At 34.7% G+C, this 57,671-nt stretch carries 45 protein-coding genes, 1 tRNA gene and 1 pseudogene (2 of these 47 only partly in view); 39 read left to right on the forward strand and 8 right to left on the reverse strand.

The genetic code is table 11. From position 1 onward, the window contains the following. The 11 genes from pstA to uvrA all read left to right on the forward strand — a co-directional run. Nucleotides 1–789, forward strand: the 3' portion of a protein-coding gene (pstA, locus tag I5776_RS05145; protein WP_202779278.1) for a phosphate ABC transporter permease PstA. 96 nt of this gene lie to the left of the window's left edge; 789 of the gene's 885 nt are visible here — the last part of the coding sequence; the start codon falls outside the window, past its left edge; it ends in the stop codon at nt 787–789. Nucleotides 790–811: 22 nt separating this feature from the next. Continuing rightward, nucleotides 812–1,654, forward strand: coding sequence for a phosphate ABC transporter ATP-binding protein PstB (gene pstB, locus I5776_RS05150; protein WP_281397291.1), 843 nt, complete (start codon nt 812–814; stop codon nt 1,652–1,654). 254 nt (nt 1,655–1,908) lie between these two features. Beyond that, on the forward strand, nt 1,909–2,688 hold the full coding sequence (pstB, locus tag I5776_RS05155) for a phosphate ABC transporter ATP-binding protein PstB (RefSeq protein ID WP_425490370.1): 780 nt from the start codon (nt 1,909–1,911) through the stop codon (nt 2,686–2,688). A 21-nt stretch (nt 2,689–2,709) separates the two neighbouring features. Beyond that, nucleotides 2,710–3,369 (forward strand): phosphate signaling complex protein PhoU, encoded by a 660-nt coding sequence (gene phoU / locus I5776_RS05160; protein WP_246483988.1) that lies wholly within the window; start codon nt 2,710–2,712, stop codon nt 3,367–3,369. A gap of 504 nt (nt 3,370–3,873) precedes the next feature. Further along, complete coding sequence (locus tag I5776_RS05165; protein WP_202779281.1) at nt 3,874–4,200, forward strand: ArsR/SmtB family transcription factor; 327 nt, start codon at nt 3,874–3,876, stop codon at nt 4,198–4,200. A gap of 118 nt (nt 4,201–4,318) precedes the next feature. Beyond that, entirely contained in the window at nt 4,319–6,406 is a 2,088-nt protein-coding gene (locus I5776_RS05170; RefSeq protein WP_202779282.1) for a heavy metal translocating P-type ATPase, read from the forward strand. A 266-nt stretch (nt 6,407–6,672) separates the two neighbouring features. After that, nucleotides 6,673–7,317, forward strand: coding sequence for an HD domain-containing protein (locus tag I5776_RS05175; RefSeq protein WP_202779283.1), 645 nt, complete (start codon nt 6,673–6,675; stop codon nt 7,315–7,317). An 81-nt stretch (nt 7,318–7,398) separates the two neighbouring features. After that, nucleotides 7,399–7,653: a CsbA family protein gene (locus I5776_RS05180; protein ID WP_425490337.1), complete on the forward strand. Its 255-nt coding sequence runs from the start codon at nt 7,399–7,401 to the stop codon at nt 7,651–7,653. Between the two features lie 203 nt (nt 7,654–7,856). After that, nucleotides 7,857–8,093 carry a DUF2164 domain-containing protein gene (locus tag I5776_RS05185; RefSeq protein WP_246483929.1) on the forward strand — a complete coding sequence of 79 codons (237 nt, stop codon included), beginning with the start codon at nt 7,857–7,859 and terminating at the stop codon, nt 8,091–8,093. 195 nt (nt 8,094–8,288) lie between these two features. Further along, on the forward strand, nt 8,289–10,265 hold the full coding sequence (gene uvrB / locus I5776_RS05190) for an excinuclease ABC subunit UvrB (protein WP_202779285.1): 1,977 nt from the start codon (nt 8,289–8,291) through the stop codon (nt 10,263–10,265). A gap of 7 nt (nt 10,266–10,272) precedes the next feature. Then, a complete protein-coding gene (gene uvrA / locus I5776_RS05195) occupies nt 10,273–13,152 on the forward strand; it encodes an excinuclease ABC subunit UvrA (RefSeq protein WP_202779286.1) in 2,880 nt (959 codons plus the stop codon). 101 nt (nt 13,153–13,253) lie between these two features. Here the strand turns inward: uvrA and I5776_RS05200 are convergent, their stop codons facing one another. Continuing rightward, complete coding sequence (locus tag I5776_RS05200) at nt 13,254–13,844, reverse strand: nuclease-related domain-containing protein (protein WP_202779287.1); 591 nt, start codon at nt 13,842–13,844, stop codon at nt 13,254–13,256. Nucleotides 13,845–14,101: 257 nt separating this feature from the next. Next, complete coding sequence (locus I5776_RS05205; protein ID WP_202779288.1) at nt 14,102–16,570, reverse strand: glycosyltransferase; 2,469 nt, start codon at nt 16,568–16,570, stop codon at nt 14,102–14,104. 176 nt (nt 16,571–16,746) lie between these two features. On the opposite strand from I5776_RS05205, the gene I5776_RS05210 reads away from it, so the two are divergent. From I5776_RS05210 to I5776_RS05220, 3 genes and pseudogenes are all read left to right on the forward strand, one after another. Continuing rightward, nucleotides 16,747–19,263 carry a glycosyltransferase gene (locus I5776_RS05210; protein WP_202779289.1) on the forward strand — a complete coding sequence of 839 codons (2,517 nt, stop codon included), beginning with the start codon at nt 16,747–16,749 and terminating at the stop codon, nt 19,261–19,263. 162 nt (nt 19,264–19,425) lie between these two features. Further along, nucleotides 19,426–20,709, forward strand: a pseudogene (locus I5776_RS05215) (CDP-glycerol glycerophosphotransferase family protein); the annotation flags it as partial. Nucleotides 20,710–20,734: 25 nt separating this feature from the next. Further along, entirely contained in the window at nt 20,735–22,858 is a 2,124-nt protein-coding gene (locus tag I5776_RS05220; protein ID WP_202779291.1) for a bifunctional glycosyltransferase/CDP-glycerol:glycerophosphate glycerophosphotransferase, read from the forward strand. Nucleotides 22,859–22,915: 57 nt separating this feature from the next. On the opposite strand, the gene I5776_RS05225 is transcribed toward I5776_RS05220, so the two are convergent. Together I5776_RS05225 and I5776_RS05230 are read right to left on the reverse strand one after the other, a co-directional pair. Next, nucleotides 22,916–24,616, reverse strand: a complete 1,701-nt coding sequence (locus I5776_RS05225; protein ID WP_202779292.1) for a CDP-glycerol glycerophosphotransferase family protein — start codon at nt 24,614–24,616, stop codon at nt 22,916–22,918. 211 nt (nt 24,617–24,827) lie between these two features. Next, on the reverse strand, nt 24,828–27,575 hold the full coding sequence (locus I5776_RS05230) for an SH3 domain-containing protein (RefSeq protein ID WP_202779293.1): 2,748 nt from the start codon (nt 27,573–27,575) through the stop codon (nt 24,828–24,830). Nucleotides 27,576–27,823: 248 nt separating this feature from the next. Between I5776_RS05230 and I5776_RS05235 the strand changes: the two genes are divergently transcribed. Both I5776_RS05235 and I5776_RS05240 read left to right on the forward strand, forming a co-directional pair. After that, a complete protein-coding gene (locus I5776_RS05235) occupies nt 27,824–28,774 on the forward strand; it encodes an NAD-dependent epimerase/dehydratase family protein (RefSeq protein ID WP_202779294.1) in 951 nt (316 codons plus the stop codon). A gap of 32 nt (nt 28,775–28,806) precedes the next feature. Continuing rightward, a complete protein-coding gene (locus tag I5776_RS05240; RefSeq protein ID WP_202779295.1) occupies nt 28,807–31,137 on the forward strand; it encodes a CDP-glycerol glycerophosphotransferase family protein in 2,331 nt (776 codons plus the stop codon). Nucleotides 31,138–31,179: 42 nt separating this feature from the next. Here I5776_RS05240 and I5776_RS05245 read toward each other — a convergent pair whose 3' ends face one another. Then, a complete protein-coding gene (locus I5776_RS05245; protein ID WP_202779296.1) occupies nt 31,180–33,186 on the reverse strand; it encodes a CDP-glycerol glycerophosphotransferase family protein in 2,007 nt (668 codons plus the stop codon). A gap of 261 nt (nt 33,187–33,447) precedes the next feature. On the opposite strand from I5776_RS05245, the gene I5776_RS05250 reads away from it, so the two are divergent. From I5776_RS05250 to I5776_RS05275, 6 genes are all read left to right on the forward strand, one after another. Then, nucleotides 33,448–34,563, forward strand: coding sequence for a CDP-glycerol glycerophosphotransferase family protein (locus I5776_RS05250; RefSeq protein ID WP_246483930.1), 1,116 nt, complete (start codon nt 33,448–33,450; stop codon nt 34,561–34,563). Between the two features lie 122 nt (nt 34,564–34,685). Continuing rightward, nucleotides 34,686–35,084: a glycerol-3-phosphate cytidylyltransferase gene (tagD, locus tag I5776_RS05255; protein WP_202779297.1), complete on the forward strand. Its 399-nt coding sequence runs from the start codon at nt 34,686–34,688 to the stop codon at nt 35,082–35,084. A gap of 178 nt (nt 35,085–35,262) precedes the next feature. Next, on the forward strand, nt 35,263–36,096 hold the full coding sequence (locus I5776_RS05260) for an ABC transporter permease (RefSeq protein WP_202779298.1): 834 nt from the start codon (nt 35,263–35,265) through the stop codon (nt 36,094–36,096). A 77-nt stretch (nt 36,097–36,173) separates the two neighbouring features. Continuing rightward, complete coding sequence (gene tagH, locus I5776_RS05265; protein ID WP_202779299.1) at nt 36,174–36,989, forward strand: teichoic acids export ABC transporter ATP-binding subunit TagH; 816 nt, start codon at nt 36,174–36,176, stop codon at nt 36,987–36,989. Nucleotides 36,990–37,323: 334 nt separating this feature from the next. After that, complete coding sequence (locus I5776_RS05270; RefSeq protein ID WP_202779300.1) at nt 37,324–38,505, forward strand: DUF4097 family beta strand repeat-containing protein; 1,182 nt, start codon at nt 37,324–37,326, stop codon at nt 38,503–38,505. Between the two features lie 95 nt (nt 38,506–38,600). Continuing rightward, nucleotides 38,601–38,957, forward strand: a complete 357-nt coding sequence (locus tag I5776_RS05275; protein ID WP_202779301.1) for a phage holin family protein — start codon at nt 38,601–38,603, stop codon at nt 38,955–38,957. Nucleotides 38,958–39,004: 47 nt separating this feature from the next. On the opposite strand, the gene I5776_RS05280 is transcribed toward I5776_RS05275, so the two are convergent. Continuing rightward, nucleotides 39,005–39,709 (reverse strand): N-acetylmuramoyl-L-alanine amidase, encoded by a 705-nt coding sequence (locus tag I5776_RS05280; RefSeq protein ID WP_343066438.1) that lies wholly within the window; start codon nt 39,707–39,709, stop codon nt 39,005–39,007. A 278-nt stretch (nt 39,710–39,987) separates the two neighbouring features. Between I5776_RS05280 and hprK the strand changes: the two genes are divergently transcribed. From hprK to I5776_RS05340, 12 genes are all read left to right on the forward strand, one after another. Next, nucleotides 39,988–40,926: an HPr(Ser) kinase/phosphatase gene (gene hprK, locus I5776_RS05285; RefSeq protein WP_202779302.1), complete on the forward strand. Its 939-nt coding sequence runs from the start codon at nt 39,988–39,990 to the stop codon at nt 40,924–40,926. 35 nt (nt 40,927–40,961) lie between these two features. Further along, nucleotides 40,962–41,774, forward strand: coding sequence for a prolipoprotein diacylglyceryl transferase (lgt, locus tag I5776_RS05290; protein ID WP_202779303.1), 813 nt, complete (start codon nt 40,962–40,964; stop codon nt 41,772–41,774). Nucleotides 41,775–41,799: 25 nt separating this feature from the next. Beyond that, nucleotides 41,800–42,744: a nucleoside recognition domain-containing protein gene (locus tag I5776_RS05295; protein ID WP_202779304.1), complete on the forward strand. Its 945-nt coding sequence runs from the start codon at nt 41,800–41,802 to the stop codon at nt 42,742–42,744. A 576-nt stretch (nt 42,745–43,320) separates the two neighbouring features. Next, nucleotides 43,321–43,971, forward strand: a complete 651-nt coding sequence (gene ppaX / locus I5776_RS05300; protein WP_202779305.1) for a pyrophosphatase PpaX — start codon at nt 43,321–43,323, stop codon at nt 43,969–43,971. Then, nucleotides 43,971–44,492 (forward strand): acyltransferase, encoded by a 522-nt coding sequence (locus tag I5776_RS05305; protein WP_202779306.1) that lies wholly within the window; start codon nt 43,971–43,973, stop codon nt 44,490–44,492. Before ppaX ends, I5776_RS05305 begins: the two co-directional genes overlap by 1 nt. A 139-nt stretch (nt 44,493–44,631) precedes the next feature. Further along, nucleotides 44,632–46,143: a tetratricopeptide repeat protein gene (locus I5776_RS05310; RefSeq protein ID WP_202779307.1), complete on the forward strand. Its 1,512-nt coding sequence runs from the start codon at nt 44,632–44,634 to the stop codon at nt 46,141–46,143. A gap of 233 nt (nt 46,144–46,376) precedes the next feature. After that, entirely contained in the window at nt 46,377–47,321 is a 945-nt protein-coding gene (trxB, locus tag I5776_RS05315) for a thioredoxin-disulfide reductase (RefSeq protein WP_202779308.1), read from the forward strand. A 326-nt stretch (nt 47,322–47,647) separates the two neighbouring features. Then, nucleotides 47,648–48,106 carry an NUDIX hydrolase gene (locus I5776_RS05320; RefSeq protein WP_202779309.1) on the forward strand — a complete coding sequence of 153 codons (459 nt, stop codon included), beginning with the start codon at nt 47,648–47,650 and terminating at the stop codon, nt 48,104–48,106. A gap of 44 nt (nt 48,107–48,150) precedes the next feature. Next, entirely contained in the window at nt 48,151–49,041 is an 891-nt protein-coding gene (gene rapZ, locus I5776_RS05325; protein ID WP_202779310.1) for an RNase adapter RapZ, read from the forward strand. Further along, on the forward strand, nt 49,038–50,021 hold the full coding sequence (locus tag I5776_RS05330; RefSeq protein ID WP_281397292.1) for a gluconeogenesis factor YvcK family protein: 984 nt from the start codon (nt 49,038–49,040) through the stop codon (nt 50,019–50,021). The genes rapZ and I5776_RS05330 overlap by 4 nt, the downstream gene beginning before the upstream one ends. A 138-nt stretch (nt 50,022–50,159) precedes the next feature. Beyond that, complete coding sequence (gene whiA, locus I5776_RS05335) at nt 50,160–51,119, forward strand: DNA-binding protein WhiA (RefSeq protein WP_202779311.1); 960 nt, start codon at nt 50,160–50,162, stop codon at nt 51,117–51,119. Between the two features lie 43 nt (nt 51,120–51,162). After that, nucleotides 51,163–51,417, forward strand: coding sequence for an HPr family phosphocarrier protein (locus I5776_RS05340; protein WP_202779312.1), 255 nt, complete (start codon nt 51,163–51,165; stop codon nt 51,415–51,417). Between the two features lie 50 nt (nt 51,418–51,467). Here the strand turns inward: I5776_RS05340 and clpP are convergent, their stop codons facing one another. Both clpP and I5776_RS05350 read right to left on the reverse strand, forming a co-directional pair. Then, nucleotides 51,468–52,061: an ATP-dependent Clp endopeptidase proteolytic subunit ClpP gene (gene clpP, locus I5776_RS05345; protein ID WP_202779313.1), complete on the reverse strand. Its 594-nt coding sequence runs from the start codon at nt 52,059–52,061 to the stop codon at nt 51,468–51,470. Between the two features lie 445 nt (nt 52,062–52,506). Next, nucleotides 52,507–52,578: transfer RNA gene (locus I5776_RS05350), tRNA-Arg, on the reverse strand. A gap of 154 nt (nt 52,579–52,732) precedes the next feature. Here I5776_RS05350 and rpoN point away from each other — a divergent pair. The 5 genes from rpoN to I5776_RS05375 form a co-directional block, all read left to right on the forward strand. Next, a complete protein-coding gene (gene rpoN / locus I5776_RS05355; protein ID WP_202779314.1) occupies nt 52,733–54,073 on the forward strand; it encodes an RNA polymerase factor sigma-54 in 1,341 nt (446 codons plus the stop codon). An 18-nt stretch (nt 54,074–54,091) separates the two neighbouring features. Then, on the forward strand, nt 54,092–54,340 hold the full coding sequence (locus I5776_RS05360) for a glutaredoxin family protein (protein WP_202779315.1): 249 nt from the start codon (nt 54,092–54,094) through the stop codon (nt 54,338–54,340). 126 nt (nt 54,341–54,466) lie between these two features. Beyond that, a complete protein-coding gene (locus I5776_RS05365) occupies nt 54,467–55,489 on the forward strand; it encodes a sugar-binding transcriptional regulator (protein ID WP_202779316.1) in 1,023 nt (340 codons plus the stop codon). A 76-nt stretch (nt 55,490–55,565) separates the two neighbouring features. Beyond that, nucleotides 55,566–56,573 carry a type I glyceraldehyde-3-phosphate dehydrogenase gene (gene gap, locus I5776_RS05370; protein ID WP_202779317.1) on the forward strand — a complete coding sequence of 336 codons (1,008 nt, stop codon included), beginning with the start codon at nt 55,566–55,568 and terminating at the stop codon, nt 56,571–56,573. Between the two features lie 222 nt (nt 56,574–56,795). After that, nucleotides 56,796–57,671: the 5' portion of a phosphoglycerate kinase gene (locus I5776_RS05375; RefSeq protein WP_202779318.1), read on the forward strand. The gene runs 309 nt beyond the window's last position; 876 of the gene's 1,185 nt are visible here — the first part of the coding sequence; the start codon lies at nt 56,796–56,798; its stop codon lies off the right edge, out of view.

Raw genomic sequence — 57,671 nt, forward strand, 5'->3', positions numbered from 1 at the left:
CTTGTTAATGGAGTCGGAAATATTAGTTGGAAATTTATTACTTCACCTCCACAATCATTTCAGGCAGGTGGAGGAATTGGACCACAGCTATTTAATTCATTTTATTTACTTGTTTTAACAATGATTATCAGCATTCCATTATCATTAGGTGCCGGAATATATATGTCTGAATATGCAAAGAAAAATGTGTTTACCGATATTCTTCGTACTGTAATTGAAGTATTGTCATCCTTACCGTCCATTGTCGTTGGTTTGTTTGGGTTTTTATTCTTCGTCATATATATGGGCTGGGGGTTCTCAATACTAACTGGTGCACTCGTTCTTACAATATTTAACTTACCGCTAATGGTTAGTGTAGTTGAAACATCTTTGAAAGGTGTATCGAATGCTCAACGGGAAGCGGGACTTGCCCTTGGGGTTTCAAAATGGGAAACGATTAAAAAGATCCTATTGCCAGCAGCAATCCCCGGGATTGTAACGGGAATTATTCTTGCATCAGGGAGAGTCTTCGGTGAAGCGGCCGCGTTAATTTATACAGCTGGAATGAGTACACCAATTCTCGACTTTTCTAATTGGAATCCATTAAGCCCTACATCACCACTAAATCCAATGAGACCGGCAGAAACACTTGCCGTTCATATTTGGAAAATTAATTCGGAAGGATTAATGCCTGACGTGAAAGAGGTTTCAAGTGGAACATCAGCATTGCTTATCATATTAATCTTACTATTTAACCTTGCTGCACGCTGGATTGGAAAACTCATTTATAAGCGAATGACTTCGTCTTAAGGCAAACAAAGGAGTGGAATGTATGGAAGCATTAATGGAAAAACGACAAAGTAAAGTTGCTGTAACACTTACAAATCGCAAAAATGAACGGCAAGACAAAAATGTAAAGAAAGTAACTGCCCTAGAAACAAAGGATTTACATGTTTACTATGGGAGTAATTTAGCACTGAAAAATATTTCAATGCCCATATATAAAAATCAAGTGACCGCATTTATCGGACCTTCAGGTTGTGGAAAATCTACCTATTTAAGAAGTTTAAATCGCATGAACGATGAGATTCAAGGATGTCGTGTGGAGGGCAGCATCTTTTATAAAGATTTTAATATTAATCAATCAAGTGTCAATGTATTTGAAATCAGGAAAAATATTGGAATGGTGTTTCAACGTCCGAATCCATTTGCAAAAAGTATTTTTGATAATGTTGCATTTGGTCCAAAACAGCATGGAGAGAAGAATAAAAAAGTATTACAAGAAATTGTGGAAAAAAGCTTACGCAAAGCAGCACTTTGGGATGAGGTGAAAGATCGTCTAAACAAGTCTGCTTTAGCATTGTCAGGTGGACAGCAACAACGACTTTGTATTGCAAGAGCAATTGCAATGGAACCCGATGTCCTTTTACTTGATGAACCAGCATCTGCCTTAGATCCAATTTCAACGAGTAAAATTGAAGAGCTGATTATGGAATTGAAAAAAGACTATACAGTGGTAATCGTTACACATAACATGCAACAAGCTGCCAGAATTTCTGATTACACAGCCTTCTTTTACATGGGAGATCTGATTGAATACGGTGAAACAAGAAACATTTTTACAAACCCACAACAAAAACAAACAGAAGACTATGTTTCCGGAAATTTTGGGTAGAGAATATTTAAATTATTATAAATGCATTTAAACCATTGTTGAATTTATAACTATGTTGATTGGAGCGGAAGGTACGAGACTCCTGCGGGATCAGCTGGAAAGATGAGACCCCGCAAGAGCGAAGCGATGAGGAGGCTCATCGCCAGCCCCGCGGAAAGCGAGTACCTGTAGCGGAAATCAACAGTCACAATTACCACAACTTCTTTGAAAGAAGTACGGATAATATTATATGGAGTAGGTGAACTGAATTGGCCATCTCAATGGAACAACTAGAAACAACGAAAACAATCATTAGCAGCAAGGAATTAAATGTATATTATGATCAATTCCAAGCTTTGAAAAATATATCAATCAATATGAAAAAAAATCGAGTAACCGCACTAATTGGCCCATCAGGATGTGGAAAATCGACGTTTCTGCGTACATTGAATCGAATGAATGATTTAGTGCCGCGCTTTAGGGTAGAAGGCAGTCTAAACTATAATAATCAGGAAATTTATAATCCGAAAATTGATGTCGTCGAGCTTCGGAAACAAGTAGGCATGGTGTTTCAGCGTCCAAATCCTTTTCCAATGACCATTTATGAAAACGTGGCATATGGCCTGCGGATTCATGGTATGAAGAAAAAAGGAATGATTGATGAAATCGTGGAAAAAAGCCTAAGACAAGCGGCATTATGGGACGAAGTGAAGGATCGCTTACACACATCGGCGATGGGACTATCCGGTGGACAACAGCAAAGGCTAGTTATCGCGAGAGTGTTAGCCATTCAACCCGATGTCATATTGATGGATGAGCCAGCTTCAGCTTTAGACCCAACTTCAACATCTAAAATTGAACAGCTGATATTAGAATTAAAGGAGCAGTATACCATCATTATTGTCACACACAGCATGCAACAAGCAGCACGTGTATCTGATGAAACCGCATTTTTTCTAAATGGTGAGATTGTAGAATTCAATCAAACCCATTCTATTTTTACCAATCCGGAAAGAAAAGAAACCGAAGACTATATCTCAGGGAGATTTGGCTAATTAAGAATTAAGGGGGTATTCATTGTGGCAAGAAAAGTATTTGAAGATCGCTTAACAGAACTACATGAAACATTAATGTCGATGGGACTTCTCGTCGAGGAGGCGATTTACAAAAGTGTCACATCACTCGTGAACAAAAATATTGACCTTGCGTTGGAAGTCGTATTAGATGATCAACGGATAAATGAATATGAAGTGGATATTGAGAAGAAATGTTTCGAGTTAATTGCTTTACAACAACCTGTGGGAACTGATTTGCGTCGAATTGCCACAATGTTAAAAGTCGCAACAGATTTAGAGCGAATGGGTGATCATGCTGTTAGTATTGCCAAATCAACCATTCGTTTAAAGGATGAAACATATTTAAAACCGCTCATCGATATTCCTAAGATGGCAGAAATCGTAAAAGAAATGGTTCGTGAAGTACTAGACGCTTATATATCCCTTGATCGTGACGGTGCAGTTACCGTTGCAAAAAAAGATGATCAAATTGATAAATATCTATCAATGATTTTTATGGAATTGATCGAAATTATGAAACAAGACTCATCGAAAGTAAACCAAGCTCTCCACTTCCTACTCGTTGCCCAGCACCTAGAACGAATCGGAGACTATGTAACCAACGTATGTGAATGGATCGTCTATCTGAAAACCGGCTCCTTAGTTGATCTAAATAAATAATAAAAATCTAAAGCAGACGAAAAAGCGTCTGTTTTTTTATTTTGGTTGTTTTCTAAATATATTTTATTAATAAGATGAAAAACATTTAAGAAGTACTGAGCGACCTGAATACACGTAGACTCCTGCGGGAAAAGTGAGCAAAGTGAGACCCCGCAGTGGAGGTACGAGCGAGGAGTTAGAAAAGTAGAGGCGGCTTGCCTATCGACGTACGAACTGAAGGGCAGCGACTGAGATAAAGGAATCACGATGAACCCTAAAGGGTGAATCGATGATGACTTATCGTAGGGAGGTGACCGGAAGTTCGCTAGTCGATAGCCGCCGGAACTAGACAGGCTCACGGGTCACCCGCGGAAAGCGTAGTGTATTTAGGCTGCGGATTAATTAATAATTAAGACCCATTATTTTTTCTGATAAAAACTTGACTTCTTTTAAGTGCCTTATATAAAATGGAAATATAATATATGAACATATACACATATATTGAATATAATAGAGGTGAAACCCATGACAGAAGATAATAATCGCATTGATATAGAGCATGATGAATTAGATGAAGAAACATTATTTATCGTTTCTCAAACGTTTAAAGCATTATCTGAACCAACAAGGATTAAAATTCTGCATTTATTATCCGAAAAAGAACATTCCGTAAATGAAATTGCTGAAAAGCTATCTTTACTTCAAACAACCGTATCACATCAATTAAGATTTTTGAAAAACTTACGCTTAGTGAAATACAGAAGAGAAGGCACAACATTATTTTATTCGCACGACGATGAACATGTCATGAATATACTGAAACAAACGATTAACCATGCGAGACACCATTAATCCATTGTTTTCACATAATAAAAAAGGGAACACACATATTATTAATAACAAATAGTTTGAGTCAATTTTGAACAACTGATAGAAATAAACTATTTGCTTTGTTCAAGGGGGAGTATCAATGGCTGAATATAAACTACAAGGCCTTTCATGTGCAAATTGCGCAAGGGAAATGGAAGAGGAAATACAAAAGCTAAAAAATGGGGAAGATGCAAGAGTTCTATACAATTCAAGCAAGCTAATCGTAAAAGATGACATTTCTCTCTCTCAAGTAGAAAAGATATTGGCAAATGATGGTGCGACTATCGTCAAAGACAAACATGAACATGACGATCATAATCATGCCCACACACACTCACATTCAAACCGCATGCTGAAAACATTAATTATTATGTCAGCTGTGCTTTACTTTATCGCAATATTCGTTGGACAATGGAGCGAAGGTATAGCAATAACTATCTTTATTATTGCTGCAGCATTAAGCGGCTACCAAACATTTATCCAAGGAATCAAAAACTTATTTCGTTTAAAATTTAATATCGATACATTAATGACCATTGCGCTTATTGGTGCTTTTGGAATCGGTGAATGGAAAGAAGGGACATTAGTCGCCATTCTTTTCGGAATCAATGAATTTCTTGAAGGACTGGGTATGGAAAAGGCTAGAAGTTCGATGGAAGCATTACTAAAGGTTGCACCGAAACAAGCAACATTAATTGCAAATGGAAAAGAACAGATTGTATCCATTGAAACATTGAAAGCAGGGGACATCGTATTAGTCAAACCCGGCGAAAAAATCCCCTCGGACGGAATCGTCATCGAAGGAAAAAGTTCCGTAAATGAGGCGGCCATCACTGGTGAATCGATGCCGATAGAAAAATCGATTGATGAATCCGTATATGGTGGCAGTATTAATAATGAAGGAATATTAAAAATTTCTATTACAAAATCATATGAAGACTCTTCTCTTGCAAAAATTTTACACTTAGTAGAGGAAGCTCAAGAAACAAAAACACCTACAGAACAGTTTATTAACCATTTTGCAAAATATTACACACCTGCAATCATTTTAATCGCTATTATTGTTATGATTGCTCCGCCGCTTTTGGGAGGTGCCGATTGGGGAAAATGGTTTTATCAAGGGTTAGCGGTGTTAATTGTTGGATGTCCTTGTGCACTAGTTCTTTCGTCTCCAATAGCCATTGTATCTGGAATCACACGAAATGCACGAAATGGAATTCTCATTAAAGGCGGAGTTTTCCTTGAACAATTAGGTAAGATTGATATGATCGCTTTTGATAAAACTGGAACACTAACGAAAGGTGAACCGTTTGTAGAAGTCACGAAAGTTTTTGATGAGCAATTTTTGACGATTGCAGGTTCAGTGGAAAAGCTTTCTTCTCATCCCCTTGCAAAAGCAGTGATGCGAAAAGTGGAAGAAACATCGGCCCCTCTTACAGAAGCAACAGATGTTGAAACATTACCTGGTCAAGGGATATCAGCAATTGTAAATGGAGAGCGCTATTTTGTTGGCAATGAGAAAGGACTGCCTGCGACTGCACTGTCAAGTAGCATTCAAAAAGAAATTACAGCACTAAAAGATCAAGGGTATACGCTTATTACTGTTGCAGATAATGAAAAAGTACTTGGTTTAATGGGGATAACCGATGAAGTTCGAAGTGAAAGTAAACAAATTATTAAAGAATTACATCAAGCAGGAATAAAACATACCGTAATGCTGACAGGAGATCACCAACAAACGGCTAAAAAAGTTGCTGACAAAGTCGGCTTATCGAATTACTATGCCAATCTTTTACCTGATGAAAAGGTTCAAAAAGTAAAAGAACTTACACAAAAAGGAAAAATTGCAATGGTAGGAGATGGAATCAACGACGCACCCGCATTAGCAACAGCTGATCTCGGAATAGCAATGGGCAAAGGAACAGACAGCGCCATCGAAACTGCAGACATTGTGCTAATGCAAGATCATCTAGGAAAACTACCATCTGCAGTTAAAATCTCAAAACGCGTTAATCAAATCATTAAATTAAATATATCATTGGCCCTAGGTCTAAAATTAATCGCCTTACTTCTAACAATCCCAGGCTGGCTAACACTCTGGATCGCCATCCTTTCAGACATGGGAGCGACAGTATTAGTAACATTAATCAGTTTAACTTTAATGATTGAAACAAAGAATAAAGGCTAGAGTAATTTGCTCTAGTCTTTATATTTAGGTTTTGTTAAAGTTCAGTGTTGATATTGACTCCATGTTGATTGGAGCGGAAGGTACGAGACTCCTGCGGGATCAGCTGGAAAGATGAGACCCCGCAAGAGCGAAGCGATGAGGAGGCTAATCGCCAGCCACCTGTAGCGGAAATCAACGGTTACGAACACAAACTCATTAAGCTTTGCATTTGTCTTTTTTTCATAAACTATGATACAATCTCACGAAATATAAAAAAAGGTGATAATATGGGAATACATCAATATTTCAAAAGCTTATCGGATTTAGAAAAAATTTATCGGTGTCCAGGAAAGTTTAAATTCCAAGAACATTCCGTGGCCAGCCACTCATTTAAAGTAACGAAAGTAGCCCAATTTCTCGGAACAGTCGAAGAAAATAAAGGGAATAAAGTGAATTGGCAGGCTCTTTATGAAAAAGCATTGAATCATGACTACAATGAATTATTTACAGGAGATATTAAAACTCCGGTGAAATACGCGTCAGCCGAACTTAGAGATTTGTTCAGTCAAGTAGAAGAACAGATGACCCAAAAATTTATTTTTAAAGAGTTTCCGAAGGAATATCAACAAATTTACTTAGATCGTTTTAAAGAAGGAAAAGATGATACATTAGAAGGGAAGATTTTATCGGTCGCAGATAAAATTGATCTGCTTTATGAATCCTTCGGCGAAATTCAAAAAGGGAATCCCGAACCACTTTTTCAGGAAATTTATGAAGAATCTTTATTAACAATTCTTGAATTTAAAGAAATGGAAAGTGTGAAGTATTTTCTCAATGAAGTTTTGCCTGACATGCTTGATGAAAAATTTATTGAACATAGTGAGCTAAACAAAGTCACACAAAAAATCGTTAAAGCGAATTTAAATGAATAAAAAATTTCCAACCTCCCCTTGTGTTTTTTTCATTTTTAGAAAAGAATAGAGATAGGATTTTTAACCTTAGGGGTGAAAACAGTGTTAGACAAAATTTTGGCCGCAATTTTTTTGCCGGGAATTCTCGTTGTGTTTTTCACAAGGGTAACGTACAACCATATTGTAGGCTTACTATTAACAGTCGCCTTGATTGTCGCTTCGGTTTATAAAGGATATACACATACATGGCCTTTATTCATTATTGACGCTGCATCGTTAACCATTGGGTTTTATTATGCAAACCGTATGGTAAACCGAAATAAAAAGAGGAAAATACCGGAAAGCAAAAACGTTTGAAGCAAATGAAGGAATCATTTCATTTGTTTCAAACGTTTTTTTAGGATATTTTTAATAAAAGACTCTTTCTAAATGACAGTTCCTACTAACAATATTAAAAGCACAGAGTGGATTGGAGCGGAAGGCAAGTGCCTGTAGCGGAAAGGAACGGTTCATTGTTTACGAAAACAGCTTAGAAAAATGTATTTAAGGAGTTTTATATAGTGAAATTAACAAAGGAAATAAGAGAAGATGCAATAAGGGAAATTCAACAATTTTTTCTTAATGAAAGAGACGAAGAAATCGGGGATTTAGCTGCTGAAAATTTCTTTGTATTTGTTAATGAAAAATTAGGGCCAATTTTTTATAATGAAGCAATTGCTGATGCACAAAAAATGGTTGTGCAAAGGATGAATTCGCTAGAGGAAGAACTGTATACGTTGGAAAAGAGAATAAAGTAACCGATTAAGAGCTTGGGAGCGTATTTCCGGGTTCTTTTTCAATTCATGAGAAAAATCGAAAAACCGAAAATTTGTTCGCTTTTTTATGGTTAAGAAACACCTGTTTGTGGTAAAATAATAAGTATGAAAAAACGTGAATAATGACCTTATTGAAAAGATGACATAGATAGGTAAAGTGGATGGGAGGAAAATGGATTGAACGAACAATTTGAGCTCGTTTCTAAATATCAGCCGCAAGGAGATCAACCCGAGGCCATTCGAAAAATTGTTGAAGGCATTAAAAATGGAAAGAAACATCAAACCTTATTGGGGGCAACAGGGACAGGAAAAACTTTTACCATTTCCAATGTAATAAAAGAAGTAAAAAAACCAACTTTAATTATTGCTCATAATAAAACATTAGCGGGGCAATTATATAGTGAGTTTAAAGAGTTTTTTCCGAATAATGCTGTTGAATACTTTGTCAGTTACTATGATTATTTTCAGCCGGAGGCGTATGTACCTCAGACTGACACATATATCGAAAAAGATTCGAGTATTAATGATGAGATTGATAAGTTACGACACTCAGCAACGTCATCTTTATTTGAACGTGAAGACGTCATCATAATTGCTAGTGTTTCATGTATTTACGGTTTGGGTAATCCGGAAGAATACCGGGAAATGGTTCTCTCGCTAAGAACTGGAATGGAAGTGGAACGAAATCAGCTACTTCGCAAACTTGTAGACATACAGTTTTCTAGAAATGACATAGATTTTCAACGTGGTACTTTTCGTGTAAGAGGGGATGTTGTGGAAATTTTCCCGGCTTCAAAGGATGAACATTGTATTCGTGTTGAATTTTTTGGTGATGAAATTGATCGGATTCGCGAAGTTGATGCTCTAACAGGTGAAATCATTGGCGACCGTGATCATGTTGCTATTTTCCCGGCTTCCCACTTCGTAACACGAGAAGAAAAGATGCGGGTAGCTATTGAAAATATTGAAAAAGAATTGGAAGAACGTTTGAAGGAATTACGTGATAATAATCGTCTACTTGAGGCACAAAGGCTAGAGCAACGGACGAATTACGATTTAGAAATGATGCGTGAAATGGGATTCTGTTCAGGTATAGAAAACTATTCCCGTCATTTAACATTACGCCCTTCAGGTTCCACACCGTATACACTACTAGACTATTTCCCTGAAGATTTTTTAATTGTTGTCGATGAATCTCATGTCACACTTCCACAAGTACGTGGAATGTATAATGGGGACCAAGCACGGAAGAATGTTCTCGTGGAACATGGATTTCGCTTGCCATCAGCGCTTGATAACCGCCCATTGAAATTTGATGAATTCGAATCACATGTGAAGCAAATTGTTTATGTGTCTGCAACACCAGGTCCGTATGAAATCGAACATACACCAGTAATGGTTGAACAAATTATTCGTCCGACAGGCCTACTTGATCCAACAATTGAAGTTCGCCCAATTGAAGGACAAATCGATGATTTGCTTGGTGAAATCAATGAACGAGTGGCACGCAATGAAAGGGTTCTTATTACTACGCTAACGAAAAAAATGTCAGAAGACTTAACAGATTATTTAAAAGAAGTCGGTATAAAAGTACAATATTTACACTCAGAAGTGAAGACATTAGAAAGAATTGAAGTAATTCGGGATTTACGTCTTGGAAAATATGATGTGTTAGTTGGAATTAACCTTTTGAGGGAAGGGTTAGATATTCCAGAAGTATCGCTAGTAGCTATTCTAGATGCAGATAAAGAGGGATTCTTGCGTTCTGAACGTTCATTAATTCAGACAATCGGCCGTGCTGCGCGTAATGCGAATGGTCAGGTCATTATGTATGCGGATAAGATGACGGATTCTATGACGAAAGCGATTGAAGAAACGAAGCGTCGCCGTACAGTCCAAGAAGAATATAATACAAAACATGGAATTACACCTCAAACGATACAAAAGGATATTCGTGATGTAATCAGGGCGACTCGTGCAGCGGAAGATCAAGAAGAATATGTTGCAACAACACCAACGAAATTAACGAAAAAGGAACGGGAAAAATTAATCCAACAATTAGAACACGATATGAAAGAAGCAGCGAAGGCGCTCGACTTTGAACGTGCCGCCCAGCTTCGTGATACATTATTAGAATTGAAAGCGGAAGGATGACATATAAATGGCAAAAGATAAAATTATCGTTCAAGGAGCAAGGGCACATAATCTGAAAAACATTGATGTCACCATTCCGAGAGATCAATTAGTTGTATTAACAGGTCTATCCGGTTCGGGAAAATCATCATTAGCATTTGATACGATTTATGCTGAAGGTCAACGTAGATATGTGGAATCACTTTCAGCCTATGCTAGGCAATTTTTAGGTCAAATGGATAAGCCGGATGTCGATGCGATTGAAGGCTTATCTCCCGCAATATCTATTGATCAAAAAACAACAAGTCGTAACCCCCGTTCAACGGTAGGGACGGTAACGGAGATCTATGATTATTTGCGTCTGTTGTTTGCAAGAGTTGGGAGACCAATTTGTCCAATACATGGAATTGAAATTACCTCGCAAACGATTGAACAAATGGTCGATCGAATTATGGAATATCCAGAAAGAACAAAGCTTCAAGTATTAGCTCCTATCGTTTCGGGACGAAAGGGTGCCCATGTAAAAGTGCTTGAGGATATTAAGAAACAAGGATTTGTTCGTGTTCGTGTCGATGGAGAGATGCTTGATTTAAGTGAAGACATCGAATTAGAAAAGAACAAAAAACATTCAATTGAGGTAGTGGTGGATCGAATTGTCGTAAAAGAAGAGGTTGCCTCCCGATTGGCAGATTCACTAGAAACAGCTTTGAGACTTGCTGATGGAAGGGTCATTATTGATGTTATCGGCCAGGAAGAACTTTTATTTAGCGAGCATTTAGCTTGTCCACATTGTGGGTTTTCAATTGATAAATTAGAGCCAAGGATGTTTTCGTTTAATAGCCCATTCGGTGCTTGTCCTGAATGTGATGGACTTGGAACAAAGCTCAAAGTCGAACGCAGTTTAATTATTCCTAATCCAGAACTTTCATTAAAAGAACATGCGATTGCCCCATGGGAGCCGGTAAGTTCACAATACTATCCACAGCTGCTTGAAGCAGTTTGTAATCATTATGGAATTGATATGGAAATTCCCGTGAAGAATCTTCCAAAGGATCAATTAGATAAGATATTGTTAGGGTCTGGTGAAGAATTAATTTATTTCCGTTACGAAAATGATTTTGGGCAAATACGGGAAGGAAATGTGAAATTCGAAGGAGTCATACGTAATGTAGAAAGACGCTATCGAGAAACAAGCTCTGACTATATTCGTGAGCAAATGGAAAAATACATGGGACAACAACCATGTTCGAAATGTAAAGGATATCGATTAAAAGAAGAAAGCCTTGCTGTCAAAATCAATAATAAGCATATTGGGCAAGTTACGGAACTTTCTATTGAACAAGCAGATGAATTATTTATACAGCTAGATTTAACTGAAAAAGAACGACAAATCGCGAATCTTGTCCTTCGTGAAATTCGTGAACGACTAGGATTTCTTGTGAATGTCGGGTTAGAGTATTTAACTTTGAGCCGTGCAGCCGGTACATTATCTGGAGGCGAGGCACAACGCATTCGTTTGGCAACACAAATCGGTTCACGATTAACCGGTGTCCTTTACATATTGGATGAACCATCAATCGGTTTGCATCAGCGAGATAATGACCGTTTAATTCAAACACTTCAAAATATGAGAGACATCGGGAATACATTAATCGTCGTTGAACATGATGAAGACACGATGTTAGCCGCGGATTATTTAATAGATATTGGTCCAGGTGCAGGTGTTCATGGAGGCGAGATTATATCCGCTGGGACACCGGAAGAAGTTATGAATGATCCACATTCGTTAACTGGCCAATACTTATCCGGGAAAAAATTCATCCCATTACCAATAGAACGCCGCAAACCAGATGGCCGTTTTATTGAAATCAAAGGGGCGAAAGAAAATAATCTAAAAAATGTGACAGTGAAATTCCCGCTAGGCAGCTTTGTGGCGGTTACAGGTGTATCAGGTTCAGGAAAAAGTACACTTGTGAATGAAGTTTTACACAAAACCTTGGCTCAAAAGCTGAATCGGGCAAAAAGCAAACCGGGTGAGCATAGGGAAATCACTGGCATTGATTACCTCGAAAAAGTAATCGATATTGATCAATCACCAATCGGCCGAACACCACGTTCGAACCCGGCAACCTATACTGGTGTGTTTGATGATATTCGTGACGTCTTTTCAGCTACTAATGAGGCAAAAATTCGAGGATACAAGAAGGGTAGATTCAGTTTTAATGTCAAAGGCGGCCGTTGTGAAGCATGTCGTGGGGATGGAATTATCAAAATTGAAATGCACTTTCTTCCAGATGTTTATGTTCCATGTGAGGTATGCCATGGCAAACGCTACAATCGTGAAACATTAGAAGTAAAGTATAAAGGGAAAAATATTGCCGATGTACTCGATATGACTGTTGAAGATTCTGTTGAATTCTTTGAAAATATTCCTAAAATCAAACGGAAATTGCAAACAATTTATGATGTTGGATTAGGTTATATAAAACTTGGCCAGCCAGCAACGACTCTTTCAGGCGGAGAAGCACAACGGGTGAAACTTGCCTCTGAGCTCCATAAACGGTCAAACGGTAAATCCTTATATATTCTTGACGAACCAACAACAGGACTTCATGTTGATGATATATCAAGATTATTAGTAGTTCTTCAACGACTTGTTGAAAATGGAGATACCGTCCTTGTGATTGAACATAATCTCGATGTTATTAAAACAGCGGATTATTTAATTGACCTTGGACCAGAGGGCGGTGCTAAAGGTGGAACAATTGTAGGAACAGGAACACCGGAAAAAATATGTGAAATTCCTGAATCCTATACAGGGAAATACTTGAAACCCATTATTGAGAGAGATCGTAATAGAATGGAAAAACGAATTGAAGAACAAGAAAAAGCAGGAGTAGGGCAGTAATCTATTCTAATGAAAAGTAGTGATCACTTCATTTGTGATCACTTCTTTTTCGTATAATTGTATAGGTTGTCAAAACGGTTGAATGAAGCCCAAGATGCGATTCAAAAAACAAACTTGGTCATCAAAACAGGTGAATGAAGTAAAAAGTATTTTTCATAATGATCAATAAAACTTCTGCACTTGCAGCATATGATTCCTTTTTTTAGTTGTTCAAAGCTGTAATTTGGTAACCGCATAAATGGAGATTCACTTAAATGTAAAGATAATAATTGATTTGCTATTTTGGTATGGTGATTAGTTAAATTTGATGGTTTTTTATTTATATTGATGATAAATCGTTCGATTTGCGATGGGAAAATAATTGGTAGATTAATGGGGACTTGATATAGATAAAAATCTGGATTAACAAATACTAAGTGTTCTTTTATTGGTAAGTAAATTCCAAGATCGTGAAGGATTCTTCTAAGCAAGGATGCATTTCGATTTAATTGTAATAAGGGGTTTTTTATTTCTTTGCCAGTAAAAGTATACCATTTTTCTTTTTCGATATAGTAATCGTGTTCATAATTTTTTACCTCAAATAAGTGAATGATTTCTTGGAGGATTAATAAAGAATCGATTTGGAAGTATGTGTTATTATGTTCAAACAGTAAATCATTTAGTAATAGGCTCTCTATAGTTATGCTTTCCAACCATTTATCAAACTTTTGTTCACCTTCAAAACCTTTTTCAAGATTTGAAAAATAAGATTTTTTCCTTCTCGGACGTATTCATTCGGAGATGTATACTACATAAACTTTTTAATTCTACTGATTCAATACGAGGTTTTTTAACCATATCCCACATCCTTCATCAAAAATACTTATAATAATATTATGAGAATTCATATAAATGTTCAAGGACCTTTTACAAATAAAAAAATCGGCTCTATCACCGATTTCTTTTTTATCTATTCATCCAACCTGCAAACTTTCTCATAAAACATATTAATGGCGTCATTGCGATAGGATTCATAGTCGAACTCTCGCTGGTTAATTTTATTTCCATCAATAAATTGCTTCATGCCGTCTGTTAATCCTTCAACGGAGTTCTCGACAATTAATCCATAGCCGCCTTCTACTACACTGCGAGAACCGGGAATATCTGTTACAATTACAGGTTTTTTGAGGACGAGTGCTTCTAGCAATACCATTGGCTGTCCTTCTTGATTAGAAGATAATACAAAACAATCACATTGATTTAAAAGTCCATATGGATTGCTTAATTGCCCTGTGAAAAATACCTTCTTATCTAAAGCCAAATCCTTTACTTGTTTTGCTAATTGTTCTTTTAAAACTCCATCGCCAACAATATATAATCTTACATTTTTATTTTGCGAAGAAAGGGTAGAAAATGCTTGTATTAATTTTGCGTGATCTTTTTCAGGACCGAGTCGGCCAATCGTAATAAAATTGATATGAGTGTTACTTGGCATCGGGTAACTACTCGAGCTTGCTAGCTTTTTTGTAAAGGAAAGGTCGGGTTCCATAGCAAACTCATATTGATATTCTTCTTTTTTAGAAAGGATGTTGTTGTAATCAATTGAATTAATTACATAGTCCATTTTCTTTGTGTACTCTCCGATATAATGCTTTAAATTTTGCTTATTTTGTTCATGGGTCAATTTAGAAACAGATAGGACATTATCGTAAAAACGATACAAAGAGAAAATGACCTTTAAATTTTTCCGGTGTGGATACTTGTTGTTTATTTTTTTCTCTCTTTCTTTTATCATGTCGGAGTGAAGAAAAATACTCTTTCTTTTAAAATCTCCAAACGCAAACAATGTTGCCCAAAACGGACTATATCCACTAAAGTCGATGCCAATATCAAATTTTGATAGACCAATCATTCGTTCCAATTCTCTTTTATACATTTTCGTCGGAATAATTCTTCGCATCCAATCTTTATAGATCCCCTTTTGCAAAAAGAATTTATGTCGAAACTTTTCTAATACAGTTGCATTCCATGTTCCAACTCGATGAATAATATGTACTTCTCGATGTATCGCTTTCATATTATTTATCTTTTCTTCCTTTATGTTTCCGTAATCTATTAACGTCACATCATAGGCAGAATAATCGATTGATTTTAATAAATTTGTGACTGAAGCAGTAATTCCGTTATTTAAGAAGCCCCCGCCGTATAGTAGGATTTTTGTTTTATTTGTAACAGTCTTAACTACATATTCCGAAGTTTTTCGAAAAAATACGACATCGACGAAACGCTTAGTTGCTTTCCCATCATCATGATAGCAAAACCTTCTTAGAAAATCCTGATACGTTCTTTCATAGTTTTTTTTCACCTCATCAATATGTAATAGTCTATCAACGATGTCAGAAACGGTTTTACAAATCGGACCGGGAAGATCACTTAAAGGTATATAGGTTCCGCGCTTTTCCATATACTCCTCTTCGTCATACGCATAAAAGAGAATCGGACGATTTGTCGGAAGAAAGTCAAAAAAGATGCTGGAGTAATCTGTGATTAACACATCAACTATTGATAAAAGTTCATTCGTATCCATTTCATTCGGGATACATATATGATCTGCACCTTGTTCGGTAAAAAAACGATGGGCATAATAATGTGATTTGAGTAAAACGATATAATCATCGCCGACGGATTGTTGAATAAATTGAACATCCTGCAATAATTTGGCACTCTCATTTTTCTTTCCACCAATTGTTCCGCGCCATGTAGGGGCATAGAGAATTACTTTTTTATGTGCAGCAATCGATAATTTTTTGCGCAATTGATCCCAGTCAGCTTTAAACATTAAGTCAACACGTGGGTATCCAATATTGACGACTTCTCCATTATAAATTGTAAAAATATCATGAGATTTTAAAAGCTTTTCATATGTAAATTGATTAGGACTAATCATATAATCAGTAAGTAAAAAATTCCGCTGAATATTTTTATGGTCGGCAAATCCTTTATTTTTAATATCCAGTCCCATTGTTTTTAATGGAGTCCCATGCCACATGTTTGCATAAATTTGTTCCTTCCGTTTTTGAAAATAGGAAGGGAAGGTAGTATCGTTGATTAAATATTTAGCTGTAGCAAGATGTATGATATATGAAACACTTTGATAGTGAACAAAGGTAATATTGGGTACATGGCGAAACTCTTCTTGAATCACTGAAAAATCCTTTATCGCCCAAATATGTTGATAATCTTTAAACCGTGGGTCATGAAGCAAATGAATAAACACAGCGAATGTATTCCCGGTCATACTTTCCCCATGATACGCCTCATAAAAAATCTTTCTTTCACTAATAGGCTTTTTCTCCAGATATTTCGTGTAAATAATCCGTTTATACAGATTCCGATCGATAACTTTTTTTAATACTTTCTTTATTTTTGTTTTAACCATCTTTTCCTCCGGCATTACTATTAAATATTCATAGTATGGGTAGGAAACGGCCTCTTTATTATGACAGTTGGGAAATTTTCTCTTAAATATATGAAAAAGCGTATATTTCAAATGCGGGAGGAACAATATGAAGATGATAAGACAAGGCATTTCGGTCAAATGGAGGATCTTTACACATGAAAGAAAAACTAAAATTAGTAAATAAAATTTTAAAAAGGCGATTAAAGTTTATCCGCCAGCCAGTTCGGGATTATGTTTTGAATTCAAATTTCAGACAAAGAGTAAAATATACGAAATTCTTTAAAAAAAGTAAAATTAAAAACAATGTCATTTTATATGAATCCTACCATGGCAAAAATATGACGGGAAATCCTTTCGCGATTTTTAAAGGAATATTAAAAGAACCGGAGTTCCGAAATTTCCAACATGTATGGGCGATGGAAGACGAAAAAAATATATTGCCGATTTATAGAAATTATAAAAATGTTACATTTGTAATAATACATAGTGATGAATACTTGAAGTATTTAACAGAAGCTAAATATTTAATCAATAATACGAGTTTCCCTTACTATTTTCAAAAAAAGCATGGTCAAGTTTACGTGAATACTTGGCATGGTACACCGTTGAAAACATTAGGGATGGATATAAAAGATGCTGGCCTTACTGATCATAAAAATATTCAACGAAATTTACTTCATACAGACTATTTAATTAGTCCCAACAGATTTACTTATGAAAAATTATTAAAGTCTCATGATATTTTTACGCTCTATAATGGGAAAATTGCGGATATTGGTTATCCAAGAGTGGATTCAATGTTCCTTGCGAATAAAAGTAAAATAAAGAAGCTCTTGGCAATACCTTCTGATAAAAAAGTCATTTTATATGCCCCGACATGGCGAGGAAAAGTAAATCAGGAACTAGATATGAGCAGCAAATTGGATAAGGATCTAAGAGAATTAAAGGGACGGCTTGGAAAAGAATATATTATTTTATTAAAAACACATTATTTTGCATATAGATTTTTCGAAAACAGTGAGATGGCGAACATTTGTATTCCGGAGAGCATGGACACAAATGAATTGCTTTCTATCGTCGATCTTTTAATTACGGATTATTCAAGTATTTTTTTTGATTTTTTGCCTACAAACAATCCGATTATTTTTTATGGGGACGACTATGAATTTTATGAAAAGGATAGAGGTTTCTATTTAAATATCAATGAATTGCCTGGACCCTTTTGTAAAACATTACATGAAGTAATCGAGACTATCCAACAAGTGGACAAAGTAATTGAACAGTATAAAAGCAAATATGTGGAATTTTTTGAAAAGTATTGTTATCACGATGATGGAAATGCTACGAACCGTTTTATTGATATCGTAATCAGGGAAAAAGAGAGCAACCTCGTATTTCGAAATGGGAATGAGAAGAAGAAAATCTTATTCTATTGCGGAGGATTTTATAATAATGGAATCACAATGTCAGCGATTAATTTAATGAATAGTCTTGACTATTCGAAATATGAAATTGTAGTGATTGAGTCATCGGATACACATGAAGGAAAAGAAGAAAATATAAAAAAATTGCATCCGAATGTAAGTGTTCTATACCGGGTCGGTCAATGGAATATGACGATTAAGGAATGGTATACACATCAATTAATCATGAGAAGGGGGCTATATTCAAAGAGAATGAAAAGGAACGTTCCAATTACCATGTATAAACGAGAGCTTTCTCGCTTACTTGGGAACGTAAACTTTGATATTGTTATTGATTTTGGAGGTTACAATGCATTTTGGGCCCTCTTATTTGCTTTCGGAACAGATAAGAAAAAATGTATTTACTTACACAATATTATGATGAAAGAATATGAAAAAATCGTGAATGGGGATTTTAAGCATCGCAAAAATTTGAAGATTATTTTTTCGTTATATCAATACTACAATAAAATTATTTCCGTTTCGGAATCTGCTAATAGTGAAAATTATAAAGACTTACATCCATATATTGATAAAGCAAAAGAGAAAATGGTTTATGTTAATAATATAATTAATTACCAAAATGTATTAAAGAAGAAAGATCAAAAAAAGCTAATAAACTATGATAACCATGACTTTTTAGTATTAAGCGGAGAGAATGCTGAATCGGGTGTTCTTGATGTAAAAGGTGTTGACATACCGAAGGAAGAACATATTAATTTTATCAATATTGCAAGATTATCTCCTGAAAAAGATCAAGAAACTTTAATTTATGCTTTTGCAAATGTACAAAAAATAGAATCTAAAGCCCGATTGTACATTGTTGGGGAAGGAACGCTAGAACAGGAATTAAAGCATTTAGTAAATTCGTTAGGAATCGAAAAGAACGTCTACTTCACTGGACAAATTGAAAATCCCTATGTATTACTTAACGAATGTGACTGCTTTATTTTGTCCTCCGAATATGAAGGACAAGGTTTAGTTTTGCTAGAGTCCCTTATATTAGAAAAACCAGTGATTGGGACGAATGTTCCAGGAATTAAAAGTGTTTTGGCTGGGGGATATGGAACATTGGTCGAACATGATAGGGAAGCATTACAACAAGCGATGATTTCTTTTATATCAAAAGGGATAGAACAAAAGAAATTTGATTATGTTGCATATAATCAAGAAGCGATGGAAATGTTTTTCCAGGAAGTATGTGAATGAATAAAAATAGGGGTTTCTCACAAATTTCATTAGAGCCAAAAAATTGATGATGTGATAGAATATAGAATTGACGTGTTTATCAATTGGACAAGCGATAATTATGAAAAATAGATATTGGAGTTAATATTCAACAATAAGTAGTTACATTCATGTAGTCGCTAAAGGAGAGAAACAGCGTTGGCAGTACAGGTTAAAGGGTATGCTTTTCACCGTATTTATAGTTCGATAAAAGATGCGGTTCAGCGAAATATAGTTAATATAAAAGGATTAAGTAATAAAATAAAAAAACTTCCCGTCATTCAAACAGCCTACAAAATCATATTTACATGTGTAGGTTTATTTCCTGCTAAAAAAAACCTTGTTGTTTTTGAAAGCTATTTAGGAAAGCAATATAGCTGTAATCCGCGGGCAATCTATGAATACTTAAAAGAAAATCACCCGGAATACAAAATGTATTGGAGTATCGATAAAAGATTTACTCATAATTTTGTCAATAAAGATGTGGATTATATTTATCGATTTTCGATTAAGTGGCTATTTGCAATGGCACGGGCCCGATATTGGGTGACGAACAGCAGAATGCCATTATGGATTCCGAAGCCTAAACATACGATATATTTGCAAACATGGCATGGAACTCCGTTGAAAAAGCTTGCTGCTGATATGGATGAAGTTCATATGCCGGGTACGACTACTTCGATCTATAAAGAAAGTTTCATGCGCGAATCGAGAAATTGGGATTATTTAATTTCTCCGAATCGATATTCAACTGAAATTTTTAGACGAGCATTTATGTTTAAAAAAGAAATGATAGAGACGGGATATCCAAGAAATGATTATTTATATGTATGTAATGAACCAAATAATATAAAAAATTTAAAGATTAGATTTGGAATCCCATTAGATAAAAAAGTAATTTTATATGCTCCTACATGGCGCGATAATCAGTTCTATGCCGAAGGAAAATATAAATTTGATCTTGAGCTAGATTTACACATGATGAAACAAGAATTAGGAAATGAGTATGTCATTATTTTAAGAATGCATTATTTGGTTGCAGAAAATCTAGATTTATCTAATTATCAAGGTTTTGCTTATGATTTTTCCAATCATGAAGATATAAATGAACTTTATATCATCGCTGATGTATTAATGACGGATTATTCTTCCGTATTCTTTGATTACGGAAATTTAAAGCGCCCAATGCTCTTTTTTGTTTATGATATTGAATCATACCGTGACAATCTAAGAGGATTCTATTTTGATTTTGAAAAATATGCACCAGGTCCATTAATTAAAACGACTGAAGAGGTTATTGAGCATATTAAAAGATTTGAAAGAGAAGGATTTTCACTCCCGCCCTCATTCGAACCATTTTATAATAAATTTTGTTATTTGGAGGATGGCAGTTCTTCGAAAAAAGTTGTAGAGAAAGTATTTAAGTAATACTTGATTTAAGGAGTTCATTTAAATGAAAAAAGTCTCGATTATAATTCCTGTTTTTAATACAGCCGAGTTTTTAACAGAATGTTTACAATCTGTAGTTGATCAAACGTATAAAGCATTAGAAATTATTGTGATTAACGATGGCTCGACGGATGGTTCGAAGGAAATCATTCATACGTTTTCTGAAAGAGATGAACGGATCAAATCCATTCATTTGCAAGAAAACAAAGGAGTAGGTTTTGCAAGGAACATAGGGATTGCCCAGGCAACCGGAGAATATGTGTATTTTCTTGATAGTGATGACTATCTTTCAGAACAAGCTATTCAATTATTAATAGAAAATATTGGAGACCATGTCATGATCTCCGGAAAAATAAAAAGGATAAAAACAAAAGACGACAGTAAAGAAATGGATACTGAAATAATCCTAAAAGAAGGAAGAAAGTTAGGAAAGCATTTTAGTAATAGTTCGATTCTTCATCGATTAATTTCAATGGATTTTATTAAAGCAAATCAATTGAAGTTTTCCGAGGATGTAAGCTGTTATTCGGAATTGCCATTTATCGTAGCTGCCATGAAGCAAATGGAGACGTATTTATATTTGAAAGGATGTTTCTATTATAAAAGATTAAGAAATGATCCGATCTCTAATCCTGCTTTAATGCAAAGTGATAGAGATAAAATAGTCTCAGATTTTATCAAAATATTTAATAGCTTAAGGGTAGAATACAATGGTTCAGTTAATGCTGAAACATTTTTGGATCGCTTGTTTTTGAACTTTTACCGTAAAACGATTGTTATGCTCTTTGCCGAACGGGGAACGATTAATAAATTCTTCAATGAAGTCTCGATGGCCGCTTCCAAAATTGATGAACAAAACTGGAAAAATCTCAATATTGTTGTTCGAAAAGAAATGAATTTATTAATTAAAGGGAAAAAGGGTCAATTTGCAAATGTGCTTCGTTTCCACCATTTGGCTAGAAATGTAAAAAGAGCGATAGGCAGTAGACGAAAAATATATGTTCAATTATACCGATCAATTTTTATGAAAATGTCATTACAAGAAAGAACGATTGTTTTAGAAAGCTTTTTAGGAAAAAATTACTCAGATAGTCCGAAATATATATATGAATATATGATAAACAACAATATGGACTACAAATTTGTGTGGGTATTTAATCAAACAGGTAAGAAAATTCCAGGTAATGCAAAACAAGTAAAGCGGTTTAGTTTGGCCTACTATTATTATTTAGGAAGAGCAAAATACTGGGTAAGTAATTCGCGCATGCCACTGCATTTAAACAAACGCCCGGATAATGTATATTTGCAAACATGGCATGGAACACCATTGAAAAAGCTTGTATTTGATATGAATGATATATATTCAGCAAATCCAAATTATAAAAAGCACTTTTATCAACAATCGAGACGTTGGGATTATTTAATTTCACCGAATCAATACTCTTCAGATATTTTCCGAAGAGCCTTTAAGTTTGATAAAACAATGCTTGAGTACGGATATCCGCGAAATGATATTTTATATCAAAAGAATAATAAGGAATATATTCAATTATTAAAGGCACGTTTAAATATTCCGCTTGATAAAAAAGTCGTCCTTTATGCACCGACATGGAGGGATGATGAATTTTATGAACCAGGTAAGTATAAGTTTAACTTAAAATTAGACTTGCAAAAAATGAGAGAACAGCTTGGCGATGAATATGTTGTGGCATTACGGATGCATTATTTTATTGCTGATGAAATTGATACAACTGGTTTAGATGGATTTGCTTATAATTTTTCTAAATACGATGATATTGCGGAATTATACTTACTTTCGGATATTTTAATAACTGATTATTCTTCTGTCTTTTTCGATTATGCGAATTTAAAAAGACCAATACTTTTCTTTACGTATGACTTAGAAAAGTATCGCGATACGCTTCGAGGATTTTATATTAATATCGAGAATGAGGTTCCCGGTCCATTGTTGAAAACCTCGGATGAAGTAATTGATGCTATTGCTAATATCGAGGGAATAAAAAATAATTATAAGAATGTTTATGGCCAATTCTACGAAAAGTTTTGTAATTGGGATGACGGGGAAGCCTCAAAAAAGGTCGTTGAAAAAGTTTTTCTAAACAAATAAAGGACAAAGTAACATTATAAAGAAAGTCTCCATCACAGGAACAGATGGGGACTTTTTTCACTTTCTAAAAATTTTGGAAAATATCTTTTTTATTAATTGGTTTTGAAGTAAATTAGTAAACCAAGTGTGACGAATATAATTATGGTTTATTACATTAAAAATCCGTTTATTCGAATGAAGATCCTGGTATTTTAAAAATTTGTTAGATTTGATCATATTTTCTTGTTTAATTTGGAAGTTGTTTTGGCCATACATGTCTAGATGAGCAAATAAAGATTCTAGTTCAAAGACGATATCTCCAGGTAAATCTTTATCTAAGTCGATATGCGAAGGTCTTTTCCCAATAAATTTGTCACGATCAAATTGGTAATAAATAATTGGTTTAGATAAAAAACTGAAATCAAAAGCGACACTTGAATAATCAGTAATCATGATTGCACTCTCTTTTAAAAGTGTTTGAACATTTACTTCTCCTTGGCTAATTACTTTAACAGGTGCATTTTTGAAATAAGGAGTGTATTTTTGCATATTTGGATGTAGGCAAAAGACAATATTTAATTGATATTTTTTTGCAATCCTGTGCAAATTGTCATTGAAAATAAGCTCGTCATATTTTTTATAATACTCGGTATCTAAGAAGTTACTTTTGCTGCTAATCCAGTCTCTCCATGTCGGAATAATTAGAAGTTGTCTTTTAACAGTTGTATCCTTCTTAAATAATTCATCAAAACGCGATAAACCGGTAATAAAAACATGATTTGCTGAATAACCGAAATCATTAATAATCATGTTTTTTTCAAAATCGGAACTTACTAAAAATAGGTCTGTATCAAATCCATAAATCCCTTTTCCATAGTTCTCAATCATATTTTTTGTTCCCATAATGCCATGCTGTAAAAACACTTTTGTTGCCCTTACTGTATTTTTAAATTTCTTTGTACGTGTTGGATACAAATAATCGGGATGATGCGAAGAAATAATCCTAGTTGACATGATTGTATGCCAAATATGTTCTTTCGATTTAAATGTTAAAACATTCCCTAATTCTTCGATATTTTTCATCTCTGGGGAGTTTTTATCAATCACATAAAAAACATTTTTCTCCGGGTGCTGCGTCCGCATATACTTAAAAAAATGGTAACCAGTGTCTTGTGCCTTATAGGGGCGCTCGCCGACCAGCCATATGTCCTTTTTCCGATGAAAGGGTCTCAATATCCATGCCCAAAAAAGTAAACGTTTCATGTAATCGAATGTATCCTTGGGAAACCTATGAACCTCTATAGATAAATTATATCTTTTAAATGTATAGTACGGATTAATAACTATTGCATCATTTTGATTAGCTACATAAAGTTCTTTTGCGAAATACTTAGCACGAAAATTTGGTTTACCAATTCTTATCAAATTTTTTTCTTGAAAGCGATCCGTAATTTCCAGAAATAAATCATAAAGGTCTTCTTCCAGTAAATCTTCGGTATCATTTGATTTAAATGGAATGTTCGCTCGAAATATATATGTATTCAATCTTTCATTTGCAGAAGCTTTTTTTGAGGTAAGTGAAACAGGGATTTTCATTTCCTTCAGACTATTTCTGCCCTTAAGTATGACATTACTAGTTGAATGGACGGAGTGACTAGTAAGTAAGTTACCTACCAGAAATAAATTATTTCGTTTCGATCCAACTTTATTAATTTGTATGTTAAATCTACTTTTTTCGTCGGTTTGTTTAAGTTTGGTGCGCATAGATAATAAGCCCATTATTTCACCACCAAATTCATAAAATGTGCGGGATTTCCATTTATTATACTATTTTATTATATTGTTTTCGTTGTTTCAATGAAAATGGGGAAGTCCTATGGATCATAAAATAGTCACTAGTTAATGGACGGAAAGTCCCGAAAGCGATTTTTGAAGAAGAATAAACAAAGAGGTTAATACACAAGCTACACTTGCGTATTAACCTCTATTTTTAATTATATACTGGTACGTCAAAGTGTAAAGTATATTTACCGACAAGACTATAAAGCTTGCTAATATTTGCTGTTTGTTTGACCGCCCAGCCAATATCTGTTGCATATTGATGGTAAGGATTTTCTGGATACCATCTCATTTTATATAATGTATTTTGGCCATTATGAATATAGTTCTGACCAATGAGTTGAGCTGCACCTTCAATTGCCTTTGCGATGGAAAACCATCCGTGATCATAAGCAAATTGTGCACCGCAATCAATTGGACAGCTATCATATGCTCCATACCCAAAAACATTATACACTTTTTTACCGTTAACAACGACACCTTTTGCAAGGCTTGATGTCCCATTTCCCGTTTCTAGAAGGGAGTGGGAAATTAAATACATTTCGTTAATACTATATTTTTTACTAGCATCAAGAAAAATGGAACCTGTCCCGGATAAGGACCCTTTTCCATATAAAATTTTACTATCAACTTCAGTTGCAGAAATATTTGTTGTTTTATCTAATAATAAAAACTGATAATACTCTGGTGTATTAGGAACAAAAGAATTAGGATTGATGTAGTACTTAATATCTTCGGTTTTGGCATTTCTCCACGTATTATACTTTATTTCATACCAATTTCCCGTAGTGGAAACAATGGTTACCCTATTCCCTTTAGACAGAGTCCCATATATCCAATAATTTGTTCCGGGTCCTTCGCGTACATTTAGTGTATCAGCATTGACTACTTCTCCTACGGTAGAACTGATTTTTGTAATATAATCTTTGCTAACATAAGCATTTTTATTACGATATAAATCAGTTTGTGGTGCTTTACTCGATTGAGTGTCTACCATTTTGTTAAGTGTTAGATTAGTAGAATACTTTGAAATGATAACTGTATCTAAAGATACATCATCTTTATAAATATAGCCGGTAGTGGCTTTACCGTTAATATATACGTTAGCTTCATACCAATTTTTCGTATAGGTTTTGAAGTAAAGAAATGTATTTTTTTTGTATGATTTAAGAACTTTACCACTTTGTGATGGTTTAGCATAAACATTTGTAGAACTCTTTTTCGCTAGTCCTTGCTTGTTTTCTTGCTTAGCTACTAGATTTTCCACATCTTTTTTATAAATATAGCCGGTAGTTGCCTTACCATTAATATAAACATTAGCTTCGTACCAATTTGTTATATATGTTTTATAGTAAAGGAAGGACCCTTGTTGATAAGACTTGATGGCTTTGCTGCCTGTAGAAGGCTTCATATAAATTTTCGTTGGAATTTTGGCAGCGATCCCTTGTACTTTATCTTGTGTAGCAGGAATTTGCTCCACATCTTTTTTATAAATATAGCCGGTAGTCGCTTTCCCATTAATATAAACATTGGCTTGATACCAATTGGCAGACAAGGTTTTATAGTATAAAAATGAACCTTGATCATATGTTTTAATGACTTTGCCGTCGGTAGAAGGCTTCACGTAAATATTCGTAGGAATTTTAGTAGCAATTCCTTGAACTTTTTGTTGATTGGAAACAATATTTTCTACATCGTTTTTATAAATATAACCAGTGGTAGCTTTGCCGTTAATATACACATTTGCTTGATACCATCCGGAAATATAGGTTTTATAATATAATAAAGTTCCTTTACTATATGTTTTTATAACCGTGCCACTAGTTGATGTATTAGCATATATTTTCGTTGAATCTTTTAAAGCAATTCCCCGAACTTTTTGTTGAACGAGAGTATCTAGATCATTTTTATAGATATAACCTGTGGTGGCTTTCCCATTAATATACACATTGGCTTGGTACCAATTTGAAGTATATGTTTTATAATAAAGCAATGTACCAATCGTATAGGATTTAATGACCTTCCCATTTGTAGAAGGTTTTTCATAAATATTCGTAGGATTTTTTGAAGCAATCCCTTGGTCTTTCTGCTGGGTATCTACAAGATTCTCGACGTCATTAATATTGATAAACCCTGTAGTAGCTACTCCATCGATATACACATTGGCTTGATACCATTCAGACGAGTATGTCTTGTAGTATAACAATGTGCCTTGTTGATAGGATTTAATCACCTTCCCAGTTGAAGATGGATCAGAATATACATTCGTTTGCCCTTTTATAGCAATTCCTTGTAATTTAGTTTGGGTAGTTTGGGCAGTTGCTTTAGATTGAATGAATGTTTTACTAGTAGCGTCAGAATCATCCTTAATCTTTTTTGGCTCAGTTTGTTCGGATTTGTTTGAGGCTTGATCCTTAGTGTCTTTTCGTTGTTTTTGAATCTTGTCTACTTCCCCATTAGTATCTGAAGGATTGGTTGTCTTTCCTTCATTATTTGCTTCATCTTGTACATCTTGCACTTCTTCGGGTTGATTACTGTCATTTACTTGGTTGGTTTGATCTTCCGGAGGAGCATCAATTAAAAATTTATTTTCTATGTACCCGTTATATTCAATATTTGTTTGTGGATCAGTATATTGAATAAAAGAAAAATCTACATCCGTATTCGAATCGAGCAATTGAACATGGGATTGATTCGGTATATTGATTACTACGTCACTTTCCGTAGACTCCTCTTTATAGAGTTTAATACTTTCATTGTTTTGATCTCCAGAAGCAAAGACAATTTTGTCCAATTTTGTCGGTGAATTCGTCTCCTCAGCACTAACGTTCATCGATGTTAACGAAAAAAATAGCAAAAAAATCGATATCGTTAGTTTTACTAACCTACCTTTTTTCATATCGTTCCCCTTCCTTAAAAGTCTTGATGCTTCCAATGAAAACACCAAAAACATTTTAACACTTAAAAACTATGAATCTAGGATATTTTTAAAAAAAGTCTTATGTTTGTGTGGATTCATGAGGGAAGTACTAGGTTTTTTCCATTTATATCCTTTGATGAAAGAGGAATTTTTTTGTCGAAGTGTGTTTTTAACTGAAAGAATTTTATGGTACAATTCTACTAATGCTATTAGGGAGATGAAAAAGTATGGGAAATATTTTAGTTACTGGCGGCGCCGGGTTCATTGGATCCCATTTAGTGAAAGAATTATTGAATTTAGGAGAAAATGTTATAGTAGTCGATAACCTGTCAATGGGTTCAAAAGAAAACCTTGATTTAAACAATAAAAATTTAACGTTTATTGAAGGCGATATTTCCAATCAATCCACTATTACGGAATTATTTAATACGTATACATTTAAAAAAATATTCCATCTAGGGGCTGTTGCAAGTGTGGCAGCATCCGTAGAACATCCGTTAGAAACTCATTTAACAAATTTAGAAGGAACAATCTATCTTTTAGAGGCTGCAAGAAAACAAAAAGATATCGAACGATTTGTATTTGCGTCTTCTGCAGCGGTATATGGAGACGATCCAGCTTTACCAAAGCGTGAAAATTCGCCAATTAAGCCCTTAACTCCTTATGCAATTGATAAATATGCCTCTGAACGCTATGTTATTAACTATTCAAAATTATATGGATTGCCTACTGTTGCCTTAAGATTTTTTAATGTATACGGTATTGGACAAAATCCATCTTCACCGTATTCAGGGGTTGTATCAATCATCACGGATCGCCTTAAGAAAAAATTGAATGGGGAAGATGCAAGCTTTATCCTATTCGGGGACGGCAGTCAAACAAGGGATTTTGTGTTTGTAAAGGATGTTGTACAAGCCAATTTATTAGTGTCCAATAACAAGGACGCGATAGGAAATGTGTATAATGTTGGTACTGGAGAAAAGATAAGCCTTATGGATCTTATCTCTACTTATATTAAGATTTCGGGAATTGACCTGCCAATTAAAAAGGAAGCTGTAAGATCTGGTGATATTAAAGATTCTTACGCGGACGTTTCAGCACTTAAATCAATTGGTTTTATGCCTGAATTCACAGTTGAAGAAGGATTAAAGGTATACTGGGAGCACCAGATAAAATAAATTCTATTTTGTTTAGTAAGGAGCAATGCATTTTGTCTGTATCATTGGATTATTTGAATAAAATTGAGGGAACTGACAATTTTAAAAAAATCATAGATATCTTTCAAAAAATATATATTCAGCCTGATGATTTATTATGGGATCATGGACAACTAATACAATTTTTTGAAAATAATGTACTAACGATTCTTTCTAGTCTACTTTATGGTAGTCCGCATAAGAGCAAGATTATCGTAAGTCCGAAGGAACAGCATGATATTTTAATAAGTTTTTTGGAGAATCGTTCAAATGTTAAGCTCGAGCAATTGGAACAAGAAACGAAACCGCAAGTAATATCAATGCTCTTGGACAAGACGGTTCTATTTTCATTTACTGATTTTCTAAATCGGAACCAACTATTTCCAAAAGATTTATCCATTCAAAAAAATGATTTACTTACATTATTTGAGTATTTCTCCGACATCGTACATCATTTTGATACAGAGTGGCTTGAGAGTATTTCCACTAATAATAAAGTAAGATTATTGACATATTCACTACTAACTCGCGATTATGATATGTTTTTAGAACTTAAAAGTCAAAACAATGGCCTATTTATAAAAAATGAAAACTTGTATTTTGATAAAGGGGAAAAACCTTACCAGGGCTTTTTATTAGCCAATGGATTTAAAGGCTACTTAGAGCGAACTTATCATGATGAAAAAAACATGTATTTCATTGGCCAGTATAGACTTCCGGGATTACAGCTAAACGACTTTTTGAAAAATAAAGTATGTTTAGTGTTAAAGAAAGGATCTGGAAAAGAAGTCAAATATGAGTTTGACTATTTTTACAGACGGGACTTAAAAAATTATTATATTGATGAGAACGGTTATGTCGGTCTAAAAGCTAAAATTCCTTTAGAAACATTAAAAACCGGTGAGTATAAATTTTTTATTCGGATTTACAGTGTCGATAAAAAGAAACAGTATATCGAAGAACCATTCAATGCGACCACCTTATTTAATCGATTTAAAGGGTATAAACGGATTGATAATCAGTACTATTTAATTGCCGTTTCGAAGAAAAATAAAATATCCTTAAAAGTCAAAGGTAAACAGTCCAAACTTTCGATGTTGCTTCGTAAAGGAGTAACACATATGAATAAAGTTCGGACGAATTTAAGAATTAATCGAGCGATTGCGGTGGACCGATTATTATACTTATTAACATATCCTATCTACCATGGGAAAGATATTTGGCTCATTTCAGAACGAGGAGATACGTGTCAGGATAATTCCTATCATTTATTTAAATACATTCGAAAAAACTATCCGCGCAAAAGAATATATTATATTCTGGATATGGACAGTAAAGATTACGATAAAATCAAATCTTATAAAAATGTAATTGATAAAGATTCTAAGAAACATCGAATCCTACTTTTGCATTCAAAAATATTATTAAACTCATATGATGTTGAATCGTATAATACACCAACATATTATTCTAAATCATTGTTCCTAAAATCGTTCGGGGATGTCGTGAATTATAAAACGGTCTTCCTTCAACATGGGATATCATATAATGACCCATCCTCTAGTATTAGTAAAAATCGTATCGGAAATAATTTAATCATTACCTCATTGCCAAAAGAAACTGAATTTATTATTGAAAATATGAATTATACGAGTGATGAAGTTAAATTAACTGGTTTCCCCAGATATGATAATTTAAAATACAGAGACAAGGTAAAACGGGAAATATTACTTATGCCAACATGGCGTAGAAATATCGTTCCTAAATCATATTTAACGAATGCCGTACATGATGAAGCAGAATTGGAAAAGAAATTCGTTAGCTCGGAATATTATAAGTTTTATAATAATCTGTTGAATTCAGCTGAACTTAGCGAGCTGATTGATAAGTATGATATTACATTCAAATTTTATCCTCATTATGAGGTTCAACCATTTTTAGATACCTTTAACGTAGGAAATGACAAAATTCAAATTTTAGGGAAAAATTCCGGGGATGTGCAAGATCTCTTAATTTCGGCTGATTTATTAATTACGGATTATTCCTCTGTCTTTTTTGACTTTGCCGTAATGAAAAAGCCAATCGTATTTTGCCACTTCGATTATGAGGATTTTTATAAAACACAATATAAAAAAGGTGTGTTTGATTTAAAAACACTTGATTTTGGATATATTTCTGAAAATCTTCAGGAAACAATCGAAAACATTGAAAAAGTTATCAAAAATAACTTTGAAATGGAACCTGAACACAAGAAAAGTGTGGACGATGTTTTCTATTATGATCTTGATGGGAAATATTGTGAAAGAGTTTACGAAGCAATCAATGACCTTTCAAAAAAGAAATAATAAAACAAAAAGGTTTCCAAACTTGTTGGAAACCTTTTTGTTTTATTTGCTATTTTCTTTGATGACTTTATAAATGCGATTATTCGATTCTTGATCCCGATATTTTAAAAACTTCGTGGATTTTATTATATTTTCTTCTTTTGCTTGAAAATTCTTCTTCGCATAATCTTCTAATAAAGCTAGCAATGAATCTTCTTCAAATACAATATCACCTGGTAAATCATTATCTATATCAAGATGTGAAGGCTTATCGCCAAAGAATTTATCACGATCAAATTGATAATAAATAATGGGCTTATGAAGAAAGCTGAAATCAAATGCAACACTTGAGTAATCGGTAACCATTAATGCACTCTCTTTAAGAAGTGTTTGGACATTCACTTCACCCTGACTAATCACTTTAATAGGTGCATTTTTAAAATTAGATGTATATTTTTGCATATTCGGATGTAAGCAGAAGACAATGTCAAATTGGTATTCTATTGCTAAATCATGTAACTTTTTATTGGTGACTAATTCATGATATCTCTCATAATACTCCGTTTCTAAAAAGTTGCTTTTACTTCCAATCCAATCTCTCCAAGTAGGAATGATAAGAAGTTGTCTTTTTGTAGCAATATCATTTTTTAATAAATCATCAAATCTGGATAACCCAGTGACAAAAACTTGATCAGGAGTGTAGCCGAATTCATTAATAATCATGTTTTTTTCAAAATCGGAGCTTACTAAAAATAGATCTGTATCGAATCCGATGGCATCTTTTCCGTAATTGGCTACCATATTCTTCGTTCCCATAACACCATGTTGCAAAAATACTTTCGTCGCTCGGACTGCTTGTTTAAATTTTTTTGTTCGGATTGGAAATAAGTAATCTGGATGATGGGAAGAAATTACTCTCGTTGACATAATCGTGTTAAAAATATGTTGTTTCGATTTGAAATCTAACACATTCCCTAATGATTCAACATTTTTATATTCGGGAGACTTGGTATCCATAATATAATAAACATGTTTATTTCTATGTTGTTGCCTCATATATTTAAAAAAATGATAGCCAGTATCCTGTGCTTTATATGTTCGTTCCCCAACAATCCAAATATCTTTCCTTTTAAAAAACGGACGTAATAACCAAGCCCATCTTAATAATCGATTCATATAAGCAAAATTTTCTCTTGAAAAAATCGTAACTTCAAGTGAGAGATTGTATTTCTTAAACGTAAAATAGGGACTAATTACTGCGACAAGATTGTTATCAGTAGCATTTACTTCTTTGATAATGTTTTTGTCCAAAGATATCGGATTTGTAATCCGCTTTACTATTTCCTCTTGATGATCATGTACGTGCATGACTAAAAATAAATCGTAAATATCTTCGACAATTAATTTTCCATTGTCGATTTCATGCATAGGTAGTTTTGCTTCATACGAATAGCGATTAAATCCATATTTAGCAGCTGATTCTTGCTCTAAATGGGTAAAGGTAATAGGAACGATAATTTCCTTACGTGTTTCCCTTCCTTTAAGTAAAACGGAACAATTTAATAGCAAAGAACTATAAGTGATGATCTTCCCTTTAATATGTACAGTATTTTGTTTGCCTGAAACTTTAATGATTTGGTTTTTTTGCCGAAACTTCGGTTCTTGATTGAAAGAAATGGAGAGATTGCCTTTCTTAGTTAAAAATAGATAACTATTCTCTCCGTCAAAAGTAAATGCGTTTTTAATGGTAATGTGTGTTTTCGCGAAACATCCAAGCCTAATAAATTTATTTGTATCCGTAGTTAAATAAAAATTAAACACTTCTTTTTGATGTTTAATTTGTAGTTGCTTATAGATCTTTTCCATATTCATTTCAAAATGAAATGTGGAGGAAGGGGCCATTTCCGCTATCTTTATTGATTGTTCTTTGTCTTGTGAGCGTATCCATAGCTCACATGCTTGAAAATTATTCGTGAAGTCCCCTTTAATTATTAAATCATTTGAATTTTGGTGAACTTCTAGTCGGTGAAGAAAGGGTTGCTGACTTTCTTTTGATTTAGATGAACTCATTTTTTTACCACCAAGCTTATTTTAATTGAATAAAACTTTTCCATTGATATAATAGCAAACAATATTATTATTGCCTATAGTCTTATCTTGTTTACATTACAGATGACCAAATAATAGTTATTCATGTATAATAGTTACCATTATCGTTAGAGTGAATCAATAATGAAGGGAACGGTCATTTTAGTGAAAAAAATTATAAAGGATATTCTAATCCTAGGATATCTCCTCTTTTTTAAGTTTTTTTTCACCATTTTTAGTGCAATGCCATTAAAGAATAAAACAACATTTGTTGTTTCATTTGGTGATAATGCAATTTTTATTTATAATGAAATGCTTAAACAAGGTTTTGACAGTGAAATTGTTTTTTTATATAAACAATCATGTAAGTATAATTTTCAACAACTTGAAAATGTTGTAACGAACCAGTTTGAAACTTTTCATCCTTTGAAGGAAATTAGGTCGATTTATCATCTGGCTACTTCGAAATTCATTATAGTAGATAATTATTATGGATTTTTATCAAGTATTAAATTGAAGAAAGAGGTAGAATGCATTCAAGTGTGGCATGCTGCAGGTGCGATAAAAAAGTTTGGACTTCAGGATCAATCAACATTTAAACGAAGCAAAAAAGATATTGATCGGTTCAATCGCGTATATAATCAATTTCATAAAATTGTCGTCGGCTCGAATCAAATGGCTAACATTTTTATAGAAGCATTCAATGTAAAGGAAACTCAAATGATGAAAACGGGAGTTCCACGCACAGATTTGTTTTTTAATGAACCAAAAATGGAGGAAATTCGTGCTAAATTATTTCATGATAATCCTTCATTAAAGAACAAAACTGTAGTATTATACGCACCAACCTTTCGTGATAATCAACTTGATTCACAAAAAATCGCTTTAGATCTTCAATTAATGTTTGAAAGATTGGGAAATGAATACGTCCTTTTGCTACGCTTACATCCGGCGATAAAGAATAATATAAATTTAGAGGAAGTATTTCCTGGATTTGTTTTTGATTACTCCTCTTATATTGATATTAACGAGCTTCTAATCATAACTGATCTATTAATTAGTGACTATTCTTCTGTTCCTTATGAATTTGCCTTTTTGGAAAGACCGATGATCTTTTACGCGTATGATCTGGAAGAATATCAACGGGATAGAGGGCTTTGGGAAACGTACGAAAGGATGGTACCAGGTCCTATTGCCGAAAACACCTTAGAGATTATTGAACTGATTGAGGCTAATTCTTTTAATATTCAACAAATCCGCGAATTTTCATATAAATGGAATGAATTTTCAGTTGGAAAATCAAGTGAACAGTTGGTAAAATATTTACGTGATAAATCAAAAGCGAATGAAACAAACTAGTATAAATAAAATTGTGGTTTAAATTATATAAATATTGAATTATAATTAATTATGAATGCTGCGAAATTTAAATATTTATGTCGAATGACTTTTTATTAAAAATAAGGAAGTGTGTTTTCATTATGAAAAAGGTAATAACATATGGTACCTTCGATCTTCTTCACTGGGGCCATATTAATTTGTTAAAGCGTGCTAGGGAATTAGGGGATTACTTAGTTGTTGCCATTTCGACTGATAAATTTAATGAAATTAAAGATAAGAAAGCATATCACAGTTATGAGAATAGAAAAATGATATTGGAATCAATCCGTTATGTAGATGAAGTTATTCCAGAAAATAACTGGGAACAAAAAATTGAGGACATAAAAAAACATGATATCGATATTTTTGTAATGGGTGATGATTGGAAAGGAAAGTTTGACTTTTTAAAGGATTATTGCGAAGTCATTTACTTACCGCGGACAATTGGAATTTCTACTTCAAAAATTAAAAATGATTTATTTTCGGTTAAAAATGGGTAATTAATGTATATGAGAATATTGAGCAAAAGGTCTTTTCTCAGAATAAAAAACTGGAAAAGGCCTTTAGTTTTTCTTGAATGCTTACAAAATTCATTCAAAACTAGGAAGTTGACTTAAAAAGTTATATACTATTACTTGCAATAATAGAGAAAAATTTATGCTCAGGAAGGAATATTACATGCGTTCTGTAACAACAGTCATTAAAGAACAAATTAATAGTTTTTACCTTGCGAGACGTTTGTCTGTTTATGAATTAAAAAGTGCAAATCGAAATAATTATTTAGGAATATTATGGGAAATTATTAACCCGATGATTCAAATTTCGATTTATTGGTTTGTTTTTGGGTATGGAATACTTAAAAGCTCCGGTGCTCGACAGGGTGTTGAACTATACGGACATCCGATTGATTATTTTCCGTGGATGCTCTCAGGTATTGTTGTTTGGTTTTTTGTAAACCAATCTATTACTCAAGGGTCCAAGTCCATTTATAGTCGAATACGAATGATATCAAAAATGAGCTTTCCAATGAGTGTCATTCCTACCTATGTAATTTTTGCGAAATTGTATCAACATTTAATGCTTTTAGCAGTCGTTCTTGTGATTTTTCAATTTCTAGGATATCCGATTAATATTCATTATCTCCAATTGCCATATTTTATTATAGCAACGGTAATTTTTTTAATTACTCTTTCACTAATAACGTCAACATTAACAACGATTGTAAGGGATATACAGATGCTGATTACTTCAGTCGTTCGGATATTGATTTATTTATCGCCGATTCTATGGCCGCCTTATAATATTGATAACAAGATCGTGATTACGATTATGAAGTTAAATCCAATTTACTATCTTGTCGAAGGATATCGTGCATCGATTTTGGGTCTAACCTGGTATCCTATTGAGCATTGGGAGTACTCCCTATATTTTTGGGGTATAATTCTTGTATTATTATTTTTCGGATCGATTCTACATGTGAAATTTAGAGATCGTTTTGTAGACTTTTTATAAGCCATTTAACATTCGTTTTAATCAAACTTTTTTGATATAGTTGATGATGAACATATTATTGTATATGGAGAGAAATTATGAGTCATTCTGTTATTTTTGATAAAGTAACAAAAAAATATAAAATGTACGCGAAAAACTCAGAAAAACTATTGGATATTATTTTTCCCGACGGCTATGGAGAAAATTTCTATGCTTTACAAAATATAAGTTTTACTGCGGATCAGGGAGATGTAATTGGAGTTATTGGTGTCAATGGTGCCGGTAAGTCAACCTTATCGAATTTAATTACTGGCGTCATTCCCCCCACATCAGGAACGATTGAAATTAAAGGTCAAGCATCTTTAATAGCCATCGCATCGGGATTAAATAATGAATTAACAGGCAGGGAAAATATTGAACTGAAATGCTTAATGCTAGGTTTTAATAAAAAAGAAATTCGTGAACTAATGCCTGAAATTATTGATTTTGCTGATATAGGAAAATTTATTGATCAACCTGTTAAAAGCTATTCAAGTGGAATGAAATCCCGCTTAGGGTTTGCAATATCGGTCAATATTGATCCTGATATTTTAGTAATTGACGAAGCATTATCTGTTGGGGACCAAACTTTTACGGATAAATGTCTGGATAAAATGAATGAATTCAAAGAAAAAGGGAAAACAATCTTTTTCATCAGTCATTCAATCGGTCAGGTTAAAAAGTTTTGCCAAAAAGCGCTTTGGCTTGAAGCCGGAGAAGTAAAAGCGTATGGAACAATCAAGGAAATCATTCCACAATATGAGAAGTTCCTAAAAGAATTTAAAGCATTATCGAAAGAAGAACAAAAGAACTTCAAGCAATTAGTACTAGAAAAAAGAAGCAAACTCCGCGAATACGAAAGTCAACCTAATTAAAATAAAATCCACTCTGTAATGCAAGAGTGGATTTTTCATATTCCCCTTTAAAAATCCATCTCCAGACCGAGGAATGTTTTCAGATTTCATGTAAAAATAAGAGTGAAACTTTAACAGTATTTCATTCGTATGTATTGAATGAAATTAGATACAATACAAAAACCATTTATTTAGAAGGCTGTTCAACGGAGCTTTATGTCGAAACAATTGGGAAAAATTCAATCGGTCGTTGTATTAAAAAAATATGAAAACGCAGAGTGGATTGGAGCGGAAGGAACGGCCCTTGTTCCAAAGTAATCCTTTAATTAACTATGTAATTAGGGAGGAAAACCGAATGAACGAAGAAAGAAAAAGAATAATCGGGATGGTAAAGGAAGGAAAGCTATCAACAGAAGAGGCCCTTGTTTTATTAGACGCATTAGATAATAAACAGGAAAATAAAAATGAAAAAGTGATCGAATCCAGTCAGACTTATCACGAGAAATATCAAGAAAAAGAATCATACTCGAAAAAGCAAACAGAAGATAAATACTCATCACAATTCCACGACGCAAAAGATAAAATTATGGATTTTGTAAACACCACTTTCAAAAAAATAAAAGATATCGATTTAAACTTTAATCAATCTGTTGATATCCCACATGTTTACCAGCAAGCAAATGTGACACTAACCAATATTGATATTGATGTTGCAAATGGTCAAGTTGAAGTAAAAGTCTGGGATCAACCGGATGTACGAATAGAATGCCAAGCAAGGGTATATCGCAAGGATAATCGCGACGAAGCACGAGCATTCTTTATAGACAATAGTTCATTTTATTTAGAAAATGGATTGCTTCGCTTTTCAACCCAATCAAAGTGGATGAAAGCCGATACAATTGTCTACATTCCAAAAAACGATTATGAAAAAGTCTCCATTCGTACATTTAATGGAAGTGTAACTGGGGAAGGATTGTCGGGAGCTGATTTAAGAGCAAAGACGGCTAATGGAAAGATTGTTTTGAAAAACGTGAACTCCGATAAATTAGATGCGGAAACAGTGAACGGCAAAATCCTAGTTAGTGAAACAAAATCCGGTCGTTTTTCAGCTGAAACAATGCATGGCAGCATTGATGTAGAAGGTGAATACGGATCAATTGATTTACAAACATTAAATGGAAATTTAAGTTGTGTTTTAAATAACGAAGTAGCGGAAACACTTCACTTAAAAGCAGTTTCTGGTAACATTAATGTATATCTTCCGTCAGATGTAAGCATTGAGGGAGAATGTAAATCAAATTTAGGAAATGTGAAAATTACCCTTGATAATATTGATGTTATTGAAGAAAAGAAAGAAATGGTACAGAAACAAGTCAGATTTAAACGAAGCGTACTGAATGAAACACCTTTCCATATTTTTGCTGAAACAAGAACAGGTTCCATCATCGTTCAAAATAATGATAAAGTTCACGGTCAAAGCAATGAACAGGATCATTCGGAAGAAAAGAATGAAAACGAAGAAGAAATAAATGAATAGTTCCGTGAAATTGACTTTTTAATGAATATCTCTAATTATGTGCATAAACTATAAATAGAATACTCGTACTCTTAACTGTAAAGGTTGTTGTTGTGATGAGATGGTTGTTAGGAATTTTAATTAATGCTTTATTATTTGTCGCCATGGCGGGGTATTTTGAGGGATTTGAGGTATCAAGCTTCGGTTCAGCTGTAGTGGCTAGTTTTATTTTATCGATATTAAATGTACTCGTACGTCCAATATTAATTATTTTGACATTTCCAATTACCCTTATTACATTAGGGATTTTTCTATTCGTTATAAATGCGATTACATTAATGATGACAGACCGATTGATGGGGGATGCCTTTAATTTTGAAGGATTTGGCACCGCGTTTTTGGTCGCTGTAATTATGTCAATAGCTAATCTCATCATCCAAAAAGCAGTGTTTTCTAATAAACGTGAAGAATAAAGGGCGGGAATCATTTCCCGTCCTTTATTCTTGGTTAATACATCCTCTTAGCTATCCTTCACAATCACTGGGTTGTAGCCCTTATCCTTTAATTCCTTTAGCAGCTTTTCTGCATTTTTTTCATCTGCAAATGCACCAATCTGGACCCTGTAAAGCTCCTTGGGTTTTGTATCATTTTTTGGAGGAGTTGGTGCTTTCTTCTTTTTAAGCTTGTATTGGTCAACAATTCCTTTCACTATTGCTTCAGCACATGTTTTTTGATACGATTCTGAGCGAATTAGCTTGAGTTCACTTTTATTTGTATAAAATCCGCATTCAGAAAGTATGGCAGTCATATTCGTTTCTCGAAGCACATGGAAATCCGCCGTTTTTACACCCCGATCTGTTAGCCCAGTAGCAATGACTAGATTTTTTTGCACTCTATTTGCAAGAGCGAGCGCCTCCTTTGGCTTTGTAGGATATACATAGGTTTCAATTCCATTTGCACTCGTCCAAGTTGTTCCGTAAGCATTTGCGTGAATAGCAACATAACAGTCGACCTTTAATTGATTTGCTCTATCTGTTCTTTCTTTTAATGGCACATCTTCCTTTTTGGAATGTGCAAAGTAAACTGTAACATTTTCATATGTTTCTAGTATTACTTTCGCATAATCTGCTACAGAACTTGTAAATGAAAATTCTTTATAATTATCTGGACTTCTTTTTCCAGGAGTATTCGGTCCATGGCCCGCATCAAGCATAATCTTCAACATAATCCTCTCCTTTCATTATGTCTTACTTTCATAATATGAATTTCATTTCGTTTTCGGTACCCACAGTAAAGGAATGAAGTATTTAGGGTGGTTTTGGATAGCGGTAAAATGCTAAAATAAAGAAAGTTTAATATTCCAGCCTGATGATGTTTTAAATTTAAAGATGTCTAGCTCCGGTGCCTATCGATTAGAATACTTCAGGATTTTGTCAAAGTCCTGTAAGTTTTTTACGTTGATGAGCAAGGCGCCTGCGCTTTTCGCTTAAGGAGGATGCCAATTTGGCAAAGGTTCGTATTGAGGATATAATTAAAAAATTTAATTTAGAATTAATTAGTGGCGAGGAAGGGATTCATCGACCAATCACAACGAGTGATATATCACGACCAGGATTAGAATTGGCTGGTTTTTTTAATTATTATCCAGCTGACAGAATCCAGCTGCTAGGGATGACTGAAATCACTTTTTGTGAGCGGTTGGATCCATCTGAGCGAAAAATTCGTTTAGAAAAACTTTGTAATGATATTACACCAGGGATCATTATTTCAAGGGAGATGGATGTTCCAGAAGAATTAATTGAGGCTTCGGAGGAGTATTCTGTCCCTCTCATGCGCACAAAAATGAAGACAACACGGTTTTCCAGCCATTTGACTAATTATTTGGAGTTTAAGCTGGCTCCAACAACAGCAGTCCATGGTGTCCTAGTTGATATTTACGGTGTTGGTGTTTTAATCACCGGAAAAAGCGGTGTTGGTAAGAGTGAGGCTGCTTTAGAACTTGTGAAACGGGGACATCGTCTTGTAGCAGATGATTGTGTAGAAATCCGTCAAGAAGATACCGATACACTTGTCGGAAATGCCCCGGATTTAATTGAACATTTACTGGAAATACGTGGATTAGGAATTATTAATGTCATGACTTTGTTCGGAGCTGGAGCTGTAAGAAGCCATAAACGTATCACCTTAGTCGTAGACCTTGAATTATGGGATCAAAGTAAACACTATGATCGACTTGGTCTTGACGAAGAAAAAATGAAAATCATCGATACAGAATTAACTAAGTTGACAATTCCTGTTCGACCGGGAAGAAACTTAGCGATTATTATTGAGGTAGCCGCTATGAATTTCCGGTTAAAACGAATGGGTGTTAATGCAGCGCAGCAATTTACCGATCGTTTGGCAGATGTCATTATTGATGAAGGTGATCGGGAAGAAATGTAGAATTTTACATAGAAGAGGGAAGGAGCTTAATACATATGGAATCAAACATTACACCTTTGAATCCGATTGCCTTTCGATTAGGAGGGCTTGAAGTTCATTGGTACGGAATTATTATCGGGGTAGGGATCGCCCTAGGTTTGTATTTAGTCATGAAAGAATCCGAAAGACTTGGCCTTAACAAAGATCTGTTTGCAGATTTATTAATTTGGGCGATTCCAATTGCAATTATTTGCGCCCGTATTTATTACGTAATATTCGAATGGAACAATTATTATTCCACACACCCACAAGATATCATTAAAATTTGGAATGGTGGGATTGCCATTCATGGTGCTTTAATTGGTGCGATTATTACAGCGATTATTTTTTCACGGATAAAAAAAGTTTCATTTTGGAAATTAGCTGATATTGCGGCACCAAGTATAATTCTTGGGCAAGCAATTGGCCGCTGGGGAAATTTCATGAACCAAGAAGCCCATGGTGGGGAGGTAAGTCGAACATTTCTTGAAAATCTTCATTTACCGGATTTTATTATAAATCAAATGTATATTGATGGAACTTACTACCAGCCAACATTTTTATATGAATCAATTTGGAATATTGTTGGCTTTATCATACTTATCTTATTAAGAAGAGTGAATTTACGAAGAGGGGAACTATTCTTAAGCTATGTTATCTGGTATTCAATTGGCCGGTTCTTTGTAGAAGGATTAAGAACGGATAGTTTAATGCTTACAACTAATTTAAGAATGGCACAGGTGATTTCGATTGTATTAGTTGTCATTGCTCTCGCTCTTTGGATTATTCGGAAGGTTACTGGAATGGCAAAAGAACGCTATCGAGAGTAGAACAAAACATGGGGAGAAATGAAAAATGGTACAATCGTTAAAAATAGGTATATGGTCAGGTTTAAAAACAACGTGGACACTAGGAAAAATTATTTTTCCTGTTACCTTAATTGTCGCGGTTCTGCAGTACACACCAGTATTACCATGGGTGATCAAACTCATTTCTCCGTTGATGGGTATTTTCGGTTTATCTGGTGATGCGGCCATTCCTATCGTTCTCGGAAATTTTCTAAACTTATACGCGGGGATTGCCGGAATTTTGTCTGTGGATCTTTCGGTTAAAGAGGTATTTACGATCGCAGTCATGCTTTCATTTGCACATAATTTACTAATCGAATCAAGCGTAGCGGTAAAGGTGGGCGTGAAGGTTTGGATAATGATTCTCGTTAGGGTAGGATTAGCTATTCTGTCAGCTTTGTTTATTAATCTTGTATGGCATGGTGGTCATGAAACAGCACAGTACGGAATGATAGCACCACAAGATGAGGAATTATCCGGAATTTGGGCGATTGCATGGCATGCAGTTGTGAAAGCCGCATTAGGGGTTTACCAGTTAGCAATTATCGTTATTCCATTAATGGTTGGTATTCAGATTTTAAAAGATTTAAAGGTTTTACAATGGTTTTCACGAATAATGGCACCATTTACACGCATTCTAGGAATGAAAGAAAACACATCTACTACTCTCGCCGCCGGATTATTATTTGGCTTAGCCTATGGTGCAGGAGTGATGATTCAGGCAGTAAAGGAAGATGGCGTTAGCAAAAAAGATGTGACATTAGCCTTTATATTTCTGGTAGGCTGTCATGCGGTTGTGGAAGATACGCTAATTTTTGTACCTTTAGGTATACCGGTGTTACCATTATTATTCATTCGTCTTTTTACAGCCATTTTATTAACCCTTATCGTCGGATTTATTTGGAATCGTAGGGAAGTTGCAAAAAATAATACACCGAGGGTGGGATTCTGAGAAATCGGCGAAATGGCCGATTTCTTTATTCGCGGATTAATAATCAGGTTGTTATGGGTTACAATCGTCAAAAATGATATAGATAAACAGGTGCAAACCCGAAACAAGTATATCAAAGAGCCGGAATGATATAGATAAACAGGTGCAAAGCTGAAATAAGTATATCAAAGAGCCGGAATGATATAGATAAACAGGTGCAAAGCTGAAATAAGTATATCAAAGAGCCGGAATGATATAGATAAACAGGTGCAAACCCGAAACAAGTATATCAAAGAGCTCGAATGATATAGATAAACAGGTGCAAAGCTGAAATAAGTATATCAAAGAGCCGGAATGATATAGATAAACAGGTGCGAACCCGAAATAAGTATATCAAAAAGCTCGAATGATATAGATAAACAGGTGCGAACTCGAAATAAGTATATAAAAAAGCTTGAATGATATAGATAAACTGGCCCAAAGCCGAAATACGTATATCAAAGAATTTATTCATAAACCGAAATAAATGTATTTATTTTATAGATAATCAAAAAAATGTCCGAAAAAATAATAACAGAGGTAGAAAGGGAGCTCTTTATGAACAATAAAATAACAACAATCCTTTTTGATTTGGATGGAACATTGATCGATACGAATGAGTTAATTATTTCCTCCTTTTTACATACATTAAATGGTTATTATCCTGACCAGTATAAACGCGAAGATGTTCTCCCATTTATTGGGCCATCTTTATATGCCACGTTCTCTTCAATTGATAAGGAACGAACTGAGGAAATGATTGAAAATTATCGGGCATATAATTTAGAAAATCATGATTTACTTGTGAAAGAGTTTAATGGGGTATTTGAAACATTACAAACTCTGCATCAAAATGGATTTAAAATGGCGATTGTTTCTACCAAAAAGCGAGATACCATTATTAGGGGACTTAAGCTGACGAACTTAGATCAATTTTTTGACATAATCATTTCTTTAGATGAAGTTGAACATGAAAAACCACATCCTGAACCAGTCCAAAAAGCGTTGAAATTATTACACTCTACACCTAATGAAGCCATCATGGTCGGAGATAATTTTCACGATATTCTTGCTGGGAAAAATGCCGGTACGCTATCTGCCGGAGTAGCATGGTCAGCAAAAGGACGGGCCTATATTGAAAGCTTCAATCCCGATTTTCTTTTGGAGGAAATGCAAGATCTTATTAACATCGTAGGAGTTAATCGTTAATGCGCAAAACAACTCGTCACCCTGTTTCGGGTGCTAATTCCTTGTGGCATGTGTATAAGACAGTTCCGTTTTGGAAGGTAGCCAAGAACTTTCTAATCATTCAACTAGCTAGATATACACCATTTTTATCGATGAAAAATTGGCTATATCGCACATTTTTAAGAATGAAAGTTGGTGACAAAACATCTTTTGCCCTTATGGTCATGTTGGATGTTATGTTTCCAGAAAAAATATCTGTTGGTGAAAATACAGTTATTGGCTATAATACAACAATTCTCGCTCATGAGTATTTAATTAAAGAATATCGTCTTGGAGAAGTCAAAATTGGCAGTGAGGTAATGATTGGAGCAAATACCACCATCCTGCCTGGTGTCGAAATTGGGGATGGGGCAATTGTTTCAGCGGGAACGCTTGTTCATAAGGACGTCCCTTCCGGAGCATTTGTTGGCGGTAATCCAATGCGACTAATTTATACAAAAGAGGAAATGGAAATACGAAATAAAGAAGAGTCAAGCCCCTAATTTTTTTATGGGGCTTTTTCTTATTAAAATAGCTTCGCGAAGGGTTTTCTCTTGAAATTACAATGTTTGACTGTTAATCATTGTTCGTTTATATGTTATACTACAGAAGTTAACTATGAACGATTTGTGAGGGACTTTCATGGCAAAAGACTCAAAGGTAAGACAAGAGAATGGAGTAGTCTTGTCGTTTATACCTACTGGAGAATACTATTTTAATAAAGGAATAAATGCTTTTCATCGTCATGATTTGACAGGCGCACGGAAATACCTTGAACGTGCAATACAATTGGAACCGTATGAACCGATGATTGCTTGTCAACTTGGCTTAGTATATATGCAATTAGAACAATATCAAGAATCCAATGATCTCTTTAATCGAATCCTTGAAGAACTTGATCCGTCTATGACAGAGTGTCTTTATTTCTTAGCGAATAATTTTGCTGAACTTGGATTATTTAGCGAGGCAAAAAACTATGCAACTTCGTATCTCGATACGGATCCATACGGGGAGTTTATTGAAGATGCGGAGGATTTGCTTTATATCATTGGTATGGAAGAAGACGGCGAGGATGACTTTCCGATTAAGGATGAGTTGATTTTAAAACAAGATAAAGCAAGGCAACTCCTTGAATCAGGCAATTTTGAAAAAGCGATTGAAATTCTTACTAGTTTAATCGAAGAATTCCCTGATTTCTGGTCTGCATATAATAATCTTGCACTAGGGTACTTCTATTTAGGAGATATGGAAAAGGCTGCATCCGTTTTAGACGATCTCCTCGTTAAAAATCCTGGTAATTTGCATGGCATTTGTAATTTAGCTGTGTTTCTTTATCACCAACGGCGTGATCAAGAACTTCAAGTACTTCTAGAAGGGTTGGAAAAAGTCAAACCTCTGTTGATTGAACATAAATATAAATTAGGTGCTACCTTTGCACTAATTGGAAGACACAACCAAGCATATATGTGGTTGAATAAATTGAAAAAGTATGGGTTTGAAGGAGATTCCAGTTATTATTATTGGCTGTCACAATCAGCATATTTCACCGGACACGAACAAACGGCGAGAAATGCATGGAAGCAATTACTAGAGCTTAGCCCCGAAAAGGAAGGACAGGAACCATGGAATGAAAGAAGCGGGAAAGATGTTGGATTCGAAGACGATGTGGCTTCGACACTAAAGAAACTGCGTAGTGATTTTATGGAGGAACGATTGTTTGGAATCTTCATTCTATCCAAGTCAACTCGTAAAGAAGAAATGGTTTCCCATCCTGATTTTAAATCATTAGATGAATTTTCACTTACAGAAAAGGTTTATTTAGCCAATGTACTTGATGCGGATTTAAAAAAACAATTTGATCCGGATGGAATTATCTCAAGAGCTCACCAAGTGGCCAATATTTTATATGAAAAACACCATCCAATTGGTGTTGCATCATCTGGCCTATTCCTAATGTGGTTTTCAGTTTTCTTGGAAGGCATTAAAAACGGGCAGGAATTTACAAACCTACGAGCATTTGCCGCTGCTACGGAATATTTATGGAATAAATTAAAGCGTGAGAAAAAATCACAGGCAGAAATATCTAAAAGCTATAAAATTTCAAGCTCAACCTTACAAAAATATGCAAAAATTGTCCTTCAATATTGTAAGTAAGCATATTTTTGGACGGAAATGTCTTTGTCTTATAGGATATAGATAGTTAGGGAATGCTTATAGCATTAATTAAATTGAAAAGTTGCTGACTATCAAGGTTCTTTTCTAAGAATGTTGCCTTCTACAATGCAAATGCAGAGTGGATTGGAGCGAAAGGAACGGTCTATGTTATCTTTCGAAGCAGCAATCAAACGATAACGATTATTTTTGACATTTGCTAAGGAGTGTTGAGTATGTCAGAGGAAAAAATTTATGATGTCATCATTATAGGTGCAGGTCCAGCTGGAATGACTGCAGCCGTTTATACATCTCGTGCAAATTTATCGACATTAATGATTGAACGTGGAATTCCGGGTGGTCAAATGGCAAATACCGAGGAAGTAGAAAATTATCCAGGCTATGATCATATTCTCGGACCGGATCTTTCAAATAAAATGTTTGAACATGCGAAAAAATTTGGTGCAGAATACGCCTATGGTGATATTAAAGAGATTGTTGATGGGGAAGAATACAAAACAATCAAAGCAGGGGCAAAGGAATATAAAGCTAGAGCGATTATTCTCGCAACTGGAGCAGAGTACAAAAAAATTGGTGTTCCGGGTGAAAAAGAATTAGGCGGACGCGGTGTATCTTATTGTGCGGTCTGTGACGGAGCATTCTTTAAAGGTAAAGAGTTAGTTGTAATTGGCGGCGGTGACTCTGCCGTTGAAGAAGGCGTGTATTTAACTCGTTTTGCAAGCAAAGTAACGATTATTCACCGACGTGATCAGCTTCGTGCACAAAAAATTCTTCAAGACCGTGCCTTTGCTAATGAAAAAGTTGATTTTATATGGAATCATACAATTAAGGAAATACACGAAGAGAATGGTAAAGTTAATTCCGTTACTCTTGTTTCAACAGAAAATGGAGAAGAAAAAGAATTTAAAACCGATGGCGTATTTATCTATATCGGCATGGTTCCACTAACAAAGCCGTTCCAAAATTTAGGTATTACTAACGATGCAGGCTATATTGTAACGGACGAAAATATGGTTACAAAAGTTCCGGGGATTTTTGCGGCAGGGGATGTCCGTGAAAAGACATTACGTCAAATTGTTACTGCCACAGGTGATGGAAGTATTGCTGCTCAAAATGCTCAAGTCTACGTAGAAGAACTAAAAGAGAAGCTACACGTATAACCAATGTTAATGATATAAAACTTATTGGTTTTTAGGAATATAACCTTAACTAAAAAGTCATTGTTTTGTAACGCTCTTGAAATAAACATTCGGTATGATAAAGATAGTTGAAATTGACCCCCTTTTTTTATAAGATCCCTTGTTAGCATAGGCTTTGGCCTATGCTCTTTTTTTATTGGCTACTAACCTAGGCTGTTAATTATCGCTTCATTTCAACCCAACTGCTTTGGAATGTTTTGTCTTTCGTTGTTTGAAGCCTTTAAAAATAGTATAATTAATTGACATATATAATAAATTTACATTTTTATCCCACTGAGGTGATACCGATGCAACGAGTAACCAATAATGTGTATATTAAAGAAGATAAGGTGTTGCTTTTACAAAAACCGAGTAGAAACTGGTGGGTTGCTCCTGGCGGAAAAATGGAACAGGGGGAATCTGTTCGTGAATCAGTCATTCGTGAATTTCGTGAAGAAACGGGAATATATATTAAACAACCTATACTTAAAGGTGTTTTTACTTTCAATATAAAAGACGGAAAAGACATCATTTCGGAATGGATGATGTTTTCGTTTAAATCAACCGAAGGGGATGGCCAACCTCTGCAGCACTCTGAAGAAGGAATATTACAATGGCATTCAATTAATGAAATAAATAAACTGCCAATGGCAGCGGGCGATTATCATATTTTGGATTATGTGATCCATGGGAATGGAATCATTTATGGGAATTTTACCTATACACCGGAATTGGAATTACTATCGTATCGATTAGATCCTAGTTAATTACATAGAAACAGAATTGGAAACTAATTTTAGGAGGAGAAAGAATGAGCACAGGTGCAAATAATGTTCAATTAGTGATCATTACGGGAATGTCTGGTGCTGGTAAGACCGTTGCGATACAAAGCTTTGAGGATCTTGGCTTTTTTTGTGTGGATAACTTACCTCCTACATTGCTTCCGAAGTTTTTGGAATTAATGAAGGATGCTACTAACAAAATGAATAAAGTGGCACTCGTAATGGATTTAAGGGGACGGGAATTTTTTGAGCATTTATTCAAAGCATTGGACGATCTAACTGAAACATCTTGGGTATCGCCACGTATTCTTTTTTTAGATGCCGACGATTCGGTATTGGTGCGTCGGTATAAGGAAACAAGAAGAATGCATCCACTTTCACCTTCCGGCTTACCACTGGAAGGAATCCGTCAAGAACGAATGCTGCTTGAAGAGCTTAAAGGGCGGGCACAAATTATTTTTAATACATCAGAATTAAAGCCAAAAGAATTGCGGGAAAAAATTCTTAATGAGTTTTCAATGAATAAACAATCGACATTTACTGTCAATGTTATGTCATTTGGATTTAAACACGGAATTCCAATAGATGCCGATTTAGTATTCGATGTCCGATTTCTTCCTAATCCATTTTATATTGAAAATATGCGTCCAAAAACAGGTCTTGACCAAGAGGTATATGACTATGTTTTAAAATGGAATGAAACAAATAAATTTCTTGAAAAAGTGACAGACTTATTATCATTTATGCTGCCTCATTATAAGCGCGAAGGAAAAAGTCAATTGATCATTGCGATAGGCTGTACGGGTGGACAACATCGTTCAGTGGCGTTAACTGAATATATAGGGCAATATTTAAAAAACGATTATCACACTAGAATTACTCATCGTGATATTAAAAAAAGGAAGGAAACAACAACATGAGAATGGATAGAAAGCCGCGAATCGTTATTATCGGCGGCGGAACTGGATTACCTGTGTTATTAAGAGGGATAAAAAAATATCCAGTCGACATCACAGCAATTGTTACAGTAGCAGATGATGGAGGAAGTTCAGGACGTATTCGGGATGAAATGGATATACCATCGCCTGGTGATATTAGAAACGTCATGGCCGCTCTTTCAGATGTAGAACCGTTAATCGAGCAAATGTTTCAACATCGCTTTAAAACTTCGAATGAGCTAGCTGGACATTCGTTAGGAAATTTAATAATCGCTGCATTAACATCAATTACTGGAGATTTTGTTCATGCCATTCAAGAAATGAGCAAAGTGTTAAATGTGCGCGGCAAGGTGCTACCAGCTGCTAATCAGAGCGTTATTCTACATGCAGAAATGGAAGATGGAACGATTGTATCAGGTGAATCAAAAATTCCTTTTTCAGGGAAGAAAATTAAACGAGTATTTTTGACACCCGAAGTCATCCATCCTTTATCAGAAACCATTCGTGCTATTCGGAAAGCGGATTTAATTGTTGTTGGACCGGGGAGTCTATATACGAGTATATTACCGAATCTTCTTGTTCCAGAGATCGGAAAAGAAGTATGCAATGCAAAGGCGAAAAAGGTATATATTTGCAATTTAATGACACAAGCAGGTGAAACATTAGATTTCACTGCCAGCGATCATGTAAAAGCGATTTATGATCATATGGATTGTTCGTTTATAGATACGGTACTTGTAAATAATGAAGAAATTCCAGCGAATATACAGGAGAAATACGAAGAAGAGCTAGCCAAACCTGTCATCTATGATGTCGAAAGATTATTAGCGCTTGGAATTGATGTTATTTATGATAAAATTATCACTTATAATGATGGAGTAATCCGTCATGATACTGAAAAGGTTGCTAAAATACTTTACTCATTAATTGATCAACCTTTAATAAATATAGATTCTAAATAAAGAAGCTTGGGGATTTAATGATCTAATTGACTTATATACGTTCCTATTACCCCCGTTTTATTAGAAAAGCTTCTCCTGTTTTATTTAGTAATCAAATCATTGATTGCTTTAAAGAATAGGGAATAGGAGGTATGGAGAATGTCATTTGCTTCGGAAACAAAAAAAGAGCTCACAAATTTACAGATTAAAGATTGCTGTGTACGAGCAGAGTTATCTGCTCTTATTCGTATGAACGGTTCATTATCTTTTTCGAACAAGCTATTGGTCGTTAATGTTCAAACAGAAAATGCAGCGATTGCGAGAAGAATTTATACATTAATTAAAAGGATTTACGACACACCTGTTGAATTATTAGTTAGAAAGAAAATGCGTTTAAAGAAAAACAATGTGTATATTGTTAGGTTGAGAACAAAAGCAAAGGAAATTTTAGAGGATCTTGATATTTTAGGTGAAGGGTTTACATTTATACATCATATTTCCCCCGCTTTGATAAAGAAAAAGTGTTGTAAACGGTCTTATTTGCGAGGAGCTTTTCTTGCAGGAGGATCCGTAAATAACCCTGAGACCTCCTCTTATCATTTGGAGATTTTTTCATTATATAAAGAGCATAATGACTCCTTGTGTGAGCTCATGAATTTCTTTCAGTTAAATAGTAAGACATTAGAGCGGAAAAAGGGATTTATTACGTATTTAAAAGAAGCAGAAAAAATTACCGAATATTTGAATGTAATCGGTGCGCATAATGCTCTTCTTCGCTTTGAAGATGTAAGAATTGTAAGGGATATGCGAAATTCGGTCAATCGCCTCGTCAATTGTGAAACGGCAAATTTAAATAAAACGATCGGTGCTGCCTTAAGACAAGTAGAAAACATTCGGTATATTGATGAAACAGTCGGTCTGCAAATTCTTCCGGATAAATTAAGGGAAATTGCGGAATTACGTGTCGCATATCAAGATGTAACCTTAAAGGAATTAGGGGAAATGGTTTCATCCGGTAATATTAGCAAGTCAGGCATCAATCACCGATTGCGAAAAATTGACGAAATTGCCGATAAGTTACGGGCAGGAGAACTAGATAAAAAATCAATGGCAAAATGAATAACAATTGATCAATTACTGTAAATAAAAAGGGGGAGAAAACATGATAGAAAGACGAGTTGAAGTAAAACTAAAAACTGGATTGCAGGCACGTCCAGCAGCATTGTTCGTTCAAGAAGCCCATCGATTTTCCTCAGAGATTTATCTTGAAAAGGATGGCAAAAAGGTAAACGCGAAAAGCATTATGGGATTAATGAGCCTTGCAGCTGGAGCGGGTTCAATGATTAATCTAAGCGCAGATGGCCATGATGAAAATGAAGCAATAGATACTTTAACCAAATTTATTGAAAATGAATAAAAAAAAGAACTGTCACTTGTACAGTTCTTTTTCGTTTTATTTTTCGCTTTTTATTTTTTTTCGTCTGAACGTGTAATAATTTGATCAATTAGACCATACTCTTTTGCTTTTTCAGCAGTCATGAAATTATCGCGATCAGTGTCTTTTTCAATTACTTCTAGAGGTTGGCCAGTACGTTCAGCCAAAATTTTATTTAATTTTTCACGTAAGAATAGAATACGTTTAGCAGCGATTTCAATTTCAGTCGCTTGTCCTTGTGCACCACCAAGAGGTTGGTGAATCATTACTTCACTATTTGGAAGGGCATAGCGTTTTCCTTTTTGACCAGCGGCAAGTAAAAAGGCACCCATAGATGCAGCCATACCAGTACAAATAGTTGAGACATCTGATTTGATAAATTGCATCGTATCATAGATAGCCATACCAGCTGTGATACTGCCACCAGGACTGTTAATATAAAGTGATATATCTTTACCTGGGTTTTCAGCGTCTAAAAATAATAGTTGAGCAACAATCGAGTTTGCTACATTATCATCGATTGCACTTCCAAGCATAATGATACGATCTTTAAGCAAGCGTGAGTAAATATCATATGCACGTTCACCACGATTAGTTTGTTCAATAACTGTAGGAATTAAGTTCATACTTGCTCCTCCTTTTTGATTGGCTCGGCGAATGGTTGCCGATTCTTTATCAAATTTTTATTCAAAGGAAAATAAATCCTTATGTAATGTTATCATACACTGATGGTCAATAAAGGTCAAACAATTCACTTTCTATTTCTAAAATTTTTTCTCCTTTTAATTACACTTTAATCATAGTATCCAAAATAAATGGTTTTTAAACTTTTTACGTGGAGGGTTAGTTTTTTGTTGTTATCGTTGAACGTTCCTTTCCGCTCCAGGATGCTCGCTTTCCGCGGGGCGGGCGGTGAGCCTCCTCGACTGCTTCGCGTCTGCGGGGTCTCACCTGTCCCGCTGATCCCGCAGGAGTCTCGCACCCTTCCGCTCCAATCCACTTTGTGCTGTCAATATTGTTCGAAGTATAAAAATAAAAAACCTCTTGTTCTATTAGAACAAGAGGTAGGTACGCCCTCGGAGGGAATCGAACCCCCATTTTAAGAACCGGAATCTTACGTGCTATCCGTTGCACCACGAGGGCATTTTATAAACCGTACGATAAAAAATTATATCGTATAACGCATGAAAATGCAATAAATAAAATGAAAACAAAAAGATATAAAGAGATATATATGTACGGATACTTGAATGTAAGGTAAAATGAAATTGATGAAAGGTGAAGGGGGGAGATTTAATTGGATCTAAAATTTGGATTATACCAACAACAAACATTAAAACTGTCAATGACCCAAGAATTAAAGCAGGCAATCGAACTTCTCCAATATTCTGCACAAGAATTAACCTCTTTTTTGGAAGCAAAAGCAACTGAAAATCCTCTTATACAATTAGAAAATACAAATATTAAATATATAGATATGCGTAATGATGGATCGAAAAAAAGCAGATCCAAAATTAAGGAGCGGGATGATAAACAATGGATAGATCAAATAGCCCAAACATCAATGAGCCTACAAGATTATCTATTCATTCAAATTTCTTTGAAAACGCTGTCAAAAGATGAGAAAAGAATGCTCACTCAGCTTATATATAATCTTGATTCAAATGGGTATTTGACGATCAGGCTTGATGAGGCTGCGCAGATTTGCGGTCTCCCAACCGAAATGGCTGATCAAAGCCTTAGATTAATTCATAATTTAGAACCGGCAGGAGTAGGTGCGCGTGATCTTAGGGAGTGTTTATTGCTCCAAATCAATCGAAAAAAAGAGTGTCCACAAATTGTAAAGGATATTCTATTAAACTATTTTAATGACTTTGCGGAGAAAAAGTGGAAAGTAATCTCAAATGGTCTTAACGTCGAAATGAATGAAATTCAACTTGCTGCAGATTATATTAAAAAACTTGAACCACGGCCCGGATCAGCTTATCATAAAGAACAGCCTCAATACATTGTACCGGATTTAATTGTGACGATAGAAAATGAAAATATTGAGGTTAATCTTTTTCAAAAACATTTGCCAAATGTGCAATTCCAAAAGGATTATTATGCGACGATGTCTGCATATAAGGATCAACAAGTTAAACACTTTTTGAAAGAGAAAACGAAAGATTATCAGTGGATCATGAAAAGTCTTCAACAGAGAAATGAAACCCTTTTAAATGTAGGAATGACGATAATTGAGAAGCAGTTTGATTTCTTTTTAAAAGGACCGGCGTATTTAAAACCGTTAACGATGAAAGAAGTATCCCATGAAATTGGTATACATGAATCTACTGTAAGTCGTGCAGTTCGAGAAAAATATATTCAAACGCCGTTTGGGACATATGAATTAAGGTACTTTTTTTCTGCAGGTTTAATGAAAACATCGGGTGAAGAAGAAGAGCAAGCATCCGCCTTTCAAGTAAAAACAATGATCGCAAATTTCATTGATAAAGAAAATAAATTAAAACCACTTTCTGATCAGTTAATTGTTGATGAATTAAAGAAACTGGGAATCGTTGTTTCAAGGCGAACCATTGCAAAATATCGCGAACAATTAAAGATTCCTTCTTCAGCAAAGCGGAAACGGTATGGATAAAGTAAGGAGCGTTTGTAAATGAAAGTAATTTTTTATACGAGAGAGAAATGTCATCTTTGTACAGAGGCGAAGGAAATATTAAACGTCCTGCAGAATGATTATAATTTTGAAATCATGGAGAAAAATATTGACGACAGTGATGAACTTACTGAAAAATATGGTCTGATGATACCGGTCATCGAGATGAATCAAGAAATCGTTCAATATGGTCAAATTGATTATTATACATTAAGTAAACGATTCCAAAAAAAAGTTAATCCATCATAGTTGAATTTCTAAATTTACCCTGCTAAAATAGAAAATGTAGCAAGGGTAATTTTTTTTATTGCTGATGGGACATAATATGTCTACGCGGGACGTAAAGCGACCTAGATAACTGAAGGGATTATTTCTATGTATTCTTTAATTGAGCTTCAAAAAAAATTATTACCTGACATGCTTTTAACTATGCAGAAGCGTTACCAAATTCTTCGTTCCATTCGATTTATGGAGCCTGTTGGCAGAAGAACTTTGGCACAAGTTCTTGGTCTTTCAGAACGCATATTGCGTAGTGAAGTTGAATTTTTAAATGACCAAAAGCTAATCACAATTAAAACGAGTGGTATGACAGTTTCTCAGCAAGGCCTATCAGTTTTACAAGGTTTGGAAGGAATAATGAGAGATGTCACGGGTATTAATGAAATGGAAGAGAGATTAAAAAAGGAATTAAATCTTCAAGAAGTAGTAATCGTTCCCGGAGATAGCGATGAAACGCCGTGGGTTAAACAAGAACTTGGAAGAGCTTGTGCAAAAAGAATGAAAAAGCGCTTAGTTGGAGAAAATATCATCGCAGTAGCTGGTGGATCGACCATGGCAGCTGTAGCTGATATGTTGACATTTGACTTTATCGGGAATACCAATACACTATTTGTTCCGGCTAGAGGTGGAATTGGTGAAGATGTCAAAAACGAAGCAAATTCTATTTGTGCAAAAATGGCTGAAAATACCGGCTGCAAACATCGTGTGCTGTATGTACCTGATCAGGTAAGTAAAGAGGTATATGAATCCTTTGTTAAAGAACCTATTATTAAAGAGGTTTTAAGTTTAATTAAAAAAGCCAACATGCTTTTACATGGTATTGGGGATGCTAACGTAATGGCGAAGCGCCGTAATACGAAGGAAGAAGATATGGAAATTATTAAGGATGGACACGCAGTGGGAGAGGCCTTTGGTTATTATTTTAATGAGGCTGGAGAGGTAGTACATAAAGTTCCTACTGTTGGATTACAGCTTGATGATTTTTCCCATATCGAACATGTTCTTGCTGTTGCAGGTGGGTCTTCGAAAGCAAAAGCAATAAAGGCTTGCATGAAAAGTGCTACTAATTCAACTGTGTTAATCACTGATGAGGGTGCAGCAAAAAAAATATTAAGCTAGTAGTTAAGTTATTCCTTTTCAAAAGAATTTACTTTTGAAATTAAATAAATTAAGTGATCACAAGGAGGAAATATAAATGACTGTAAAAGTTGGTATTAATGGTTTTGGACGTATTGGACGTAATGTATTCCGCGCTGCTTTAAATAATCCTGAAGTAGAAGTAGTTGCTGTAAATGATTTAACAGATGCAAACATGCTTGCACATCTTTTGAAATATGATACTGTTCACGGAACTCTTGAGCAAGATGTAACAGTAGACGGTGATTACCTAGTTGTTGGTGGTCATAAAGTAAAAGTTCTAGCTGAACGTGAACCAGCACAACTTGGTTGGGGAGATCTTGGTGTAGATATCGTAGTTGAATCTACTGGTCGCTTTACAAACCGTAAAGATGCTGCTAAACATTTAGAAGCTGGTGCAAAAAAAGTAATCATCTCTGCTCCTGCAACAGATGAAGATATTACAATCGTTATGGGTGTTAACGAAGATAAATATGATGCTGCTAATCATAATGTAATTTCTAATGCATCTTGTACAACAAACTGCTTAGCACCATTTGCTAAAGTATTAAACGAAAAATTTGGTATCAAACGTGGTATGATGACAACTGTTCACTCTTACACAAATGATCAACAAATTCTTGATTTACCACATAAAGACTACCGTCGTGCTCGTGCGGCTGCAGAAAACATGATTCCAACAACTACTGGTGCTGCGAAAGCTGTTGCGTTAGTATTACCTGAATTAAAAGGAAAATTAAACGGTATGGCTATGCGTGTTCCAACTTCTAACGTTTCTATCGTTGACTTAGTTGCTGAACTAGATAAAGATGTAACGGTTGAAGAAGTTAATGCAGCATTAAAAGAAGCAGCTGAAGGTAATTTAAAAGGTATTCTAGCATACAGTGATCTTCCACTTGTATCTCGTGATTACAACGGCGCTAAAGTTTCTTCAACTATTGATGCACTATCAACAATGGTTCTAGAAAACAACATGGTAAAAGTACTTTCTTGGTATGACAATGAAACTGGATACTCTAACCGTGTAGTTGACTTAGCTGCATACATTGCAAAAAAAGGATTGTAATCTTTTAAATAACGTAAACAAATGGTATATTTTTCTTGAACCATCTTCTTAATAGAGACTATGTTAATATACATTGTAGTTTTGATTGAAGCGAGCAACTAAAAGTCGAAATCATCGTACAAGGTTGAAACAGTCTTAAAGAAAATGGACAAAGGGGAGCGGGGAACATTCCCCCTCCCTTTTTACATAGTTTTTGTACACACAAAGGAGGGTACCTTACAAATGAATAAGAAAACCATTAAAGATATCGATTTAAATGGGAAAAAAGTATTTTGCCGAGTTGATTTTAATGTACCGTTACAAAATGGAAATGTGACAGATGATACGCGTATCCGCGCTGCATTACCAACTATTCAATATTTAATTGACCAAGGAGCAAAGGTCATTCTAGCCAGCCATTTAGGTCGACCAAAAGGTCAAGTAGTTGAAGAATTACGATTAACTCCTGTTGCGAAACGACTAAGTGAACTATTAAAAAAAGATATCCGTAAATCAAACGAAGCTTATGGTGAAATTGCACAAGCAGAAATTGATAAATTAGAAAATGGTGATGTCCTCCTTTTAGAAAATGTTCGTTTCTACCCTGGCGAGGAAAAAAATGATCCGGAATTAGCGAAAAGCTTTGCTGATTTAGCTGATGTATATGTGAATGATGCATTTGGTGCTGCTCACCGTGCCCATGCGTCAACAGAGGGGATTGCTCAATACCTACCAGCTGTTGCCGGCTTCCTGATGGAAAAGGAGCTTGAAGTTCTTGGTAAGGCACTTTCAAATCCTGAACGTCCTTTCACTGCTATTATCGGAGGAGCGAAGGTAAAAGATAAAATTGGTGTTATCGACAACTTGCTTGATAAAGTCGATAATCTCATTATCGGTGGCGGTCTTGCTTATACATTTGTGAAAGCAAAAGGCCACGAAGTAGGAAAATCATTATTAGAAGAAGATAAAATTGATTTAGCAAAATCCTTTATGGAAAAAGCGGAACAAAAAAATGTGAAGTTCTATATGCCTGTCGATGTAGTAGTTGCTGATGATTTTTCTGATTCTGCCAACAAAAAAGTTGTAGCAATCGATGAAATTCCATCCGATTGGGAAGCA

The organism is Heyndrickxia vini (genome assembly GCF_016772275.1).
GTDB classification, from domain to species: domain Bacteria; phylum Bacillota; class Bacilli; order Bacillales; family Bacillaceae_C; genus Heyndrickxia; species Heyndrickxia vini.

Bases quoted from the DNA above. Each gene is read 5' to 3' on its own strand.
- pstB (WP_281397291.1), top strand. From the start codon at position 812: ATGGAAGCATTAATGGAAAAACGACAAAGTAAAGTTGCTGTAACACTT.
- I5776_RS05165 (WP_202779281.1), top strand. From the start codon at position 3,874: ATGACAGAAGATAATAATCGCATTGATATAGAGCATGATGAATTAGAT.
- I5776_RS05170 (WP_202779282.1), top strand. From the start codon at position 4,319: ATGGCTGAATATAAACTACAAGGCCTTTCATGTGCAAATTGCGCAAGG.
- I5776_RS05175 (WP_202779283.1), top strand. From the start codon at position 6,673: ATGGGAATACATCAATATTTCAAAAGCTTATCGGATTTAGAAAAAATT.
- uvrA (WP_202779286.1), top strand. From the start codon at position 10,273: ATGGCAAAAGATAAAATTATCGTTCAAGGAGCAAGGGCACATAATCTG.
- I5776_RS05205 (WP_202779288.1), bottom strand. From the start codon at position 16,570: ATGGTTAAAACAAAAATAAAGAAAGTATTAAAAAAAGTTATCGATCGG.
- I5776_RS05210 (WP_202779289.1), top strand. From the start codon at position 16,747: ATGAAAGAAAAACTAAAATTAGTAAATAAAATTTTAAAAAGGCGATTA.
- I5776_RS05220 (WP_202779291.1), top strand. From the start codon at position 20,735: ATGAAAAAAGTCTCGATTATAATTCCTGTTTTTAATACAGCCGAGTTT.
- I5776_RS05225 (WP_202779292.1), bottom strand. From the start codon at position 24,616: ATGGGCTTATTATCTATGCGCACCAAACTTAAACAAACCGACGAAAAA.
- I5776_RS05230 (WP_202779293.1), bottom strand. From the start codon at position 27,575: ATGAAAAAAGGTAGGTTAGTAAAACTAACGATATCGATTTTTTTGCTA.
- I5776_RS05235 (WP_202779294.1), top strand. From the start codon at position 27,824: ATGGGAAATATTTTAGTTACTGGCGGCGCCGGGTTCATTGGATCCCAT.
- I5776_RS05245 (WP_202779296.1), bottom strand. From the start codon at position 33,186: ATGAGTTCATCTAAATCAAAAGAAAGTCAGCAACCCTTTCTTCACCGA.
- I5776_RS05250 (WP_246483930.1), top strand. From the start codon at position 33,448: ATGCCATTAAAGAATAAAACAACATTTGTTGTTTCATTTGGTGATAAT.
- tagD (WP_202779297.1), top strand. From the start codon at position 34,686: ATGAAAAAGGTAATAACATATGGTACCTTCGATCTTCTTCACTGGGGC.
- I5776_RS05260 (WP_202779298.1), top strand. From the start codon at position 35,263: ATGCGTTCTGTAACAACAGTCATTAAAGAACAAATTAATAGTTTTTAC.
- tagH (WP_202779299.1), top strand. From the start codon at position 36,174: ATGAGTCATTCTGTTATTTTTGATAAAGTAACAAAAAAATATAAAATG.
- I5776_RS05270 (WP_202779300.1), top strand. From the start codon at position 37,324: ATGAACGAAGAAAGAAAAAGAATAATCGGGATGGTAAAGGAAGGAAAG.
- I5776_RS05275 (WP_202779301.1), top strand. From the start codon at position 38,601: ATGAGATGGTTGTTAGGAATTTTAATTAATGCTTTATTATTTGTCGCC.
- I5776_RS05280 (WP_343066438.1), bottom strand. From the start codon at position 39,709: ATGTTGAAGATTATGCTTGATGCGGGCCATGGACCGAATACTCCTGGA.
- lgt (WP_202779303.1), top strand. From the start codon at position 40,962: ATGGAATCAAACATTACACCTTTGAATCCGATTGCCTTTCGATTAGGA.
- I5776_RS05295 (WP_202779304.1), top strand. From the start codon at position 41,800: ATGGTACAATCGTTAAAAATAGGTATATGGTCAGGTTTAAAAACAACG.
- ppaX (WP_202779305.1), top strand. From the start codon at position 43,321: ATGAACAATAAAATAACAACAATCCTTTTTGATTTGGATGGAACATTG.
- I5776_RS05305 (WP_202779306.1), top strand. From the start codon at position 43,971: ATGCGCAAAACAACTCGTCACCCTGTTTCGGGTGCTAATTCCTTGTGG.
- I5776_RS05310 (WP_202779307.1), top strand. From the start codon at position 44,632: ATGGCAAAAGACTCAAAGGTAAGACAAGAGAATGGAGTAGTCTTGTCG.
- trxB (WP_202779308.1), top strand. From the start codon at position 46,377: ATGTCAGAGGAAAAAATTTATGATGTCATCATTATAGGTGCAGGTCCA.
- I5776_RS05320 (WP_202779309.1), top strand. From the start codon at position 47,648: ATGCAACGAGTAACCAATAATGTGTATATTAAAGAAGATAAGGTGTTG.
- rapZ (WP_202779310.1), top strand. From the start codon at position 48,151: ATGAGCACAGGTGCAAATAATGTTCAATTAGTGATCATTACGGGAATG.
- I5776_RS05330 (WP_281397292.1), top strand. From the start codon at position 49,038: ATGAGAATGGATAGAAAGCCGCGAATCGTTATTATCGGCGGCGGAACT.
- whiA (WP_202779311.1), top strand. From the start codon at position 50,160: ATGTCATTTGCTTCGGAAACAAAAAAAGAGCTCACAAATTTACAGATT.
- I5776_RS05340 (WP_202779312.1), top strand. From the start codon at position 51,163: ATGATAGAAAGACGAGTTGAAGTAAAACTAAAAACTGGATTGCAGGCA.
- clpP (WP_202779313.1), bottom strand. From the start codon at position 52,061: ATGAACTTAATTCCTACAGTTATTGAACAAACTAATCGTGGTGAACGT.
- I5776_RS05360 (WP_202779315.1), top strand. From the start codon at position 54,092: ATGAAAGTAATTTTTTATACGAGAGAGAAATGTCATCTTTGTACAGAG.
- I5776_RS05365 (WP_202779316.1), top strand. From the start codon at position 54,467: ATGTATTCTTTAATTGAGCTTCAAAAAAAATTATTACCTGACATGCTT.
- gap (WP_202779317.1), top strand. From the start codon at position 55,566: ATGACTGTAAAAGTTGGTATTAATGGTTTTGGACGTATTGGACGTAAT.